This is a genomic window from Brevundimonas sp. FV1ye28 (assembly GCF_058681135.1).
Map to the genome: position 1 here is coordinate 2,483,153 of NZ_CM178731.1, position 54,569 is coordinate 2,537,721.

The 54,569-nt window shown below is 67.0% G+C and carries 55 protein-coding genes and 1 pseudogene (2 of these 56 running past the window's edge); 27 read left to right on the plus strand and 29 right to left on the minus strand.

Going from position 1 to position 54,569, the window contains the following annotated elements:
* On the plus strand, positions 1–344 hold the 3' portion of the coding sequence (locus ACW171_RS12130) for a metallopeptidase family protein (protein ID WP_492093573.1). Its footprint begins 76 nt before the window's first position; the window shows 344 of its 420 coding nt (coding positions 77–420); its start codon lies beyond the left edge, outside the window; the stop codon is at positions 342–344.
* 2 nt (positions 345–346) lie between these two features.
* On the opposite strand, the gene ACW171_RS12135 is transcribed toward ACW171_RS12130, so the two are convergent.
* The 6 genes and pseudogenes from ACW171_RS12135 to ACW171_RS12160 all read right to left on the minus strand — a co-directional run bounded on the left by ACW171_RS12135 (position 347) and on the right by ACW171_RS12160 (position 7,958).
* Complete coding sequence (locus ACW171_RS12135; protein WP_492093574.1) at positions 347–574, minus strand: DUF3072 domain-containing protein; 228 nt, start codon at positions 572–574, stop codon at positions 347–349.
* Between the two features lie 59 nt (positions 575–633).
* Positions 634–2,682 carry an ATP-binding protein gene (locus ACW171_RS12140; protein WP_492093576.1) on the minus strand — a complete coding sequence of 683 codons (2,049 nt, stop codon included), beginning with the start codon at positions 2,680–2,682 and terminating at the stop codon, positions 634–636.
* Between the two features lie 299 nt (positions 2,683–2,981).
* Entirely contained in the window at positions 2,982–5,819 is a 2,838-nt protein-coding gene (locus ACW171_RS12145; protein ID WP_492093577.1) for a M16 family metallopeptidase, read from the minus strand.
* Positions 5,820–5,917: 98 nt separating this feature from the next.
* Entirely contained in the window at positions 5,918–6,727 is an 810-nt protein-coding gene (locus ACW171_RS12150; RefSeq protein WP_492096628.1) for a phage terminase large subunit family protein, read from the minus strand.
* A 177-nt stretch (positions 6,728–6,904) separates the two neighbouring features.
* Positions 6,905–7,498, minus strand: a pseudogene (locus tag ACW171_RS12155) (terminase large subunit domain-containing protein); the annotation flags it as partial.
* A complete protein-coding gene (locus tag ACW171_RS12160) occupies positions 7,437–7,958 on the minus strand; it encodes a hypothetical protein (protein ID WP_492093578.1) in 522 nt (173 codons plus the stop codon). The gene ACW171_RS12160 and the pseudogene ACW171_RS12155, both read right to left, overlap by 62 nt.
* A 946-nt stretch (positions 7,959–8,904) precedes the next feature.
* Here ACW171_RS12160 and ACW171_RS12165 point away from each other — a divergent pair.
* The 3 genes from ACW171_RS12165 (at position 8,905) to ACW171_RS12175 (ending at position 11,395) form a co-directional block, all read left to right on the plus strand.
* The gene (locus tag ACW171_RS12165; protein WP_492093580.1) at positions 8,905–9,303 is read left to right on the plus strand and encodes a very short patch repair endonuclease; all 399 of its coding nucleotides are present in this window, start codon (positions 8,905–8,907) and stop codon (positions 9,301–9,303) included.
* A gap of 94 nt (positions 9,304–9,397) precedes the next feature.
* Positions 9,398–10,465, plus strand: coding sequence for a DNA cytosine methyltransferase (locus tag ACW171_RS12170; protein ID WP_492093581.1), 1,068 nt, complete (start codon positions 9,398–9,400; stop codon positions 10,463–10,465).
* A 45-nt stretch (positions 10,466–10,510) separates the two neighbouring features.
* Positions 10,511–11,395, plus strand: a complete 885-nt coding sequence (locus tag ACW171_RS12175) for a NaeI family type II restriction endonuclease (protein ID WP_492093582.1) — start codon at positions 10,511–10,513, stop codon at positions 11,393–11,395.
* A gap of 145 nt (positions 11,396–11,540) precedes the next feature.
* On the opposite strand, the gene groL is transcribed toward ACW171_RS12175, so the two are convergent.
* Both groL and groES read right to left on the minus strand, forming a co-directional pair.
* Complete coding sequence (groL, locus tag ACW171_RS12180; RefSeq protein ID WP_492093584.1) at positions 11,541–13,193, minus strand: chaperonin GroEL; 1,653 nt, start codon at positions 13,191–13,193, stop codon at positions 11,541–11,543.
* Between the two features lie 55 nt (positions 13,194–13,248).
* The gene (gene groES, locus ACW171_RS12185) at positions 13,249–13,536 is read right to left on the minus strand and encodes a co-chaperone GroES (RefSeq protein WP_298160393.1); all 288 of its coding nucleotides are present in this window, start codon (positions 13,534–13,536) and stop codon (positions 13,249–13,251) included.
* Positions 13,537–13,800: 264 nt separating this feature from the next.
* Between groES and ACW171_RS12190 the strand changes: the two genes are divergently transcribed.
* The gene (locus ACW171_RS12190; RefSeq protein WP_492093587.1) at positions 13,801–14,364 is read left to right on the plus strand and encodes a hypothetical protein; all 564 of its coding nucleotides are present in this window, start codon (positions 13,801–13,803) and stop codon (positions 14,362–14,364) included.
* A 27-nt stretch (positions 14,365–14,391) separates the two neighbouring features.
* On the opposite strand, the gene pgi is transcribed toward ACW171_RS12190, so the two are convergent.
* Positions 14,392–15,987: a glucose-6-phosphate isomerase gene (pgi, locus tag ACW171_RS12195; protein ID WP_492093588.1), complete on the minus strand. Its 1,596-nt coding sequence runs from the start codon at positions 15,985–15,987 to the stop codon at positions 14,392–14,394.
* Between the two features lie 84 nt (positions 15,988–16,071).
* Between pgi and ACW171_RS12200 the strand changes: the two genes are divergently transcribed.
* Entirely contained in the window at positions 16,072–16,542 is a 471-nt protein-coding gene (locus ACW171_RS12200) for a hypothetical protein (protein WP_492093590.1), read from the plus strand.
* Positions 16,543–16,794: 252 nt separating this feature from the next.
* On the opposite strand, the gene ACW171_RS12205 is transcribed toward ACW171_RS12200, so the two are convergent.
* The 4 genes from ACW171_RS12205 to ACW171_RS12220 form a co-directional block, all read right to left on the minus strand.
* A complete protein-coding gene (locus ACW171_RS12205; RefSeq protein WP_492093591.1) occupies positions 16,795–17,454 on the minus strand; it encodes a redoxin family protein in 660 nt (219 codons plus the stop codon).
* Between the two features lie 22 nt (positions 17,455–17,476).
* Positions 17,477–19,654, minus strand: coding sequence for a protein-disulfide reductase DsbD family protein (locus tag ACW171_RS12210; RefSeq protein ID WP_492093593.1), 2,178 nt, complete (start codon positions 19,652–19,654; stop codon positions 17,477–17,479).
* Positions 19,655–19,725: 71 nt separating this feature from the next.
* Positions 19,726–19,902, minus strand: a complete 177-nt coding sequence (locus tag ACW171_RS12215; RefSeq protein ID WP_492093595.1) for a Flp family type IVb pilin — start codon at positions 19,900–19,902, stop codon at positions 19,726–19,728.
* Positions 19,903–19,924: 22 nt separating this feature from the next.
* Positions 19,925–20,338 carry a (deoxy)nucleoside triphosphate pyrophosphohydrolase gene (locus tag ACW171_RS12220; RefSeq protein WP_492093596.1) on the minus strand — a complete coding sequence of 138 codons (414 nt, stop codon included), beginning with the start codon at positions 20,336–20,338 and terminating at the stop codon, positions 19,925–19,927.
* A 129-nt stretch (positions 20,339–20,467) separates the two neighbouring features.
* On the opposite strand from ACW171_RS12220, the gene ACW171_RS12225 reads away from it, so the two are divergent.
* The 4 genes from ACW171_RS12225 to ACW171_RS12240 all read left to right on the plus strand — a co-directional run bounded on the left by ACW171_RS12225 (position 20,468) and on the right by ACW171_RS12240 (position 23,009).
* On the plus strand, positions 20,468–20,896 hold the full coding sequence (locus ACW171_RS12225) for a DUF350 domain-containing protein (RefSeq protein WP_492096629.1): 429 nt from the start codon (positions 20,468–20,470) through the stop codon (positions 20,894–20,896).
* A 10-nt stretch (positions 20,897–20,906) separates the two neighbouring features.
* Positions 20,907–21,737, plus strand: a complete 831-nt coding sequence (locus ACW171_RS12230) for a S1 family peptidase (RefSeq protein ID WP_492093598.1) — start codon at positions 20,907–20,909, stop codon at positions 21,735–21,737.
* Entirely contained in the window at positions 21,734–22,372 is a 639-nt protein-coding gene (locus ACW171_RS12235; RefSeq protein ID WP_492093599.1) for a LysE family translocator, read from the plus strand. The genes ACW171_RS12230 and ACW171_RS12235 overlap by 4 nt, the downstream gene beginning before the upstream one ends.
* Positions 22,373–22,457: 85 nt before the next feature.
* Complete coding sequence (locus tag ACW171_RS12240; RefSeq protein ID WP_492093600.1) at positions 22,458–23,009, plus strand: CC0125/CC1285 family lipoprotein; 552 nt, start codon at positions 22,458–22,460, stop codon at positions 23,007–23,009.
* An 18-nt stretch (positions 23,010–23,027) separates the two neighbouring features.
* Here the strand turns inward: ACW171_RS12240 and ACW171_RS12245 are convergent, their stop codons facing one another.
* The 3 genes from ACW171_RS12245 to ACW171_RS12255 all read right to left on the minus strand — a co-directional run bounded on the left by ACW171_RS12245 (position 23,028) and on the right by ACW171_RS12255 (position 25,893).
* A complete protein-coding gene (locus tag ACW171_RS12245) occupies positions 23,028–24,059 on the minus strand; it encodes an alpha/beta fold hydrolase (RefSeq protein WP_492093601.1) in 1,032 nt (343 codons plus the stop codon).
* Entirely contained in the window at positions 24,056–24,967 is a 912-nt protein-coding gene (locus ACW171_RS12250; RefSeq protein ID WP_492093603.1) for a class I SAM-dependent methyltransferase, read from the minus strand. Before ACW171_RS12250 ends, ACW171_RS12245 begins: the two co-directional genes overlap by 4 nt.
* A 95-nt stretch (positions 24,968–25,062) precedes the next feature.
* Positions 25,063–25,893 (minus strand): class I SAM-dependent methyltransferase, encoded by an 831-nt coding sequence (locus tag ACW171_RS12255; protein ID WP_492093605.1) that lies wholly within the window; start codon positions 25,891–25,893, stop codon positions 25,063–25,065.
* Between the two features lie 252 nt (positions 25,894–26,145).
* On the opposite strand from ACW171_RS12255, the gene ACW171_RS12260 reads away from it, so the two are divergent.
* Positions 26,146–26,613, plus strand: coding sequence for an Hsp20 family protein (locus tag ACW171_RS12260; RefSeq protein ID WP_492093607.1), 468 nt, complete (start codon positions 26,146–26,148; stop codon positions 26,611–26,613).
* 60 nt (positions 26,614–26,673) lie between these two features.
* Here the strand turns inward: ACW171_RS12260 and ACW171_RS12265 are convergent, their stop codons facing one another.
* The 4 genes from ACW171_RS12265 to gpmA form a co-directional block, all read right to left on the minus strand.
* A complete protein-coding gene (locus tag ACW171_RS12265; RefSeq protein ID WP_492093609.1) occupies positions 26,674–27,930 on the minus strand; it encodes a pentapeptide repeat-containing protein in 1,257 nt (418 codons plus the stop codon).
* Positions 27,927–29,198, minus strand: coding sequence for a pentapeptide repeat-containing protein (locus tag ACW171_RS12270; RefSeq protein ID WP_492093610.1), 1,272 nt, complete (start codon positions 29,196–29,198; stop codon positions 27,927–27,929). Before ACW171_RS12270 ends, ACW171_RS12265 begins: the two co-directional genes overlap by 4 nt.
* A 333-nt stretch (positions 29,199–29,531) precedes the next feature.
* Positions 29,532–30,152 carry a bifunctional diaminohydroxyphosphoribosylaminopyrimidine deaminase/5-amino-6-(5-phosphoribosylamino)uracil reductase RibD gene (locus ACW171_RS12275; RefSeq protein ID WP_492093611.1) on the minus strand — a complete coding sequence of 207 codons (621 nt, stop codon included), beginning with the start codon at positions 30,150–30,152 and terminating at the stop codon, positions 29,532–29,534.
* Positions 30,149–30,862: a 2,3-diphosphoglycerate-dependent phosphoglycerate mutase gene (gene gpmA, locus ACW171_RS12280; RefSeq protein ID WP_492093613.1), complete on the minus strand. Its 714-nt coding sequence runs from the start codon at positions 30,860–30,862 to the stop codon at positions 30,149–30,151. The genes ACW171_RS12275 and gpmA overlap by 4 nt, the downstream gene beginning before the upstream one ends.
* A gap of 186 nt (positions 30,863–31,048) precedes the next feature.
* On the opposite strand from gpmA, the gene ACW171_RS12285 reads away from it, so the two are divergent.
* Both ACW171_RS12285 and ACW171_RS12290 read left to right on the plus strand, forming a co-directional pair.
* Complete coding sequence (locus ACW171_RS12285) at positions 31,049–32,548, plus strand: phosphomannomutase/phosphoglucomutase (RefSeq protein WP_492093614.1); 1,500 nt, start codon at positions 31,049–31,051, stop codon at positions 32,546–32,548.
* 284 nt (positions 32,549–32,832) lie between these two features.
* The gene (locus ACW171_RS12290) at positions 32,833–34,140 is read left to right on the plus strand and encodes an FAD/NAD(P)-binding protein (RefSeq protein WP_492093615.1); all 1,308 of its coding nucleotides are present in this window, start codon (positions 32,833–32,835) and stop codon (positions 34,138–34,140) included.
* Here the strand turns inward: ACW171_RS12290 and ACW171_RS12295 are convergent.
* Positions 34,137–34,343: a hypothetical protein gene (locus tag ACW171_RS12295; protein ID WP_492093616.1), complete on the minus strand. Its 207-nt coding sequence runs from the start codon at positions 34,341–34,343 to the stop codon at positions 34,137–34,139. The two genes, ACW171_RS12290 and ACW171_RS12295, sit on opposite strands and share 4 nt — an antisense overlap.
* An 86-nt stretch (positions 34,344–34,429) precedes the next feature.
* Between ACW171_RS12295 and ACW171_RS12300 the strand changes: the two genes are divergently transcribed.
* Positions 34,430–34,993 (plus strand): ATP-dependent Clp protease proteolytic subunit, encoded by a 564-nt coding sequence (locus ACW171_RS12300; RefSeq protein ID WP_492093617.1) that lies wholly within the window; start codon positions 34,430–34,432, stop codon positions 34,991–34,993.
* Here the strand turns inward: ACW171_RS12300 and ACW171_RS12305 are convergent.
* Complete coding sequence (locus ACW171_RS12305; protein WP_492093618.1) at positions 34,990–35,544, minus strand: hypothetical protein; 555 nt, start codon at positions 35,542–35,544, stop codon at positions 34,990–34,992. The two genes, ACW171_RS12300 and ACW171_RS12305, sit on opposite strands and share 4 nt — an antisense overlap.
* A gap of 1 nt (position 35,545) precedes the next feature.
* Entirely contained in the window at positions 35,546–36,895 is a 1,350-nt protein-coding gene (gene glmM / locus ACW171_RS12310) for a phosphoglucosamine mutase (RefSeq protein WP_492093619.1), read from the minus strand.
* A 126-nt stretch (positions 36,896–37,021) separates the two neighbouring features.
* Between glmM and glmS the strand changes: the two genes are divergently transcribed.
* From glmS to ACW171_RS12330, 4 genes are all read left to right on the plus strand, one after another.
* Positions 37,022–38,839: a glutamine--fructose-6-phosphate transaminase (isomerizing) gene (gene glmS, locus ACW171_RS12315; protein ID WP_492093620.1), complete on the plus strand. Its 1,818-nt coding sequence runs from the start codon at positions 37,022–37,024 to the stop codon at positions 38,837–38,839.
* 213 nt (positions 38,840–39,052) lie between these two features.
* Positions 39,053–39,931, plus strand: coding sequence for a UTP--glucose-1-phosphate uridylyltransferase (locus ACW171_RS12320; protein WP_492093621.1), 879 nt, complete (start codon positions 39,053–39,055; stop codon positions 39,929–39,931).
* Between the two features lie 67 nt (positions 39,932–39,998).
* A complete protein-coding gene (locus ACW171_RS12325) occupies positions 39,999–41,237 on the plus strand; it encodes an NAD-dependent epimerase/dehydratase family protein (protein WP_492093623.1) in 1,239 nt (412 codons plus the stop codon).
* 8 nt (positions 41,238–41,245) lie between these two features.
* Positions 41,246–42,112, plus strand: a complete 867-nt coding sequence (locus tag ACW171_RS12330; RefSeq protein ID WP_492093625.1) for an NAD-dependent epimerase/dehydratase family protein — start codon at positions 41,246–41,248, stop codon at positions 42,110–42,112.
* On the opposite strand, the gene ACW171_RS12335 is transcribed toward ACW171_RS12330, so the two are convergent.
* Positions 42,113–42,853: a DUF6065 family protein gene (locus ACW171_RS12335; protein ID WP_492093627.1), complete on the minus strand. Its 741-nt coding sequence runs from the start codon at positions 42,851–42,853 to the stop codon at positions 42,113–42,115. It lies immediately after the preceding gene.
* 50 nt (positions 42,854–42,903) lie between these two features.
* Here ACW171_RS12335 and ACW171_RS12340 point away from each other — a divergent pair, with 50 nt between their 5' ends.
* The 5 genes from ACW171_RS12340 (at position 42,904) to ACW171_RS12360 (ending at position 45,982) form a co-directional block, all read left to right on the plus strand.
* On the plus strand, positions 42,904–43,422 hold the full coding sequence (locus ACW171_RS12340; RefSeq protein WP_492093629.1) for a prolyl-tRNA synthetase associated domain-containing protein: 519 nt from the start codon (positions 42,904–42,906) through the stop codon (positions 43,420–43,422).
* Between the two features lie 9 nt (positions 43,423–43,431).
* A complete protein-coding gene (locus tag ACW171_RS12345) occupies positions 43,432–43,893 on the plus strand; it encodes a hypothetical protein (RefSeq protein WP_492093630.1) in 462 nt (153 codons plus the stop codon).
* 231 nt (positions 43,894–44,124) lie between these two features.
* Positions 44,125–45,021 (plus strand): tetratricopeptide repeat protein, encoded by an 897-nt coding sequence (locus ACW171_RS12350; protein ID WP_492093632.1) that lies wholly within the window; start codon positions 44,125–44,127, stop codon positions 45,019–45,021.
* 9 nt (positions 45,022–45,030) lie between these two features.
* Positions 45,031–45,690, plus strand: a complete 660-nt coding sequence (locus ACW171_RS12355; protein ID WP_492093634.1) for an LON peptidase substrate-binding domain-containing protein — start codon at positions 45,031–45,033, stop codon at positions 45,688–45,690.
* A 97-nt stretch (positions 45,691–45,787) separates the two neighbouring features.
* Positions 45,788–45,982, plus strand: a complete 195-nt coding sequence (locus tag ACW171_RS12360; protein WP_492093636.1) for a Trm112 family protein — start codon at positions 45,788–45,790, stop codon at positions 45,980–45,982.
* Here ACW171_RS12360 and ACW171_RS12365 read toward each other — a convergent pair.
* The gene (locus tag ACW171_RS12365; protein ID WP_492093638.1) at positions 45,979–47,232 is read right to left on the minus strand and encodes a UbiH/UbiF/VisC/COQ6 family ubiquinone biosynthesis hydroxylase; all 1,254 of its coding nucleotides are present in this window, start codon (positions 47,230–47,232) and stop codon (positions 45,979–45,981) included. The two genes, ACW171_RS12360 and ACW171_RS12365, sit on opposite strands and share 4 nt — an antisense overlap.
* A 202-nt stretch (positions 47,233–47,434) precedes the next feature.
* Between ACW171_RS12365 and ACW171_RS12370 the strand changes: the two genes are divergently transcribed.
* From ACW171_RS12370 to xth, 3 genes are all read left to right on the plus strand, one after another.
* On the plus strand, positions 47,435–49,864 hold the full coding sequence (locus ACW171_RS12370) for an FtsK/SpoIIIE family DNA translocase (protein ID WP_492093640.1): 2,430 nt from the start codon (positions 47,435–47,437) through the stop codon (positions 49,862–49,864).
* A 217-nt stretch (positions 49,865–50,081) separates the two neighbouring features.
* On the plus strand, positions 50,082–50,714 hold the full coding sequence (locus ACW171_RS12375) for a LolA family protein (RefSeq protein ID WP_492093642.1): 633 nt from the start codon (positions 50,082–50,084) through the stop codon (positions 50,712–50,714).
* 226 nt (positions 50,715–50,940) lie between these two features.
* Complete coding sequence (gene xth, locus ACW171_RS12380) at positions 50,941–51,735, plus strand: exodeoxyribonuclease III (RefSeq protein WP_492096630.1); 795 nt, start codon at positions 50,941–50,943, stop codon at positions 51,733–51,735.
* Here xth and ACW171_RS12385 read toward each other — a convergent pair.
* Genes ACW171_RS12385 through ACW171_RS12395 form a run of 3 tightly spaced genes read right to left on the minus strand, consistent with a single transcriptional unit; the run spans position 51,713 to position 53,547 of the window.
* On the minus strand, positions 51,713–52,078 hold the full coding sequence (locus ACW171_RS12385; protein ID WP_492093643.1) for a hypothetical protein: 366 nt from the start codon (positions 52,076–52,078) through the stop codon (positions 51,713–51,715). The genes xth and ACW171_RS12385 overlap by 23 nt on opposite strands.
* A complete protein-coding gene (locus ACW171_RS12390) occupies positions 52,075–52,761 on the minus strand; it encodes a response regulator transcription factor (RefSeq protein WP_492093645.1) in 687 nt (228 codons plus the stop codon). Before ACW171_RS12390 ends, ACW171_RS12385 begins: the two co-directional genes overlap by 4 nt.
* 60 nt (positions 52,762–52,821) lie before the next feature.
* Positions 52,822–53,547, minus strand: coding sequence for a YggS family pyridoxal phosphate-dependent enzyme (locus tag ACW171_RS12395; protein WP_492093646.1), 726 nt, complete (start codon positions 53,545–53,547; stop codon positions 52,822–52,824).
* On the opposite strand from ACW171_RS12395, the gene ACW171_RS12400 reads away from it, so the two are divergent.
* On the plus strand, positions 53,546–54,205 hold the full coding sequence (locus ACW171_RS12400) for a thiamine phosphate synthase (RefSeq protein WP_492093648.1): 660 nt from the start codon (positions 53,546–53,548) through the stop codon (positions 54,203–54,205). The genes ACW171_RS12395 and ACW171_RS12400 overlap by 2 nt on opposite strands.
* Before the next feature lie 281 nt (positions 54,206–54,486).
* On the opposite strand, the gene ACW171_RS12405 is transcribed toward ACW171_RS12400, so the two are convergent.
* Positions 54,487–54,569, minus strand: the final stretch of a protein-coding gene (locus ACW171_RS12405; RefSeq protein WP_492093649.1) for an NtrZ family periplasmic regulatory protein. 310 nt of this gene lie beyond the right edge of the window; the window shows 83 of its 393 coding nt (coding positions 311–393); its start codon lies off the right edge, out of view — the gene reads right to left on this strand; its stop codon occupies positions 54,487–54,489.

Genomic DNA, 54,569 nt, shown 5'->3' on the forward strand with positions numbered 1-54,569 from the left:
AGGCCTTCGACGCCCTGCCCGAGCCGTTCAAGTCGGCGGCCGGCGACGTCGTCATCCGCGTCGACGACTTCGCCGACGCCGAGACCCTGGCCTCGGTCGATCTGGAGGACCCGTTCGACCTGACCGGCCTCTATCACGGCTTCCACATCGGAGAGCGCGACGGCTTCGGCCCCGCTGCGGAGCCGTCGCGCGTCTTTCTCTACCGCCGCCCGATCCTCGACGAGTGGTGCGAGCGTGGCGACGTCGGCCTGGCCGAGATCATCGCCCACGTCCTGATCCACGAGATCGGCCACCACATGGGCCTCGACGACGACGACATCGACGGGATCGAAGCCGAGGACTGACCTCAGCCCGGCGCGCTCAGACGGCCCTTGAGGTCATCGATACGCTTGGACGCCTCCGACTTGGACAGGCCTTCTTCGAACGCCTCGGGCTGGCGGACCTCTTCCGACAGGGTCTTGAGGTAGGAGGCCTGGGCCCCGGTCATGGGGTCGTCGCCCGAGACCCAGTCGTCGGGATCCTTTTCCGTATTGGTCGGCGGGTTGGTGTCGAGCTTGGGATTGGCGTCGGACATGGCGAACTCCTGAGATTGAGTTGCCATAATGTTCCGCAACCGCGCCCGGTTCCCGGCCGTCACGACCGTTGCATAGCGGCCGCGCTGCATTGTCCCACCTCTTCTTCGGGCTTCGTGTTGCCGCTCAGAACCTTTCCAAGCGTTTTTAAAAGGCTGGCCGGCGTTACCGGCTTAGCGAGATGCGCGTCTGCGCCCGCTTCCAGACTCGCTGCGACATGCTCCGGCAGACTGTTGGCCGTCAGCATCACGACCGGTGTGCGATCGCGTTTCTGTGTGCGTTCAAGGCGGCGTATCGCCTGAGTGGCGGCGATGCCATCCATGACCGGCATCATCATATCCATGAGCACCGCATCGAACCGTTCGTGCAGGAACATCTCGACAGCCTGATGTCCATCTTCGGCGCACGCCACTTCCGAGCCGATGGACTGCAGAAGCAGTTCTGCGACGCGTCGATTGGTCGGGTTGTCGTCCACCACGAGAACGCGCGTGATGTCCACATCGGTCTGATCAGAGGGAGAGGTTTCGCTCACCCCGGCAATGGATTGCAGGGGCAGGGTGAACCAGAACGTGGCGCCTTGGCCTGGCTGGCCACGGCATTCGAGATCGCCGCCCATCGCCGCGACGAGTTCTCGTGAGATCGCCAGCCCAAGGCCGGTCCCTCCGAACTTGCGTGTGATCGACCCGTCCGCCTGCCGGAACCGTTCGAAGATGACGGCCTGCTGCTCCTCGCTGAACCCGATTCCGGTATCGGAGACCTCGAAGTGGAATCCGGATGCGGTGCTGGCCAGGCGGATGGTCACCGAACCCGCTTCAGTGAACTTCACGGCGTTGGAGACGAGGTTCGTAAGCACCTGCTTCAGCCGCAGAGGATCGGCTAGCACTCTCACGCCATCATCGATCTGGATATCGGACACCAGCGAAAGGCCCTTCTCCTGGGCCTGCAGCGTCAGGAGGCTCCTGACGTCCTCGACGGTCTCCGCGAGCATGAGCGGCGTTTCGGACAGGCTGAACTCGCCGGACTCGACCCGGGCGAGATCCAGAATGTCTCCAACCAGCCGTCTGAGTTGGTCCGACGACGACTGGATGATCGAGGTCATTTCCCTCTGACCCTCCGACAGTTCGGACATCGCCAGCAACTCGGTGACCGCTATGACGCCATTCAGCGGCGTGCGGAGCTCGTGGCTCATATTCGAAAGGAAGGTCGATTTCGCGAGCGTTGCAGCCTCGGCTTCGATTTTTGCCGCCAGCAATTCCGCCGCCTGTTGTTTGCGTTCCGAGATGTCGCGGATGTTTGCGTGTATGTGGCGAACGCCGTTGATATGGGCGACCGACATCCAGAGTTCTATGTCGAGCTGGCTCCCATCCTTCCTTTGCGCGGTCAGTTCTATCCGACGCTCCAGACGCGCGGCGCCGCTCCGGCGCCAGTGCTCGATGCCGCGATCGTGCGCCGCAATCTGATCCGGCGGCACGATGATATTGACGTTTCGGCCAATGGCTTCCGCCGCCGTGAAACCCAGCAGGCGTTCGGCCCCTTCGGACCACTGGGTGATGATCCCCTTCTCGTCGCAATCGACCAGGGCGTCTGCGGAGGCGAGGAGAGACCGCTGGAGCGATCGGGCGCGGTGCCTGGTCGCAAGGTCGTCTCCGACGATGTTGGCCAAGCGAACGAGATGGGCGGCCAGCACCGGATCGAAAGGTCGAGGATCGCTATCCAGCGCGCAGACCGAGCCCACCGCGTAGCCGTTCACGACAATCGGCGCACCGGCATAGAACCGGATATGGGGTTCGCCCACCACATAGGGGTTGTCGGCGAAGCGAAAGTCTAGCGCAGCGTCCCCGATCCAAAGGGGCGTGCCGGGGCTGGCGACGACGTGGGTGCAAAACGATGTCCAGCGACACTGGTTAGTATCCCGGAGGTTGGCGACCCCCGCAAACCAGTTGCGCTCAGCGGCGACCAGCGAAATCAGGCCCGTTGCGGCGCCGGAAAGATCACGGACGAGGGCCGCGACTTCATCGTGCAAGGCCGCTCTCGGCTCATCGACCAGCCCGAAAGACAGGACCATTTCGACGCGACGATTTTCCTCAAATTCGTCCGGAATCGTAATCACTGATCTTCACCTTACATCCATCCAACAGATGTCTGCCCAGTGTTAATAAATCTACCATAAGCAGTATTGCGTATAGGTTAGGGCCACCGAGGTCACAGCATCGGAAGTCGGCCCCTTTCCGGGTCATCTTGGCGAAAGTCGTCAGCAAACTCCGATGTACGGACCGTCTCCCAGCCGCCTTGCCAGGACGTACAGCGCGGGCCCTCGGCTCATCCGTCGAGACAGGTCGAGAGGGGATTAACCCATGAAAAAGGGGCGGCGATCGCTCGCCGCCCCCCTTCGTTTCGCGACGATCCGCCTTATTGAGCGGCCGGACGAACCTCCAGCGGAAGACCCAGGGTCTCCAGTTGCGGACGGACCACCGAGGCGTCGCCGACCACGACCCAGACGAACTGGTCGGGCTTGATGACCTCACGGGCGGCTTCGTCCATCTGGGTCGCCGTCAGCGCGCGGGTGCGGCTGGCGAGCGTCGCCTGATAGTCGTCGGGACGGCCGTACAGGGCGTTGGAACGCAGGGCCCCCAGGATCGCGCCCGAGGTCTCGAAACCTCCGGCCAGCGAGCGGGTGTTGCCGTTGATCGTCCGCTCCAGTTCCTGTGGCGTGACGCCGTCGGCTTCCAGGAAGCGGTCGTACTGGGCGATCAGGGCGGCGACGGATTCACCCGTGCGGTTCGCCTGCACCGGGGCGTTGACGATATAGGGCACGCGGTGCTCCAAGGCGTTGACGCTGCCGCGCACGCCGTAGGACCAGCCCTTGGTCTCGCGCAGGTCCGAGTTGATCCGCGACAGGAAGTCCGAGCCCAGGGTCACGTTGGCCGCATTGAGCGCCAGCAGATCGTCGGTGCCCGAAACGGGCAGGACGGCGCCGCCGTAGATCAGCGATTGCGGCGACTGCGGACGGTCGATCAGGACGATGCGGCTGGTCGTGGCCGGGATGGCGGCCGCGAAGTTCTTGGTCCCCTTCGCCGTGGACGGCGCGCGCCAGTCGCCGAAGGCGGCTTCGAGCTGCGGCGTCACCTGCGACAGCGGCAGGTCCGAGACGATGAAGATGGTTGCATTGTCCGGGCGGACCCAGGCGTCATGCTCCTGCACCAGGTCGGCGCGGGTCAGGGCCGTGATCGTGGGGACGTCGCCCGAACCGGTAAAGGACCGGCCATAGGGGCTGCCTTCGCCATACATTAGCGGCGGCAGGGCGCGCGCGGCGATGGCGGCCGGCTGGGTCGCTTCGCTGGCCAGGGCCGAGAGACGCGCGGCGCGGATCCGCTCGATCTCCGACGGAGCGAAGGCGGGGTTGCGCACCACGTCCGACAGCAGGATCAGCGACGGCGTCAGGTTGGCGGTCACCGCCGACAGGTCCGCCGTGGTGCGGTCCATCGAGGCGCTGACGCTGACCGAGGCGCCGAGGCGTTCTTCTTCCTGGGCCAGCTGGTTGGCGTCGCGGGTCGTGGTGCCCTCGTCCAGTAGGTCCAGCATCATGGCGTGGGCGCCGAGACGGTTGGCCTGATCGGCGGCATAGCCGGCGTCGAACTCCACGGCGACGCGGGTCACCGGGACGGTGTCGACCTGGGCGTAGACGACCTTGATGCCGTTCGACAGCGTCGCGCGCTCGACGGCCGGGAACTCCAGATCCGGCACCTGGCCGATCTCGGGCATGGGCGGACGGGCGACGCGCTGGATCTCGGCGGCGGGGACCGGGGTCGCGCCCGCCGGGGCGGCGGCGGCCTCGACATAGGCTTCGCGCTCGCCCGGAGCGACGGTCAGGTCATAGACCGGACGCGTCAGCCAGCGCTGCATGACGTCGCGGACCTGGGCCGGGGTGACCGAGGCGTAGGCCGCCAGCTCCTTCTTGTAGTGGTCCGGATCGCCGGCATAGAGCTGGCCCTCGGCCAGGACGTTGGCCTTGCCGTTGACCTGCTCCAGGCTCTGGATGCGCTGGGAAACGTACTGGGTCGCGACGCGGGCGACCTCTTCCTCGGTCGGGCCGTTGGCGATGAAGTCGGCGACGATGGCGTCCAGACGGGCGCCCACCTCGGCCGCGTCGACGCCCGGCTTCACGTTCACCGAGATGTCGAAGAAGCCCAGCCGGTGGAAGTCCTGCATCGAGGACGACACCTGCACCGCCGTCTGCTCGTCGCGCACCAGGATGTTGTCCAGGCGTGAGGAGGCGAGGCCCCCCAGCACCGAGGCGGCGACCGACAGCGGCACCGCGTCGTCGCTCAGCAGTCCTGGCACGGCCCAGCTGCGCGACAGGCGGGTGGTGGCGACGCGGTCATGCATGACCTGGACGACCGGCGCGGCCAGCGTCGGCACATCGGCCTCGGCCGGGGTGTTCACCGGGCCGCGCGGGATGGCGCCGAAATATTTCTCCATCAGCGGACGGGCGGTCGCCTCGTCGATATCGCCCGACAGGACGACGACGGCGTTGTTCGGGCCGTAGTTCTCGCGGAACCAGTTGCGCACGGTCTCCAGGCTCGCCGCATCCAGATCGGCCATCGAGCCGATGGTCGAGTGGCGATAGGGGTGACCTTCGGGGAAGAGGGCCTCGAGGCGGGCGTACTGGACCAGGCCATAGGGCTGGTTGTCGCCCTGGCGCTTCTCGTTCTGGACCACGCCGCGCTGCAGATCGAGCACGTCCTGGCCGACCTCGCCGAGCAGGTATCCCATGCGGTCGCTCTCAAGGAACAGGGCCTGTTCGAGCGCCGGGGTCGGGACGGTCTGGAAATAGTTGGTGCGGTCGAACCAGGTCGTGCCGTTCAGGTTCGACGGGCCCAGGTTGCGCATCCGGCCCAGGTACGACCCCGGCGCATTCTCCGACCCGCCGAACATCAGGTGTTCGAACAGGTGGGCAAAGCCGGTCGAGCCGGCCGGCTCGTCCTTGGAGCCGACATTGTACCAGACCGACACCGCCACCACGGGCGCCTTGCGGTCCTCGTGCACGATGACCGTCAGGCCGTTGTCGAGCGTGAACCGCGTCCACGGGATGTTCACCTCGGACACCAGTTCGGCGACCGGAGCGGCCTGCAGCTCGGCGGCCTGGGGCGAGGTGGCGGCGGTGGAGGCGACGGAGGTCTGGGCCAGAACGGCGACGGGAGACATGGCGACCAGAAGGGCCGCGAGCGAGACGGAGCGAAGACGCATGTAAGAAACAGTCCTTTTCCTGAAGCTGCGGACATTAACGAGCGCACGCCGGTCTGCAATCGCCGTCACCGAAACATGGACAAAGAGTCACAAACCGCTCAGATCACCCGCGCCCTCGCCATCACGGTCCCGCCCCCGTCGATCAGCAGGTCCGTCACCGCCCAGACCAGCGCATCCGCGCGATCAGGACTCTGGCCGGACGACGACCCGCCCGCCTCCCCCATCCCCAGCAGATCCTCCTCCAGCAGCGTCAGCTCCCCGACATGCCCGACGCGTCCCTGTTCATACAGTGCCGCCACCGGCTCGGCCCGGGCGCGCTTGCCGACGCGCGCGTGCACCCGCCGCACGACCTGGGTCACCCCGGCCCCCTTCAGCACCGCCTCGACCATGTCCCCGCCCTGGTTGCCCTCGGCCACCACCCGCACCGGACAGCCCAGCGCCGCCTCCCAGTCCTTCGCCGTCCGCGCCACCCGCGCCGCCCACCCCGCCGGCGACAGCCCTCTGACCGACCGATCGTCCAGCACCCAGGCCGTCCCCGCCGCACGTGCCACCACCACGATGCCGCAGGCGTCTCCGCCCTCGCCCGACAGGGTCCCGACCGGCGGATCCACCGCCACCACCGCCCGCTCGTAGCCGTCCCTCACGCCCCCCAGCGCCCAGCTCCGCCCCAGTATCCGCGCCCGCGCCATCTCGACCGAGGTGAACAGCGCCCCCTCGGCCTCCAGCACCACCCCGTCCAGCTCCTGCGCCGCCCGCCGCGTCCCGCCGTACAGATCCTGCATCGCCTCCAGAAACCCCTCCGCCAGGTTCTCCGCATTGGCCCCCGTCGCCGCATGCGTCCGCACGCAGCCCTCCTCCGCCAACACCCGCCGCAACACCGGCAAGGGCTTCGGCGTTGTCGTCAGCATCAATCGAGGCGGAGTCTCCTCCCCCCTCGTGGGGGAGGTGGCGCGGCCCTCTTCCGGACCGTGACGGAGGGGGCCCTCCGCGCTCAAGCAGCGAGGCTGAGCCTGTCCTCCGGCCGATCGAAGATCGGACCGGGGGGCGAGCCGAGCGGTAGCGCCCTTCAAAGAAGTCGCACTCAATCTCAACCCAAGCCGCAACATCACCAGCACCTCGTCGGGATTTTCCCACGCACAGAACTCATCCCCCCAGGCGGCATGGAACTGCGGCCCCCTCAGCCGTTCGGGCTCGGCCGCCGACAGCATCACCCCGACCGCCCCGCCCGGAAACACCACCCGCCGGAGCGAGCTCTCCAGCCGGGGCGGCGCCCGATACGGCAGGTTCATCAGCCCCGACGGCCCCTCGACCATGACCGCGCGCACATCGTGCATCGTCGCCCCCACCAAGGCGATCCGTCCCCCGGCGCCCAGCCTCGCCGCGACCTCACTGACCCACTCCGCCCCCGCCCGCGTCTTCCCCGCCCCCCGTCCCCCCAGAAACACCCATGTGCGCCAATCGCCGGCGGGCGGCCGCTGACCCCAATGTGCGTGAAGCTTCCATGCGAGCGACGACCGCCCGTGCTGCGTCGCCGCCTGTTCGAGCAGGGCCGTGACCGTCTCCTCCCCATCGCCAGATGGGGAGGGGGACCGCGAAGCGGTGGAGGGGTTCTGGACCTCAGACCCCGACGTCACGCGCTTCCCCCAGCTTCTCCAGGATCGCCGCCAGCGCCGCCGCATCCTGCGCCGACGGCCCCCCGACGCCGATCCCTTCACCGTCTTCCCCCTCCAGCATCCGCGCCAGCTTCAGGAACTCCTGCGCCGTCTTCGGCTCCCCCTTCGCCATCGCCGCCACCGCCTGCGCCTGGGCCGCCAGCACAGCCCGCCCCAGATCGACCTCTCCCAGCTCCCCTTCGCCCGCCTCCCGGATCGCCGCCTTCACCGCCGCCCGTCGCGTCGCAGCCTGATCTGAGGCCTCCCGCACCGCCGCCCGCGTCTCCTCCGCCAGCTGTTCTTCGTCCTGCACCTCGTCCCACGCCGCATCGGCCTTCAGGGCGATGTCCTTCTTGCGCCAGCCCCCGGCCTTGGCCCGCGCATGGATGGTCCGCAGCGCCGGCCCGTATTTGACCGACAGCCATTCCGCCGTCGCCCCGGCCGAGAACTCGATCTCGATCCGTTTCCAGACCCGTTCCCCGGCCACGAAATACCCGGTCCGATGTCGCCTCTGCCCCTCCGGCCCCGGATCCTCGCTCCGAAGAGAAGTGACCACTGAGCGCCTCAGGCGCCCGCTCGTCTGTGATGTGTTTTCCATCCCCATATTATCAGGGACCCGCACCCTTGGGCCCGTTCGCGCCCCTCATTTTCCCGCAAGCCCTTGAAAAGGCGAAGGTCGAGATGCGGCGATTGCGCTAACAGCCGCCGGACGTTTGACAATTTGGCGGTGTCAGCGGTTCACGGCCTGAGACGATTGCAGTCGTCGGTTTCCAGGTCGAGGCAAGCGTCATACCGCAATGACCGCAGGGCGCCGTTCGAACGCAGCCCTGTGCCCCCGATCTGGACGCGGCCCTCGCTTCCACGTATTTTTCCCGCCTCAGCCCGGCGGGCAAGTCTCGTCGGATAAGGGGTCGCAGCCGGAGACGGCGGCGGCCCCTTTCTCGTCGAGGGGGCCGGGCCGGACCGACCCTCGCGTTCGAACGGATCCCCGCCCGGCTGTGCGCTATTGCAACTCTGCTGGTCTGATGGGCGCGAAGCTTCCGCAGGCTATATCGATAGCAACAACACGCAGCGCCCGATCCTGCTTATCGCCATCTACAGATATTGAAAGCGATTGCAGAACCTTAGCGCTCGCCCGGTCCGGCATCGCCTTGACGATGGCCGCCAGCAGCAACCTCTCGGGTGTCATCTGTGGTCCGAGATAGGGCTCCCTAAGCCAGCAGACATTTTCTGGAAGAGGCGAGCGTGGGCGAATGCGGCCCTGATGCCGAGGCCGCCTTCCCTTTGGAAATCGAATAACAGTCATCCCTGTGCTCCTCTGGTCGGGCAACCGGGCATAGAAGCTGGGCGACGCCGCCCCAGGTTTGCCCGATCCCGTTTGCAATCGCTGTCGTCAGATCGATCCCCTGAATGCTCTCTGCTATGCGACCCCTGTGAAGCCGCTCGACGCTCGTACCTCTGCCGCGATGTCACGCGTCCCTCAAAAGGCCACTTCGGCTGAAGAACGTGTGGCTCAAGCTCTCCGGACGTTGGGCGTGAGCTACAGGCGGAACGTACGCTCGCTTCCTGGCACGCCGGACTTTTCCAACCGGTCCAAGGGCTGGGCGATTCAGGTGCACGGGTGCTTCTGGCATCGGCACGACTGCAAGCGCACGACCCTTCCCCTTCACAATAGAGAGCTCTGGCTTGAAAAATTCGCGCGAAATCAGGCGCGGGACGAACGTTGCGAAGCGGCATTGATCGCTCTCGGTTTGAAGGTCGTCACCATCTGGGAATGTCAAACCAAGGATCCTGAAGCTCTCGCCGACCTGGTCCGAAGGAATCTAGGATAGCGGCTGTTTTTCTTCACAACCTTAAGTAGGTTTTGGGTTGACAGGCAACTCAATGTTCGCTTTTTGTTTCTGGCGATTCGGCTGGAGGTGACCCATGACGCTACGTCTCATAGACCTCTTCAGCGGGGCCGGCGGCATGAGCCTCGGCTTCTCCGATCCGCGTTTCTGTGGTGGCTTCGAAACCGTTCTAGCGATCGACAACGACGCGGCTGCGGTGAAGACGCACGAACTCAATTTCCCGGGTCGTTCCGTCCGGGCCAACATCGAGGAATGGTTGCTGACCGAAGAGGTCCCTCAGGCCGATGTGGTCATCGGTGGACCGCCTTGTCAGGGATTCAGCCTGCTCAACAAGAAGCGCGACGGCGACGCGCGTCGCGCGCTTTGGGAGCCTTTCATCGAGATCGCCGAGCGCTCAGGCGCGCGCGTCTTCGTCATGGAGAACGTGGCTGAACTCTACCGCTCACCCGAGCGCGAGCTGATCGAGAAGAAGGCGCGTCAACATGGGTTCGTCACCCAAGCGGCGATCGTCAACGCGGCCGACTATGGCGCGCCTCAGACCCGAAAGCGGACGATCATTCTCGGCTGGCGCGCAGCGTTCAATCTGCCGTCGTTCCCGCCGTTAGCCTCGCACGCGGATCCTAAGCTGAAGTCGAACTTGCCGCGTTGGCGCACGGTTCGGGACGTCATCGCGGATCTGCCGTTCGAGACTATCGGCACGGAAATCGGGTCGAGGCCTAAGCTCGATCTCCATTTCGGGCGGACGCCGACAGACAAGAGCATGGAGCGCTATCGCGCCGTTCCGCCTGGTGGAAATCGATTCGATCTCTTGGCCAACCGTCCCGACATCACCCCCGACTGCTGGGTCCGGAAAACCAGCGGCGGTACCGATCTATTCGGCCGTCTGTGGTGGGATCGGCCGTCAGTCACGATTCGCACGGAGTTTTATAAACCTGAGAAGGGCCGGTACCTCCATCCAGAGGCGCACCGCCCGATCAGCCATCGTGAAGCCGCGCGCCTGATGGGCTTTCCGGACGACTTCAAATTCTACGGGACGAAGATTGAGGTCGCCAGGCAGATTGGAAATGCGGTTCCACCGCATTTGGCAGGAGCGCTTGGAGCTGTCGTCCGATCGATTCTTGAGCCGAGGGCGATTGCTGCCTAGCGGCTAGTAAGGAAATCCTCATTAGGAAGTCCGCAACTTCGTCAAATGCGAAAGTTGCCGCCATCATCGGTTGTCCTTGGACACGAAGATTTCGAACGGCTCGAAATCATCGAGAACGAGATACGGACTTGTGTCGTTGACAGACCTGAGCAGGTCTTTACCGATCTAATCGTCGAAGCGGTTGAGTTCGTGCTCGATCCTGTCCGTACGGGACGAACTGAAATTCGAGAGCTCGACAATGTGGAAAAAACCTTCATCGGCTTGAAGGTCGAGCATTTCCTTCGTGATCTCTTCGACGCCCCAAAAGGTCTACGAGACTTGGTCCTCGCGGGACAAGACGTCGATGTCAAAACGACGGTGAGCAAATCATGGAGTTGGATGATTCCACCGGAGACGTTCCGCGAGGAGGAGCCCGTCTTGTTGGTTGCCGCTGACGAAACCGCACGTAAGGCTTGGATTGGCTTGCTCGTCGCTCGCCAAGCCTATCTGGGTGCTCCTAATCGGGACGGGAAAAAGAGCGTTCTTTCGTCGTCGTACAAACACATCCGATGGATTGCCACCGGCGTAGATTGGCCTCCCAATCGCTGGGAGCACATCGACATCGCCAGATTCCGCGAATTGCGCTCAATAAAAGGGGGCGCCGTACGAGCCGCAAAATTCTTTGAGGAAAATCTGCGACGCATAATCGACAGACGGGTGCTGCTGGCACTGCTGTTCGACCAGAAAGATCCGATGAAGCGGCTACGAGAAAATGGAGGTGCGCCCGACATCCTGATGCCGAAAGGCATCAAGCTCCTGTCGGGTACCTTCAACGCTCCGGTTCTCGCAACGCTCGGCTTCGTCGTCTCATCGGAAGAATTCGTAGCGATCCTCCCGGCTACCGACGCTGAGTTGGAACTGCTCAACACTGCGGCAGCAGAGGGCGAATAGCACCGCTCCGGAATTAGATTTCCGACTGACAAAACAAAAGGGCGGGCCCGTTTCCGGACCCGCCCTCTTCGTTTCAGCCAGTGACTGAGCTCTGGACCCCGGCCTGCGCCGGGGCGTCCGGGCGGCGCGAGCGCCGCCCTTCTGCTTAGAAGTCCATGTCGCCCATGCCGCCCATGCCGCCGCCCATGCCGCCGCCGGCGCCGCCGCCGGAGGACTTCTTCGGAGCGTCGGCCACGGCCGCTTCGGTGGTGATCAGGATCGAGGCCACCGAGGCGGCGTCGGTCAGGGCGGTGCGGACCACCTTGGCCGGGTCGATCACGCCCATGGCGACCAGGTCGCCGTACTCTTCGGTCTGGGCGTTGAAGCCGTAGGTGGCGGAGCTGTTTTCCAGCACCTTGCCCACGACGATCGAGCCTTCGACGCCGGCGTTTTCCACGATCTGGCGGATCGGGGCCTGGATGGCGCGACGGATGATGGCGATGCCGGCGGTCTGGTCGGCGTTGTCGCCGGTCAGGCCTTCAAGCGCCTTGGTCGCCTTCAGCAGGGCGATGCCGCCGCCGGGGACGATGCCTTCTTCGACCGCTGCACGCGTGGCGTTCAGGGCGTCGTCGACGCGGTCCTTCTTTTCCTTCACTTCGACTTCGGTCGAGCCGCCGACGCGGATGACCGCGACGCCGCCGGCCAGCTTGGCCAGACGTTCCTGCAGCTTTTCCTTGTCGTAGTCCGAGGAGGTGTCCTCGATCTGCTTCTTGATCTGGCCGATGCGGGCCTCGATCTCATCCTTGCCGCCGACGCCGTCCACGATGGTGGTGTCGTCCTTGGTGATGGTGACCTTCTTGGCCTTGCCGAGCATGTCCAGGGTGACGTTCTCGAGCTTGATGCCCAGGTCTTCGGAGATGACCTGGCCGCCGGTCAGGACGGCGATGTCCTCCAGCATGGCCTTGCGGCGGTCGCCGAAGCCCGGAGCCTTGACGGCGGCGACGCGCAGGCCGCCGCGCAGCTTGTTGACGACGAGCGTGGCCAGGGCCTCGCCCTCGATGTCCTCGGCGATGATCAGCAGCGGACGACCCGACTGGACCACGGCTTCCAGGATCGGCAGCATGGCCTGCAGCGACGACAGCTTCTTCTCGAACAGCAGGATCAGGGGCTCTTCAAGCTGAACCTCCATCTTGTCGGCGTTGGTGATGAAGTAGGGGCTCAAGTAACCGCGATCGAACTGCATACCCTCGACAACATCGAGTTCAGTCTCCGCAGTTTTCGCTTCTTCGACGGTAATGACTCCTTCATTACCGACCTTCTCCATTGCTTTGGCGATCATCTCACCAACTTCGGAATCACCGTTGGCGGAGATGGTGCCGACTTGTGCGATCTCGGAGTTGTTCTCGACCTTCTTGGCCGAGGCCTTGATGTCGGCGAGAACGGCCGTGACGGCCTTGTCGATGCCGCGCTTCAAGTCCATCGGGTTCATGCCGGCGGCGACGGCCTTGAGGCCTTCCTGCACGATCGATTGCGCCAGGACGGTCGCGGTGGTGGTGCCGTCACCCGCCTTGTCGTTCGTCTTCGACGCGACTTCGCGGATCATCTGGGCGCCCATGTTCTCGAAGGCGTCTTCCAGCTCGATCTCTTTGGCGACCGAGACGCCGTCCTTGGTCGAGCGCGGAGCGCCGAAGGACTTCTGGATCACGACATTGCGGCCCTTGGGGCCCAGGGTCACCTTGACGGCGTTGGCGAGGACGTTGACGCCGCGCAGCATCTTGTCGCGCGCATCGGTGTTGAACTGTACGATCTTGGCAGCCATTGAGGCAGCTCCTATCTGTATTTAACGGGTGGAATAGAGACGTTCGAACGGGTGCTTAAGAAAGCACGCCCAGGACGTCCGACTCTTTCATGATGATCAGGTCTTCGCCTTCCAGCTTGACCTCGGTGCCCGACCATTTGCCGAACAGGATGCGGTCGCCGGCCTTCAGTTCCAGGGCGTTGACCTTGCCGGTCTCGTCACGCAGGCCGGGCCCAACCGAGACGACTTCGCCTTCCTGAGGCTTTTCCTTGGCGGTGTCGGGGATGATGATCCCGCCCTTGGTCTTGGATTCTTCTTCCACGCGCTTGACCAGCACGCGGTCGCCGAGAGGACGAAACGCCATCTGTGTATTCTCCGATGAGACTTCTAAGGTTTCCTCGTAGCCCCTCGGGGTCGGCTTTTGGCAGCCGAGCCACGCGAGTGCTAACGCGAAGCGCAAGTAGGGATGCGGCCTCGCATCGTCAAGCGCCGCGGTGCGGATGAACGCCGGATGAACGGGATTTCCCCTCATCCGTTCAGGTTCACAAGCGCAGCAATAGATTTCGTCAGTCGTTGTTCGCCCGGTGTTCGGGACAGGCTGCGACGACCGCCTAGGAGGGGCAGACCAATGAAGAGGGTCCAAGTGATCGCCGCCGGGGCCGCCGCCCTGATCCTGACAGCCGTCGCCCTGCCGGCCTCGGCCCAGCAGTACGGACGCGGCCACGATCGGTACGACCGCAACGATGACGGCGATGTGGTCGCCGGCCTTGTCGTCGGGGCGGTCGTCGGCGGGATCGCGGGCGCCGTGATCGGCGACGGGAACGACCGCTATGTCGCGGGCGGCGCCCTGGCCGGGGCAGCTCTGGGCGCTGCGGCGGCGAGTGACGACGACCGGCGGGGCTATCGGTCTTACGGCGGAGGCAGCTACGGCTACGCCTATGCGCCGTCCTATTCCTACAGCGGCTACGGCGGCGGTTATCGCTCGGACTGCGACTACTGGCGTGACGGACGCTGCTGGCGCAACCGGGGCCACTGGGAGCGCGAGCACGGCATCAACAGCCGCGACCCGCGCTGGGAGCAGCGTCGAGATTATCGCGATAACCAGCGGGACAACCGCCGCGACTGGCGTTCGGACCGGCGGGAAGATCGCCGGGACGACCGGCGCGACGACCGGCGCTGGCGCAACTATTGATCGGGGCGGGGCCTTCGGGCCCCGTTTCTACATCAGCCGGGTCAGGAGCGACGCTGTCGAGGGATCGAGCCCTTCGGACGGCCCGCCCGCCGAGACATCCTTCAGGATCGCCTTGGCCAAGACCTTGCCCAGCTCCACCCCCCACTGGTCGAAGGAGTTGATGTCCCAGATCACCCCCTCGACGAAGGTCTTGTGCTCATAGAGTGCCAACAGGGCACCCAGGGTCTCGGGCGTCAGCCGCTCCATGACGATGGCCGTCGAGGGCCGGTTGCCGGGGAAGGTCTTGTGGCTCGCCAGCCGGTCGGCCTCGGACGCATCGGTGCCGGAGGCCAGCAGTTCGGCGCGCGCCTCCTCGGTCGTCTTGCCCAGCATCAAGGCCTGACCCTGGGCCAGGGCATTGGACCACAGCGGGCTCTCGGGCACGTCCTCGTGCGTCTTCGCCACGATGACGAACTCCGCCGGAACCACCTGCGGGCCTTGGTGGATCTGCTGGAAGAAGGCGTGCTGGCCGTTGGTGCCGGGCTCGCCGAACACAACGGGGCAGGTCTGACGCGTCACGGGCGAGCCGTCGCGATGCACCCGCTTGCCGTTAGATTCCATCTCCAGCTGCTGCAGGAAGGAGGGCAGGCGGCGCAGGGCGTGGGCGTAGGGGGCGACCGTTCGCGCCGGGCGGTTCAGGGCGTCGACGTTCCACACCTGGGCCAGGGCCATCAGGACGGGCGCGTTCTTCTCCAGCGGCGCAGCGACGAAATGGTCATCCATGGCGGCCGCGCCGGCCAGCAGCCCCTCGAACACATCGGGACCGAGTGCGATCACGCAGGACAGGCTGACCGCCGACCAAAGGGAGTAGCGGCCGCCGACCCAGTCCCGGAAGGCGAAGGTCCGCGCGCAGCCGAAAGCCTTCGCCTTGTCCGGCGCGGCCGTGACCCCGATGAAGTGCCTGTCACGGCCGGCTTCAGGCAGGCCTGCCGCCAGCCAGGCCCTGGCCGCCTCGGCGTTGGCCAGGGTTTCCTGCGTCGTGAAGGTCTTGGACACGACGACCACCAGGGTGGTCTCGGGATCGAGGCCGGTCAGGGCCTCGGCCATGTCCCGCGGGTCGATATTGGCGACGAAACGCAGGTCGATCTGCGGGTCGAGCGGCTTCAGGGCGTCCCGGACGACGCGAGGGCCAAGGTCCGATCCGCCGATGCCGACGTGGACGATGGCCCTGAACGGCTTGCCCGTCGCGCCCGTCTCGGCGCCCGAACGGACTGCGGTCGCGTAGGCGGCCATGTCGGCGCGAACGGCGTCGACCTCAGCCGAGACCGCGTCGCCAAGCGCGTGGAAGTCCGCACCCTTGGCTGCGCGCAGTGCGGGGTGAAGGACGGCACGGCCCTCGGTGGAGTTGATCGCCTCCCCGCCGAACAGACGCGCACGGGCCGCCTCGACCCCGGCGGACCGGGCGAGATCCAGACAGGCCTCGAAACCGTCCTGGGTCCAGCTCTGCTTCGAGAGATCGAGATAGAGGCCCGCAGCCTCCACGCTCATGCGCGACAGACGGTCAGGATCGGCCGCGAACTGATCGACGATACGGGCGTCGACGTCTCGTGCGGCGGCGGCGTCGAAGGCGGTCCAGTCGGTCATGCGAAATATCCCCTTAAGCAAGGTCTCGTTTACGGGTGGGGCGTAGACCGGTTCAATCGCCGTTTCGCGAAAAGGTCGTTTACCATGTCCTGTGGCATCGCCATCGCCGCCGCCCTCCTGCTCACGGACCCGAACGTGGCCTTGGCCGCCGCCGAGCCGGCCGGCGTCGCCGGCGCACCGATCTCCATCGCCGCCGAGCCCCTGTTCGCCGAAATCGTCAGCCGCGCTGGCGCGCTCAAGACCGTCGTCGACGGCTGGAACGGTGTGCTGCCGGGCGACTTCGCCGCCTTCCGCACCCGCGCCGAGGCGCTCGCCGCCCTCGACATGCAGGCCCACCTGATCCTCAAGGAGCGTGGAACCGACGGCGATCTGAAATGCATCCTGCGCGGCATTTCCGAAGACATCCCCGTCAAGCTCACGGCCGTGGAGACGGCGCCCGACGCCGCCACCCGCGCGACCGCCCTGTCGGAACTGTCCTATCTTCTGAACGACAATGTCGAAGTGATCACCACACCACCCCAGCACGATGCCCAGTCGGGCGTGGCGACAGACTGACGATTCCACTTCCGTCGCGCCGCCGGGAAGCAGCCCAGAAAAAATTCCTACCGACCCCTTGTGGTGAGCTGCGCGCTTCCCACATCAGGCACCGGGTCTTTGACAACCGGATTTCAGGACGGCGCCCAGCCGGTGGCATGACGGAATCGTCGATGCGCCAAGCCATTGTTTCGTTTAACCGGCTTCGGTCTTTCGTCCGTTTCGTCCGTTTCGTCCGCTTTTTTTGTCCGGACATCTCGGACGAACCGGCGGTCAGCCCTCTTCCGGATATTTGATCGAACAACCGTAGGGCTGGGCATAGGCGGTGCGGATGGCGCGGTTCGCCTCAACATCCTCCAAAGCCGCCCGGATGAAATTGTTGGCCCCGTCGAGATCCTCGACCTTGTTGGTCGGACGGTCGTCGATCCCGCCGGCGAACAGGATCCGGCCCTCCGCATCGATCACCCGCATGTCGGGCGTCGTCATCGCCCCATAGGCCTTGCCGACCGTTCCTTCGGGATCGAGCAGCAGATGGGTCGAGTGGGCGCTGTTGCGGGTCTTCCAGGCGCGGGCGGCCTCGCCTTCGACATGACCCTGCTTGCCCGGCGCCGAGGAGATGACGGTCAGCCAGACCACGTCGTCGGCGACCGCGTCGCGTTGCAGGGCCTGCATGGCGCCCGACGAATAATGCTTCTGGACGTAGGGACAGCCCTCGTTGGTCCATTCGATCACGACCGTCTTGCCCCGGAAATCCGACAGGGAGCGCTGCACCCCTTCGGAATCGCTCAGGGTGAAGGCGGGGGCGACCCCGGCCTGTTCGGCAGTGGTCGAGGCGGGCGTGGCCTCCACGGCGGGGGCGGAAGCGGGCGCCTCGGCCTGCTGGCAGGCGGCGAGGGTCAAAGCGGCGGCGGCGAGGATGGGCAGGCGGATCACGGCGGCGTCTCCTTCGATCGGATTAGGGGCGGGCGGTCTCCAGGGCCTCGACGACCACCCCTTCGGTCAGAAGCTGGGGCAGGACGCGAGGTTCGGGCGAACCCGGCGCATAGACGAGATATAGCGGAACGCCGGACCGACGGCGCCGCTCCAGCTCGCGTGTGATCGCGTCATCTCGTCGCGTCCAGTCCCCGACCAGATAGAGGGTGTTGGTCGCAGCGACGGTTTCGGCCACCCGCGCGGACCCCAGCGAGGTCCGCTCGTTGATCTTGCAGGTGACGCACCAGTCGGCTGTGAAGTTGACCAGCACCGGCCGACCCTGGCCCTGCGCGACGCGCACGGCCTCTTCCGACCAGGGCTGAGAGGCGAGGGCGCCCGAGCCGGCGGCGCCCGTGTCGGGCTCCGACCGGGCCAGACTGACCGACGCCCCGGTCAGGCCGATGGCGGAGACGATGGCCAGGGTCGCCGCGACCGCGCTGACGATGGCGGTCCCGCCCTCGGCCCGCCGCGCCTGATTGACGCCGACCAGCCAGAGGCCGAGTGCCAGCAGGAGGGCGCCGACGAAGAGGACGCCCAGGGCATCCTCTCCCGCCTGGCGCGCGAAGACCCAGACCAGCCATAGGGCCGCGCCATACATGGGGAAGGCGAGGAAGCCCTTCAGCCGATCCATCCACGGACCGGGGCGAGGAAGCATCCCCAGAAGGCGCGGCGAGAGACTGACGAGCAGATAGGGCAGGGCCAGACCCAGGCCCAGCATCAGGAAGACGACCAGCGCCATCGGCCAGGGCATGACCAGGGCGGCGCCGAGGGCGAAGGCCATGAAGGGCGCCGTGCACGGCGCGGCCACCACCACCGCCAGCACCCCGGTGAAGAAGGCGCCCGCGCCGCCGGGCAGACGCGACAGGCGGCCCGACCCCGCCGCCTGCAGCCCTGCCCCGACATGGAAGACGTTGGACAGGTTGAGCCCCACGGCCAGCATCAACAGGGCCAGGGTCGCCACCATGCCGGGCGACTGTAGCTGGAAGCCCCAGCCGACCGCCTCGCCGCCGGCCCTCAGAGCCAGCAACGCGCCGGCCAGGATCAGGAAGGTCGTCAGAACCCCGGCGAGGAAGGCCAGGCCATCCCGGCGCGCTTCCTTCGGATCGTGCGCCGATCCGGCCAGGGACGCCGCCTTCATGGCCAGGATCGGGAAGACGCAGGGCATCAGGTTCAGGATCAGCCCGCCCAGAAACGCGAAGACCGCCGCCTGGAGAAAGCCGATCAGGGAGACGCCCACTCCACCCGACGAGCCCTCGGACAGGTCGAGCGCGCCGCGCCCGCCCGCCCCGGTCAGGGCGGGACCGGGAACCGCCTCGATCTCCCAGGCGCCGTCGTCGGTCGCCAGAACGCCCCCCACCGGACCTGTCAGCCCCGTGGCCGCGATCCGCCCCCCGCCCGAGAGGGTCAGGGTCACGCCTTCGGGACCCCGCTCGCCGGGCTGAGGCGCTGAGTGGTCGATGGTTCCGCTGTCGAACGGGAAGAACCAGGCCCGGCGCGGCTCCAGACCCGCCAGAGGGCCGCCGGTCGCGGTCAGGCGCAGCGAGCCGTTCTCCTGGCTGATCCGGGCCTCGATCCCGGCCGGACGGGGCGCGGTCTCGACCACCTGGCGGATCGCCTCGCCGTGGTCGGGGTCGAGCGGGGCGGCGTTGTCGCGCACCGGCAGGTCGAGCCTCAGGGTCAGTTCGTCGGGGACGCACATCTCGTCGCTGCAGACGAGGAAGAGGGCTTTCACCACCAGCGACAGGGTCGTGCCCGGCCGGGCGTCGGCGGGGATGTCGATCGGGACCGGCAGATAGACCCGGCCCTGGTAGCCGTAGTTCATCAGGTCCTGCAGCCGCTGCCGCTCCGGGACAGGCCAGACGATCTCTCCGGCCGTCACGCCTGCAGGCAGGGTCCAGTCGAGCGTCGTCGCCCCGCCCGAGTCTCCCGGATTGCGCCAGTAGGTGTGCCAGCCGGGCTGGATCTGCTGGCGGATCGCGACGACGGCGGTCGAACCGGGCGCGACCCACTGGCTCATCGGGACCAGTTCGGCCTCGATCCGTTCGGTGCGTTCGGGCCCGGCGGCGACATAGCCCGGCGCACGACTGACGCCCGGCGCCTGGGCGGCGGCCGGACTGACGCAAATGATCAGCAGGGCGAGAAAGGCGAAAAGGCGCGGCATCGGGCTCACGGTCGGAACCCACAAGCCTTAACCTCGCCCGCCGCGCGAGACCAGTCGTCCCTCGGTCGCAGTCAGCCGACGACGTTGGCGACGGCCGTCGATATCTCGGCGAAGGTCGCCGTGATGTTCGAGGCCATCAGAGTCACCGAACCGACGATGACCAGGAAGATCAGCCCGCAGATCAGGGCGTATTCGATGGCGGTGGCGCCGTGTTCGTCGCGCAGGAAGCGGCGTATCAGGGTCGTCATCGGGCGGCCCTCCGGGCGAAACCTAAAGAAGATCGCGCAACCAGGCGACCAGGGGAGCGTCGGCGGGCGGCATGGGATAGTCCGACAACATGTTCGGCTTCACCCAGGCTAGGGCGGCGTGCTCGCGCTTGACGACCACGCCCGACCAGCGCCGACACAGATACAATGGCATCAACAGATGAAACGATTCGTAAGCGTGGCTCGCGAAGACGAACGGAGCCAGACAGGCCTCGTTGACGTCGATGCCCAGTTCCTCGTTCAGCTCGCGGATCAGGGCCTGTTCCGGTCGTTCGCCCGGCTCGACCTTGCCGCCCGGGAACTCCCATAGGCCAGCTAGCGCCTTGCCCTCGGGCCGCTGGGCGATCAGGACCCGCCCGTCCACGTCGATCAGGGCGACGGCGACGACGAGAACGGTGGGGAGAACAGGTTCGGCCATGAGCCGCTGATAGCCGCTCGCGTAACGCGTCTGCAATCATTGGTCATCCAGTGTGTCTACAGCGACCTTGCGGATTGGGGCGGCAATCGGGCAAGTCGTTCTGCTTCCGTCCCGTCAGCGAGGCCGTCCCTGTCAGATACTCTTTCGAGCCCCGAGGTTCAGGCCTTCGCGAGCGGTTTCCCCGTTCTTGTCGTCCACCTCATGGTCACCTTCGGCCTCCTGGCCGCAGGTGCGGTGGTCTATGCCCTGCTGACACCGTGGAAGGAGATCGCCCTGATCCGCGAGGGGAACGCCGCCGCCGGCGTCGCCTTTGGCGGGGTTCTTCTGGGTCTGGCCATTCCTCTGGCGGTTTCCATGTCGGTCTCGACCTCGGTCGCCGACATCGTTCTTTGGGGGCTGGCCACCCTGGTGCTTCAGCTCCTGGCCTTCCGCGTCGTCGATCTGCTGCTGACCGGCCTGCCCCAGCGGATCCAGGAGGGCGAGATTTCCGCTGCCGTCCTGCTGGTCTCAGCCAAGCTGGCGACCGCCCTGATCCTCGCCGCCGCCCTGACGGGCTGAGCTCGCCGGGATGCGTCTTCCCCATCCGCCGGACTGGCTGATCTACTCCAGTATCGTCTTCGTGATCGTCATGGGCTCGCTGGCCTATCGCGAAAACGCCGACGCGCCGCCCGCTCCCCCGCCGCCCGACGAGATGGAGGGGGCCCTCCTCGGCCCCATCACCCCCTTCGATCCGTCCGTCACGGTGACAACCCCGGACCTGCCGTTCCAGCCAGCCGCCGGCACCGCCTTCTCCATTGCCGGGCGAGGCCGCTGGCTGACCGCCCGCCATGTCGTCGAGGGCTGTCGCCGGCCGGCCCTGGTGGTAGGCGGCGGTCGGGCCGTGGCCGCGGACGTGCGCCTGTCGCCCAGGGCCGATATCGCCCTTCTCATCACTGCGGGCGGCCCGCCTGCCCTGCCGGTCGCCACTGACGCCCCGCTGCATGTCGGTATGCGCGCCTTTCACCCCGGCTTCCCGCAGGGCAATCCGGGCGAAGTCACCTCACGGCTCCTGGGTCGCGAAGTACTGAAGGTCCGAGGACGGGGGGCGCGTGACGAACCCGTCCTGGCCTGGGCCGAGGTGGGCCGCACATCCGGGCTGGATGGCACGCTTGCGGGTCTGTCCGGGGCCCCCGTCATGGATCGACGAGGCCGCGTGGTCGCCCTGACCATCGCCGAGGCTCCGCGCCGGGGCCGGCTCTACACCACCGCGCCCGATACCTTGGGCCCGGCCATCCGGGGGGAACAGCGCCCCGACGAACAGCTCTTGGGAGAGCCGGTGACCGTCGACAACTACGGCCGGGTCGCCGACGATCTGCGTCGCGACCTCCGCGTCGCCCAGGTGGTGTGCCTGTCGACGTGAGCGGCCTGCCCGTCGATCCGCATCTGTACCTCGTCTTCCTCGGAGTGATGGCCGTCATGGCCGTCACCCCGGGACCGGCGAACCTGTTCTCGATCGCAACCGGCATGGAGCGTGGCAAGCGGGCCGTGCTGATCGCCGTGGCGGGGATGAATGTCGCCACCCTCGTCTGGTTCGGCGCGGCGGCGTTCGGTCTCGGCGCCTTGGTCACCGCCTTTCCCGAGGCTTTCAAGCTGATCGCCGTCGCGGGCGCTCTCTATGTCGCCTGGTTGGGCGTCTCCTCGATCCGCAACGCCTTCAAACCGGCGCCTACGGAAGTGTCTACCGAGGGTCGGACCCAACTACAGCGGCCCGCTTTCGTCGACGGCTTCCTGGTCCAGATCGCCAATCCCAAGGCCATCCTGTTCTTCACCGCCGTCCTGCCTCCGTTCATAGACATCGACAAACCAGCAGCGCCACAGCTGGCCCTGTTCGCTCTCGCGGTGATCGGCATGGACGTCATCACAATGAGCGCCTACGGTCTGGCTGGCGCCGTCCTGGCGCGGCGGATGAGCGAGCCTCGATTCCGGCGCGGCTTCGGTGTCTTCGTCGGCTCCCTGCTTCTGATCGCCGCAGTCCTGATTGTTTCGCGATTATAGTCACTTGTGGTCAGGTGGAACGTCGCTGTTCATGCGCCGTTCAGGTGAAATGACGGATTTTCCGCTCAAAGTTCCGGAGCCTCCAATGACCCTTTCACTTAAATCCATTGTGGTGGTCGCAACATCGGCCCTGACCCTTGCGGCCTGCGCCACCTCCACCGCCTACGCCCCCGCCGGGTTCAACGGCCAGCGTGGCGGATACGCTGAACAACGTCTCGAGAGCGACCGCTATCGCGTCAGCTTCTCGGGCAACTCGGTCACGTCGCGCGATCAGGTCGAGATGGGCCTTCTGCTGCGCGCCGCCGAACTCACCGCCGAGAACGGCTACGACTGGTTCTCGACCGTCAATCGCGCCACCGATCGCGACACCCGGTTCCAGACCGTCGGGGATCCCTTCTTCAATCGCTACAGCCCGTTTTGGGGGCCGTCGTGGCGCTACTACGGTCGTGGCGGATGGAGCGGCTGGAACGATCCGTTCTGGGGACGTGACGACTTCGACGTGCGCCAGATCGATCGCTTCGAAGCGACCACCGAGATCGTCATGGGTCGCGGCGCAAAGCCCTCGGGCGACGCCAATGCGTTCGACGCACGCGAAGTGATCGCCAATCTCGGCGCGAGCGTCACTCGCCCGATGTGATGGGGCTGATGCGGTGGCTCAGGCCACCGCATCGTTCTCCTCTGCCGCGACCGGCGGGGCGTGATCGTTGATGGGCGAGACATAGTCCGCCATGGCATCGAACTCGTTGAGGAAGACCGCACGCAGCTCGTCGGTCTCCATGATCGGCTCATGCTTGGCGCGATCGATCTCGACATAACGTCCCCGGCCTAGCCGCTTGGCCGCCCAGCGGTTGGTCTGTTTCCATACCCGGTCGTCGTCACCCGATTGAACGATGGTACAGGGGATTTGTACCGACTTCAGCGCCTTGGGCTTAAGCGCCCGCTCGCCCGCATCGAGCGCAAAGGCCAGCCAGCCCCACGTCGGCCCGCCGACCGCGAGATGAGGACAGGCGTAGAGCTGCTGACGCCAGAGTTCGTAGCGGGTCTCGTCCGACGTTAGGGCGTCCTTCTCGAAGGTGTGGTCGAAGGGGTCGTCGGCGTCGTCCAGCACGAAGTCGCCCGCCTTGCCGTGACGCACGTTCCATCGAACCGCCAGCTTGACCGACCACATCGACCGTTTGCCAGTCTTGATGCGCAGCATGGGGCTGGACAGGATCGCGCCCGCGAAACGGGTCTCGCCCCCCTCCAATGCGAGAAGGTTCAGCACGCCACCCATCGAATGGCCCACCATGATCCAGGGCCTGGGCGCGCGCGCCTCGAAGGCGTCCAATAGACGCGCGTAGTCGTCCTGAAACTCCTCGACCGCCCGGGCATGACCCTTGAGCCTGTCCGGCAGCAGCCGGGCCGACAGACCCTGACCGCGCCAGTCGTGGGCCAGGACGCACCAGCCGCGCGCCAGGAAGTTGCCGATGACCTCGAAATATTTCTCGATCGGCTCGGTGCGGCCGGGGCTCAGGACGACCGTCCCGCGGGGCTTTGGCGCGACGAGAGCCGAAGGCATCCAGAAGGCCGCGCGCAGACGTAAGCCGCCTGCGCCACGGAACCATTCGCCGACCCCTCCAGGAGGAGCAGCGGCACCGGGAACGCCCATCAGGGGCGCATTGGCGGCGAAGGCGGCGGCGCGGTTCACTCGGGCTTCCTGAACTTCAAGGTCATACGATCGCTTTCGCCGATGGCGCGATATTTGGCGGTGTCGAACGTGGGGTCGGGCGCTTCGCCCGCCGGCGCCGTCATCAGGCGGGGCGGCAGGGTTTCGACGCCGAACGGGTGGTCCTTGGTGTCTTCCGGGTTGGCGTTGATCTCGGACGCGGCAACGAAGACGAAGCCCGCCTCGGCGGCCAGCTGTTTGACGAAGGCCTCCTGGACATATCCGTTCGCGGCTGCGGGGTCCTGATCCTCGTCGGGCGCCAGTCGATGCTGTTCGATGCCGAGGACACCGCCGGGCTTCAGCGCCGCATAGGCGTCGGCGAAGGCCTTCTCGGCGATCCCTGCCGCCATCCAGGCATGGATGTTGCGCATGAACAGGGCCATGTCGACCGTTCCGGCCGGCGCCACGGGACCGGTAGCGGCCCCGAACGCACTGAATTTGACTTCGCCGTAGAGGCGACGATCCTCGCCGAAACGACGCTCGAAATTGGCCACGAGCGCCGCCTGGGCCGGATCTGCGCCCGGTCCCGTCGCGAAGCCGGCACCGTAATACTCGCCGTCACCCTCGTTCAGATAGGGGGCCAGAATTTCGGTGTACCAGCCGCTTCCGGGCCAGAACTCGACCACATGCATGGCCGGTTGAAGCCCGAAGAACCTAAGCGTCTCGAGAGGGTGACGGTATATGTCGCGCGGCCGGTCAGCGGCGCGCCAAGGTCCCTGGATGGCCCATTCCAGGGAGCCTTCAGGCGGTCCGGCGGGTGCCTCGGGATCGGCGGTCTTCTCGTCCCTGTCGCCACAGGCCGACAGGCCGGCGATCAGCACGATGCCCGCGCCGGCCAGAAGGGTCCGACGTGAGGGCTTTGCTCGCCCGATCCGCGTCTGATCCCGCATCAACCCTCCCCAGTCGGCAGTTTTCCGGGCGGTGATGCCGCTCCGGATGGCGCTGGGATAGAGACGTTCGCCAATGCCGTCAAAGCCTTGACGCCTCAGGCGGGTTTGCGGAACCGCAAGGTCATCCGGTCGCTTTCGCCGATCGCATCGTACTCGGCGCGTTCGGCCTCGGTCAGGGGCGTGACGCGGTCGGTGGCGACGCCTTCGCGCGCGGCCGAGGTCCGCACAGGCGGGAGGGTCCAGACGCCGAACGGATGATCGTGATCATCTTTGGGATTGTCGTTCAGGTCGCTGCGGCCGTCGAGCACGAACCCGGCCGCCTGTGCGGCGCGGATCACGTAGGACTCGGAGACATAGCCCGTCGGCGCGGTGACGTCGGCGTTCAATCCCTCGACTGCGCGGTGCTGTTCCACGGCAAGGACGCCGCCCGGCTTCAGGGCCTTGAAGAAGGCCGCCAGATAGGGACCGGTGCGCTGCGGGTTCGAGCGGTGCCAGTTGTGGAAGGCGCGGGCCACCACGATCATGTCGGCCGTGCCGTCGGCCACGCCCATGCTTTCGAGCGGGCGGTTGACGGGGACATAGGTCCCGCCGGTCGCCGTCGCGTAAGGTTGCAGTATGGCGCTCCACCAGCCTCCGCGACCGGGCTCGATCTCGACGATCGTCGAACCCGGTGTCAGGCCCCAGAAGGTCAGGGTCTCGAACGGGTGTCGATAGGCGTCGCGGGCGACGTCTGCGGCCGAGCGGGTGTCGGAGCCGATGGCGGCCTGCAGCGCCTCGTCTTCCTGCAGCACGGGCGGGGGCATGGCCTCGCGACGCGCCACCCGCTGGGCAGGTGTCTCGCCGAGGCTCGGCAAAGTCTGGGCGACGGCCGCGCCGGCGGAGATCAGGGCGAGGGTCGTGGCGATGACGAGTTTTGACGCGCGCATGGTCGGCTCCGGAGACAGGGGGACGAGGAAGGCCGCACCTTAAGGACCGGCCGCGTGCGGGCAAGTGACGATCCCGCAATCACCCGGCCCTTGACGTCGCATGCAGGCATCCCACCTGTTCATCCGAGAGCGCCGATCCCGGGCTCTTGCAGACCAGACGGGGCCCATCAGGGACCGTTCGGACTGATCCCCACCGTCGCTCCGGTCAAAAACGCGGGGCGGCTCATTCTTGCTGATGATCAGGAGATCGACATGCGTACCATCGACTTCACCCCCCTTTATCGGTCCGCCGTGGGCTTCGACCGCCTGGCCCGCCAGCTGGAAAGCGCCACGCGCACCAGCCAGGAAAACGGCTGGCCGCCCTACAATATCGAGACCACCGGTGAAAATGAGTACCGGATCGAGATCGCAGTCGCCGGCTTCAAGCCTGACGAGCTGACGATCGAGGCCAAGGAAAACCAGCTAACCGTCACCGGTCGCAAGACCGCCAATGACGATGCCGGACCAGAGCGTACCTATCTGCATCGGGGTCTGGCGGAACGCGACTTCGAGCGTAGGTTCCAGTTGGCCGACTATGTCGTGGTCTCCGGTGCCGCGCTCGACAACGGCCTCTTGTCCATCAGCCTGAAACGCGAACTGCCCGAAGCCCTGAAGCCGCGTCGGATCGAGATCGCGACAAGCGCGCCGACTTCGACGCTGATCGAAGGCGCAGCCGCCTGAGGCGCTTCACCCCGCGATGAAGTGAGGAGAGGGCGGTCCTTTGGGCCGCCCTTTTTCGTCTCAGGCCGCAGCGGCCGGGCGGGGCACGCCGGTGAGCCGCTCGAGACAGGCATCGGCCAGATCCACGCCTTCCAGGATCGCGCCGTTGATGTCGGCGCCCGACAGATCCGCACCCGACAGGTTCGCCTTCGACAGATCGGCGCGCGTCAGCACCGCGTAGCGCATACGGGCGCCGCTGAGGTTTGACGGAACGCTGCGTGTCGGCCCCAGGGGCAGGGGGCTCATATCCGCGGCGGTCAGGTCGATCTTGGACATCAGCGCCTCGCCGAAACGCGCGCCGCGAAGGTCGGCGTCGCTGAGCAGGACGCCCCGCAGATCGGCCTTTTCGAGATTGGCGCCCTGGAGCTGGGCGCCGCGCAGGTCCAGGCCCGCCAGACACGCGCCCTTGGCGCTGGTGGCCGAGAGTTTGAGACCCTTCAACCTGTCTCCGAGCGGGCGCAGGTCCTCGCCATCGAAGACCGCCGGTCCCCCGAAGACGCCCCCGCTTTCGGCCCAGGCGTTGGCGTCCAGGGCCATCTGATAGAGGTCCTCGGCGCGGGCGATGGCGGCGGCTGTCGGCGCGCGCACGGCGCCGGTGGTGTCGGTCTTGTCCAGACGGGCCCGCTCCATCACGACCCCGGTCAGGATGGCGCCGCATAGACGTGCGCCCGCCAGGTTGGCCCCTCCGACGTCGGCACCTTCCAGGAGGGCGCCGGACAGGTCGGCGTCCTTGAGATTGGCGCCCGTTAGGTTTGCGCCGCGCATCGAACAGTCTGTGAAGTCCGCCTTGCAGGCGCTGACGCCGTCGAAGCGGGAGCCGTCCAGGGTCGCGCCGGAGAAGCGGGCGCCGTCCGCCAGCCCCTGCCGTGTCTCGTGACGCGCGGAGGCCAGCCCCTTGGTCTCGTGCGGGACGGCGATGACGCCCTCGCGAAAATCGGCCTGGGTCAGGTCGGCTTCCGACAGGTCTGCCCCCTGAAGGCAGGCGCCGCGGATATCGGCGCGCTTCAGACAGGCGCGGCTAAGGTCGGCGCCGCGCAGGTCGCAGCCGAACAGGAGGGCGCGCTCAAGCCGGGCGCCGGTCATGTTGCAGTTCTCAAGGATCGAACCGGAGAAGTCGGCGTCGTCCAGGAGCCGATGCGCCAGCGAGACGCCGGTCAGGTCGACGAATTTGAGCGACAGCTTCCGGCCCCCGGGCTTGCCGGAAACGAACCGTTCGTGGGCGGCGGCGAACATGTCGAAGTCGCCTTGGGCAAGTCGTCGCCTGACCATCGTCGTCATGCCGGTTCTCCCTCCCGCAGAAGCCCCTTGGCCCCCGCGAGAACTGCGTCCGTAAAATCGGTATGGCGCGTCTGGGCCCCATGCAGGGTGGATCGAGTCAGGTCCGCGCCGATGAGGATGCAGCGCCTGAGATCGGCTCCGGAAAGGTCGGCGGCGCGCAGCACGGCCTCGGTCAGGTCGGCGGGCAGCAGTCGTTCGGGTCCCAGCATGAGCGGACCGAGCTGGGCTTCGCGCAGATCCGCTCCGTTCAGCCGCGCCCCAACCAGGCGGGCGCCGCGCAGATCGGCCCCCCGCAGGTTGACGGATCGCAGGTCCGCACCCTCGAGATGCGCCCCCTGAAGCTGCACCCCCTCCATGTCCAGGCCGTAGAAGATCGCCCGCTTGGCCGAGAGGGCCGTCAGGTTCAGGCCCGTGATCGAGCCCAGGCCGCGCAGGTCGACGTCGTCGAAGACCGAAGGCCGGCCCTCGGCCCCGCCGGTCTCGCACCAGGTGGCGTGCTCGTGCAGCATGTTGGCGGCCGGGAGTTGCGCCACCGGCTCGCCCGAGGATCCCTTGTCCGTCAGGGCGCCGTCCAGATTGGCGCCGTCCGTGCGCCAGGAGGTGGCGTTGACGCCCACCAGGATGGCGTCGCGGAGGTCCGCGCCCGAGAGGTCCGCGCCCGACATGTCGGCGCCGGCCAGGTCAGCGCCCCGGAAGTTGGCCTGTTTCAGATTGGCCCGGACCAGTTTGCAGTCCTTCATGATGGCGTCGGAGAAGTCGGCGGACTGGGCGGCGATGCCCGACAGGCGCGAGCGCTGCAGGTTGGCACCGACCAGGCTGGCACCCTGGGCCTGGGTGATGTCGCGACCCTTGGCTTCGACGACGCGGAAGCCGACCTTGCGGTCTGCCGATGCGATCGTGCCCTCGCGCAGATCGGCCTCGAAAAGATCGGCCCCCGACAGGTCGGCGCCGCGCAGGCAGGAGCCGCGCAGGTCGGCCCGCCGCATCGAGGCTTCGATCAGGATCGCGTCCTGCATATCGGCTCCGAAGAAGGAGGCGTTGTCCAGCTTGCAGCCGGTCAGGTCGCAACCGATCATCACCGAGGCGGCGAAGTCGGCGTCGGCGAGGTTGCGGCCCTTCAGGCTGAGGCCCGACAAATCCATCCAGGCGAAGACCGCGCGCGCACCGCCGGGACGCGCCTGCCACAGGCGGTCGTGACGCGCGCAGATGGCGTCGAGCTCCTGCTGGCTGATGCGGCGTCGGGTGACGCCTTCCTGGACGGCGGACATCCGGCGATCATGGCCCGGGTCGCTTAAGGAAGGTTTTCGGAAACTACGCTTTTCGTCAGCGTCGAACCGGGCTTCTGAGGGCCCGACGCGGTTTTGTCCGAAACGGACCGAAAAACACCATGACATTTTGGACAAAGCGGACTTTGTCCTACGCCGACTTCAAGAAAAACAAACAGTTGAAGAACGGCGATCGGCGGTGATCCACCCGCTGGATCGGCAGGCGCAGGCTTAGTCTGTACGTTTCAAAGACCCGCAGGACAGATGGTGTCTCGATGGATCGCCACAAGACCCGATGCGGAATAAAGTCTTATCTACCCGCGGGGCCGTCCCGTTCTACCGGGTCAGCAGGCCCTGTTCCGCCAAGGCATCGGCCAGCTCACCCGGCGAAGTCCACAGACGGGTGTAGCCGGCTTCGCCGAGCCGCTTCAGTTCGGTGACCAGGTCGGCGCGGGCCGAGGCCGCGAACCGGGCGTCGAATCCCTTTCCGTCGGCGCTGATCCGAACCATCGGCCGCCCGGTCTCCAACCGATGCAGGAAACCCTCGGACAGGACCGAGGCCTCGTCCTTCATCAGGCCCGTCTCGACCAGAAGCCCTGCCTGACGCAGGCGTTCGGTGCCGCGTCCGGAGGCGAAGGGCGAGGGATCAAGAGCCGCCACGACCACCCGGGCGATCTTCGCTTCGGCGAGGAATTGGGCGCAGGAGGCCCGACCCGAAGACCGGGCGCCGCAGGGTTCCAGCGTCACATAGGCCGTCGCGCCCTCGACCTCGGCGCCGGCGGCGGGGACGGCCTGTTCCTCGGCATGGGGGCGGCCGCCGGGCGCGGTCGCGGCCTCCGACAGAACCACGCCGTCCTTGACGATGACGCAGCCCACCGCCGGATTTGGCCAGGTCTCGCCCATCCGGTCGAGCGCCAGGTCGATGGCCCGGCGCATGAAGACCGCGTCGTCGCTCATGCGATGGCCGGAAGTGCGGTCGCGCGGTCCGTGTCGAGATAGCGGGCGGCCGTGGGTTTCAGATCGGCGTCCAGATCGATCTCCAGCGGGTTGCCGGTCGGGATTTCGACGCCGACGATCTGGTCGTCGGGCACGTCGAACAGATGTTTGACGATCGCCCGCAGGGAGTTGCCGTGGGCGGCGATCAGGACGTCTTCGCCGGCCCGCAGACGCGGCGCGATCGCCTCGTTCCAATAGGGCAGGACGCGGTCGAGGGTGGTCTTCAGGCTTTCGGTGTCGGGGATGGAGTGACCGGCGTAGCGGGGATCCTTCGAGAAATCCCACTCCGATCCCGCCTCCATCGGCGGCGGAGGAATGTCGTAGCTGCGGCGCCAGATCTTCACCTGGTCCTCGCCGTGCTTCACGGCGGTCTCGGCCTTGTCGAGCCCGGTCAGGCCGCCGTAGTGGCGCTCGTTCAGGCGCCAGTCCTCGACCACCGGCACGTCCTTGAGGCCCGCCGACGACAGGGCGAGCGCCCCGGTGCGCCTGGCTCGCGTCAGAACCGAGGTGAACATGACGGCCGGCGCGAACCCGGCCTCGGCGATCAGTTCGCCGCCGTGCCGCGCCTGGGCCTCGCCCTCGGCGGTCAGATCGACGTCGACCCAGCCGGTGAAGCGGTTCTCGAGGTTCCACTGGCTCTGGCCGTGGCGAAGCAGGATCAGGCGGGGCATGGGCTCTCCGAAGTTCGTCTTCCGGGGTAGGACCGCGCCCGGCGGGGGTCAAGCCGCCCCGGGCCTTCGCGCCGTCGCACGGGTTTCGCACGGCAGCGATAACAGGGATCGGGCGTTGTTGTCCGCTTGCAACCCTGCGGCTATACCGCCGCAGGACTGGAACCTCCCTTCCTTCAAGGACATCGCATGCTGAAGCCCCGTCAGGACCTGGTTCCGAACACCTTCGAATTCGAGACCATTCCTCTGGTGAAGCCCACGGGCTTCCGCGAATACGACGCCCGTTGGATCCTGGAGAAGGAGATCAACCTTCTGGGCATCCAGGCCCTGGGTCTGGCGCTCGCCACCTATGTCCACGAGAACGACATCCAGCCGCGCATCGTCGTGGGCCACGATTTCCGGTCCTATTCCTCGACCGTCAAACACGCCCTGATCATCGGCCTGCTCGAAGGCGGGATGGAGGTTCTGGACGTGGGCCTTGCCCTGTCGCCGATGGCCTATTTCGGCCAGTTCGCGCTGGAGGCCCCCTGCGTCGCCATGGTCACCGCCTCGCACAACGAGAACGGCTGGACCGGCGTCAAGATGGGCACCAACCCGCCCGTCACCTTCGGCCCCGAAGAAATCGGCCGCCTGAAGGAGATCGTGCTCGAAGGCCAGGGCGTCGCCCGTCCCGGCGGTCGTCTGGAGCGGGTCGAGAACTTCCGCGAACAATACCTTCAGGAGGTGGTCGGCGACATCAAGCTGAGCCGCCCGCTCAAGGTCGTCTGCGCCTGCGGCAACGGCACGGCCGGCGCCTTCGCCCCCGAGGCCCTGCGCCGGATGGGCTGCGAGGTCATCGAGATGGATTGCGACCTCGACTACACCTTCCCGAAATACAACCCGAACCCCGAAGACCACGCCATGCTGATGCAGATGGCCGCGCGGGTGAAGGAAACCGGCGCCGACCTGGCCCTGGGCTTCGACGGCGACGGCGACCGCTGCGGCGTGGTGGACAATACCGGCGAGGAAATCTTCGCCGACAAGATCGGGCTTCTGCTGGCCCGCGACCTGTCGGCCCTGCATGAGAACGCGACCTTCGTCGTCGATGTGAAATCGACGGGCCTGTACAAGACCGACGAAGTCTTGAAGGCCAATGGCGCGACCACCGTCTACTGGAAGACCGGCCACTCCTACATCAAGCGCAAGACCGCCGAACTGGGCGCCCTGGCCGGGTTCGAGAAGTCGGGCCACTTCTTCCTCGCGAACCCGATCGGCCGTGGCTACGACGACGGTCTGGTGGCCGCGGCGGCCGTGCTTCAGATGCTGGACCGCAACCCGGACAAGACCCTGTTCGATCTCAAGTCGTCGCTGCCGGACGCCTGGACCAGCCTGACCATGTCGCCGCACTGCGACGACGAGATCAAATACGACGTCCTGGCCAAGATCGTCGCCGAGTACGAGAAACTGGGCGCCGAGGGCGGGTCGATCCTGGGCCGCAAGATCGTCGAGGTCATCACGGTCAACGGCGCGCGCGTCCATCTGGAAGACGGGTCCTGGGTCCTGGTCCGGGCCTCGTCGAACAAGCCGGAGCTGGTCGTGGTGGTCGAGTCGATGCGGTCGGAGCAGGACATGCGCGACCTGTTCCACAAGGAGGTGAAGCCGCGTCTGGCCGAACATCCGGAAGTCGGCGGGTACAACCAGGAAATCTGAGGCCGATCCCGGCGCGACTCCAAAAATAGAGTCGACAGAGTCGACAGAGTCGCGGTCGACGGGGCCGGAGCGGCGATGTCAAAGATCGTGAGATGAGTGTCTCACGGTTTTGGGGTAAGTCTGGAATAAAGGCCCTCAATGGGTCCAGCCTCTGATTCCACAGGGGTTCTCGGATCATCCTTTGCCAATTCGGAGGCTTCCATCTCCCGCAAGGGAGAGGGCCCGACAGCGTTTGACCCTCGGCGCGGCGCGGTCCAGAACCGCCGCAACAGGCGGGAGGCGGCGTGGCGGGACGGATCGACAGGGTTGCCATCGTGGGGGCGGGCTTCTCCGGTGCCATGCTGGCGGCGCGACTGGCCGAGGCCAGCGTCGCCTCTGTGCTGATCAACCGCACCCGGGATTTCGGCCTGGGCGTGGCCTATTCGACGCCGTTCGAGGGGCATCTGCTGAACGTGCGCTCGTCGCGGATGAGCGCCCTGGCGGACCAGCCCGATAATTTCGTGCGCTGGCTGGAGGCGAACGCGCCCGAGTTCGCCGACCCGGACGGGTTCGCGCCGCGCAAGCTGTTCGGTCGCTATGTCCAGGCGCGTCTGGCCGGGGTCGAGGCGGCGCATCCGGGAATGATCGAACGAGTCGTCGGCGAGGTTGGACGGCTCGAGGCTGACGGCGTCGTCCTGAGCGACGGTTGCCGGATCGCCGCCGAGGCTGTCGTCCTGACCACGGGCAATCCGGCGCCGAAGACGGCGGCCGGCGGATCGGTGCGGGTTCTTTCCGATCCTTGGGCACCGGGGGCGCTGGATAGGATCGGCGCCGAGGACGAGGTCGTGATCGTCGGCGCCGGCCTGACCATGGTGGACATGCTGCAGGCGCTGGAGGCCAAGGGCTGGCGCGGGCGAGCGCGGGCGTTGTCGCGGCGGGGCCTACTGCCTCGAGTGCATGGCGATCTGCCGGACCGGCCCGAAGCGCCGACCCCGGCGATGCTGGACGGGCCGCTGTCGGCGAGGGTGAAGGCGTCGCGGGCCGTGGCGCGGGCTGCCGGCTGGCGCGAAATGATGGAGGGCCTGAGGCCGATCACCGCCGACCTCTGGGCCAAGGCGGACCCGAGGACGCGGCGCGGGATCGTGCGGCATCTGAGGCCGTGGTGGGACGTGCACCGCCACCGGATCGCGCCCCGGATCGGGGTCTTCATCGATCGGCTGTTCGCGGACGGGCGGCTGAGCGTTGTCGCGGGTCGGGTGAAGACGATCACGGCCGAGGCGGACGCCGTTCGACTGGACTGGACGCGCCGGGGCCAGGTTCAGGCGCCGCTGACCGGCCACTGGTTGATCGACTGCACCGGGCCGGGCCATGCGCCCGAGGCCGATCCGGTCACGGGGCCGCTGCTGGCGAGCGGGCGGGCGCGGCTGGATCCGCTGAGGCTCGGGCTTGAGCTCGATGCGTCGGGGCGGGTGCTGCAGGCCGACGGGACGGCCGATCCCGGCCTGTTCGTGCTGGGGCCTCCGGCGCGCGCGGCCTTCTGGGAGACCATCGCCGTGCCGGATATCAGGAAGCGGATCGAGGACGTGACGAAGGCGCTGACCGCCTCGTCCTAGGCCCCGTCGGGGACGGCCTCGGCCGTGTCTTCAGGCGGCGGCGGGCTGGTGATCCGGCCGAACAGGGTGACGCCCTTGTCGGCCAGGGCCCGCGAAAGATTTTCCTTCCGCTCGAACTCCTGTTCGGCCTGCAGGATCAGCTTTTTTCGTTCGATATCGACCATGGGGATCGGCTGATAGCGCCGCTCGCAGTGCAGCGGCAAGCGGAGCCTTAGCGACGAGTCCGGTAGCCGACGGAACCACATCCTGAGGCCGGCGCTTCTCCGGCCCGGACGAGACTCGAGCCCCCATGACCGACCTGCCCCCCACCGCCTTCAAGGACCCCGCCATTCTGCTGGCGGGCGACGTGGACTACGCCATGTACTGGCGGTTCCGGGAGCTTCTGACGGCCGCGCCTGCGACCGGGGTGGTGGTGGTCGAACTGTCGACCCTGGGCGGTGATCCCGAGGTGGCGCGGATGATCGGCGAGGACATCCGGTTTCATTCCGACCTCAGTCCGGAGCGCCGGTTCGTCTTCGTCGGCAAGGCGGCGGTCTATTCGGCGGGCGCGACCTTCATGAGCTTCTTCGCGCGCGAAAACCGGTTTCTGACGCGGGGCTGTCGGCTGATGATCCACGAGCGCAAGATGGACAAGACCCTGCAGATCAGCGGGCCGCTGACAACCTGCGTGGCCTCGGTGAAGGCGACGCTACACGAGATCGAACACTCGATGCTGATCGAGAGGGAAGGGTTCGAGAACATCATCGCCGGGTCGTCGGTCACGATGGATGAACTGCTGAAGCGTGCGCCGTCGAACTGGTACATCGAGGCGAACGAGGCGGTGGAGATGGGGTTGGTCGCGGGGGTGATCTAAACTGCTACGGGCGGGTCCACCGCCCAGCAATCGCCGAGTTCGCGGTCAAGCCGCTGCGCCCAGTCGGCCAAGGGCGAGCCGTAGTTGCCAGCCATCCGTAGCTCACCGCCCACGAGGCCGTTCCAAGTGGGCCAGCGGACTGAGAGCGCGAAGGAGGCGCCATCGAGGGTCATTCTCGGAGGATAGTCGCGTCCCACCCCAAGCACGTCGATGCGGGGTGGCTCGACCTCTTCAAGGGCGGCGATGATTGGCTCCACCTGCGGACAATCGAAGGAGTTGGCCCAGATCGGCGCGCTTTCCGTCCGACTGGCCTTCCGGATCGCCAGACCGCGACGGCGGCCAGGCTCGCCCCATGGCTTGTCCCAGAAATGGAAGAAGGCGAAGGCGTCCGCCGGATCGCCCCACGCGCCGTCAACGGTCAGACGGGCGAACGGCTCCTGATTTCCGAGGCGCGCGTCAGCGTTGGATTTCTGGAATGGATCCAGGTCCTGCGCGGACGCGGGGGTGGCCATCATGGCGGCCATGGCAGCGACGAGCGCCGTGCGGATCATTTTATCCCGCCGCCTTCACCGCCGCCGACACCTCGGCGACAACGCGTTTGACCAGGGCCTCGTCGTCGCCCTCGGCCATGACGCGGATCAGTTTTTCGGTGCCGGAGGGGCGGACCAGGAGGCGGCCTTGACCGGCCAGCGCGGCCTCGGCGTCGGCGATGGCGGCCTTGACCTTGGCGTCGTCCAGCGGTTTGCCGCCGGTGAAGCGGACGTTCTGGAGCAGCTGGGGCACGGGCTCGAACTGGCGGGCCAATTCGCTCATCGGCTTGCCGCTCTCGACCAGGACGGCCAGGACCTGGAGCGCGGCCATCAGGCCGTCGCCGGTGGTGGCGTGGTCGTGCAGGATCAGGTGGCCCGACTGTTCGCCGCCGAGGTTGAAGCCGCCCTCGCGCATCCGTTCCATGACATAGCGGTCGCCCACCTTGGTCCGCTCAAGCGTCAGGCCGTCGTCGGTCAGGGCGCGTTCCAGGCCGAGGTTGGACATGACGGTGGCGACCACGCCGCCGCCCTTCAGCACGCCGCGCCGGGCCCAGTCGCGGCCGATCAGGGCCATGATCTGGTCGCCGTCGACGACCTTGCCGGTCTCGTCGCAGATGATCAGCCGGTCAGCGTCACCGTCCAGCGCGATGCCGATGTCGGCACGGTACTGTTTGACGGCGGCTGCCAGCGTCTCCGGATGGGTCGAGCCGCAGTCGGCGTTGATGTTGGTCCCGTTCGGCGAGACGCCGACCGCGCAGACCTCGGCCCCCAGTTCGAACAGGGTGGTGGGGGCCACGCGGTAGCCGGCGCCGTTGGCGCAGTCGACGGCGATGCGCAGGCCGGCGAGCGACAGGTGGCGCGGGAAAGCGGCCTTGGCGATCTCGATATAGCGGGGCGGGGCGTCGTCGATCCGCTTGACCCGGCCGAGCTGGTTCGACGGAGCCAGACCCGCATCGAGCTCGGCGTCCATCATGGCCTCGATCTTCAGCTCGATCTCGTCCGACAGCTTGTAGCCGTCGGGGCCGAACAGCTTGATGCCGTTGTCGGCGTAGTCGTTGTGGCTGGCCGAGATCATGACGCCGAGGTCGGCGCGCATCGAACGGGTCATCATGGCCACGCCCGGCGTCGGGATGGGGCCGAAGGTGCGCACGTCCATCCCGACCGAGGCGAAACCGGCGACCAGGGCGGGTTCGATCATATAGCCAGAGAGGCGGGTGTCCTTGCCGATCACCACCAGATGGCGGCGGTCGTCGCCCGACATGAAGAGCTTTCCGGCCGCCAGCCCGACGCGGAGCGCGATCTCCGCCGTCATGGGCTTGGTGTTCGCCTTGCCGCGAATACCGTCCGTGCCGAAATATTTGCGCTCGCCCATGTGCGGCCCTCCACCGAAACCTGCCGAAACGCCTTTTTAGGTGTCGGCGTCTTAAGGCCGTCCTAGAGCAGACCATCCCGGCCGTCACCTTCGACCGGACCCTGCGGCAGGAGCTTCCCCCCCCCCATGTGCGGCATCATCGGCATCGTCGGAACCCAGCCCGTCGCGGATCGTCTGATCGAAAGCCTGAAGCGGCTGGAGTACCGGGGCTATGATTCCGCCGGGATCGCCGCCCAGGTCAACGGCGTGCTGGAGCGCCGCCGCGCGCCCGGCAAGCTGAAGGAGCTGGAAAAGGTGCTGGCGGCCAGTCCGCTGGAGGCCACCACCGGCATCGGCCACACCCGCTGGGCCACCCACGGCGCCCCGACCGAGGCCAATGCCCACCCCCACATCGCCGGTCGCGTGGCCGTGGTCCACAACGGCATCATCGAAAACTTCGCCGAGCTGAAGGCCGAGTTGATCGCCGCCGGCCGCGTCTTCTCGTCCCAGACCGATACCGAGGTGGTCGCCCATCTGCTGGATTCGGAACTGGCGACGGGTCTGTCGCCGCTGGAGGCCTTCAAGGCGACGCTGGACCGGCTGTCGGGCGCATTCGCGCTGTGCGTCCTGATCTCGGGCGAGGACGAGGTCATCCTGGCGGCGCGGAACGGCCCGCCCCTGGCCGTGGGTCACGGCGACGGAGAGATGTTCATCGGCTCGGACGGCCTGGCCCTGGGGCCCTTCACCAACAAGATCACCTATCTGGAAGACGGCGACTATGTGATCGCGACCCATGACGGGGCCCGCATTTTCGACGGCGCGGGCAAGGAGGTGGCGCGGCCGGTCAAGACCGTGCCCGCCTCCGCCGTCCTGATGGAGAAGGGCAACTATCGGCACTTCATGGAAAAGGAGATCCATGACCAGCCGGAAGGGTGCCAGCGCACCATCGCCGCCTATGTCGACACCCTGACCGACAAGACCACCGTCGAGGGCGTGGATTTCGCCGCCATCGACCGGATCCAGATCGTCGCCTGCGGTACGTCCTGGATCGCCGGAATGATCGGCCGGTATCTGATCGAGGATCTCGCCGACCTGCCTGTGGACGTCGAGATCGCCTCGGAGTTCCGCTATCGGAATCCCAGCTTGCGGCCCAACGCCCTGGCCATCGCTATGTCGCAGTCGGGCGAGACCGCCGACACTCTGGCCGCCTTCCGCCACTGCGCCCAAGCGGGCATGCAGACCGCGGCCATCGTCAATGCGACGGAATCAACCATTGCCCGCGAGGCCGGCGTCGTCTGGCCGATCCACTGCGGGCCCGAGATCGGCGTCGCCTCGACCAAGGCCTTCACCGCCCAGGTCTCGGTCATGATCGCAATCGCCATCGCGGCGGCCAAGGCGCGCGGCCGGATCGACGACGCCGAGGAACAGCGACTGGTCCGTGTGTTGCTGGAAGCGCCCCGGCTGATCGCCGAGGCCATCGGTCTGGAAGACGCGCTGAAGGACATCGCCGCCGAGATCGCCAAGGCCAAGGACGTCCTCTACCTGGGGCGCGGCCCGATGTCGGCCCTGGCCCTGGAAGGCGCGCTGAAGCTGAAGGAAATCAGCTATATCCACGCCGAGGGCTATGCCGCCGGCGAGCTGAAGCATGGGCCGATCGCCCTGGTGGACGAGGCGACGCCGATCATCATCCTGGCCCCCTATGACTCCTGGTTCGAAAAATCGGCCTCGAACATGAGCGAGGTCATGGCGCGGGGCGGTCAGGTGGTCTTCATCACCGACCCGGAAGGGGCCAAGCACGCGCCCGCCGGAGCCAAGGTGGTGGTCACGGCGCCGGCCTGCGATCCGCTGGTTTCGGCGCTGGTGATGTCCGCCCCGATCCAGCTTCTGGCCTACCATGTCGCCGTGGTGAAGGGCGCCGACGTCGATCAGCCGAGGAACCTGGCCAAGTCGGTGACGGTGGAATAGGCCCCTTCCTCTCTCCGCCCATCCCCGCGAAAGCGGGGACCCAGTGCTTTGGACGTTCGAATTTTCCGTCTTTCTCCCGCCTCATCCCAAGCGCCGTGCCTCACAACAGAACTGGGTCCCCGCATTCGCGGGGATGAGCGGAAAAATTCAGATGTGAAGGCGGCAAAGAGCTCGCGCATGCGTTAGGCTCCCCACCGCTGTCAGGGGATCCATATGACGAAGACGACTTCCCGCGTTCGAAAGGCCGTGCTGCCCGTCGCCGGGCTGGGCACGCGGGTGCTGCCCGCAGCCAAGACGACGCCCAAGAACATGCTGAACGTGTTCGACCGGCCGATCCTGTCGCACATCGTCGAGGAGGCGCGGGCCTCCGGCATCGAGCACATGATCTTCGTGGTCGGGCGCGGCCAGTCGTCGATCGAGGACTATTTCGACCACGCCTATGAGGTTGAGGCGATCCTGAAGGCCAAGGGCAAGGACGATATCCTGACCCAGGTCGTGATGGACCTGCCCAAGCCCGGCGAGATGAGCTTCGTGCGCCAGATGGCCCCGCTGGGCCTCGGCCACGCCGTCTTCTGCGCCCGCGACCTGATCGGCGACGAGCCGTTCGCGGTCATCCTGGCCGACATGCTGATGATGTCCGAGACCCCGGCTCTGAAACAGGCCATCGAGGCTCACGAACAGACCGGCGGAAACGTCGTCGTCGTCGAACCGGCGCCGGAGGGCGAGACCCACAAGTACGGCATCGTGGCCCTGGACGGGCAGGAGGGGCGGCTGAACCGGATGACCGGCATGGTCGAGAAGCCGCCGCTGGGGACCGAGCCGTCCAACCTGTTCATCTCGGGCCGTTATGTGCTTACGCCCGACATCTTCCCCCTGCTGGCCGACCAGCAGACGGGCGCGGGGGGCGAGATCCAACTGACCGACGCCATGGCGCGGCTGATGACGGTCAAGGATTTCCACGCCCTGGAATACGAGGGCACGACCTTCGACTGCGGCGATCCGGTGGGGCTGCTGCGGGCCAATGTGGCCTATGGTCTGAAGCACGCCGGCCTGGGCGCTGCGGCCCGTGCGGCGATTTCCCCCCTGCTGTAAGCCACGGCTCCGCTTTGCTCCGCTCCCGACCTTCGGCTAGGCAGGGGGAGGGCAGAGGAAAATGACGATGAAGGTACTGGTTCTAGGCGGCGACGGCTTCTGCGGCTGGCCCACGGCGCTGCATCTGTCGGCGCGGGGCTGGGACGTCGTGATCGTCGACAACCTCAGCCGTCGGAACATCGACAACGAGCTGGAGGTCCAGTCCCTGACCCCCATCCGGACCATGGGCGAACGGATCGCCGCCTGGAAGGCGGTCTCGGGGAAGGAGATCGGCTTCGTCAACATGACGGTCGGCAAGGAGTTCGACCGGCTCGTCGCCCTGATCAAGGACGAGAAGCCCGACAGCGTCGTCCATTTTGCCGAACAGCGGGCCGCCCCCTATTCGATGAAGTCGGCGCGGCACAAGCTCTACACCGTCGACAACAACCTGAACGCCACCAACCACCTGTTGGCCGCGATCGTCGAGAGCGGGCTCGACGTCCACCTGGCGCACCTGGGGACCATGGGGGTCTATGGCTATACGACCGCCGGACTGCGGATTCCCGAGGGGTATCTGAAGGTCACGGTCCAGACCGACTTCGGGCCCACCGAACAGGAGATCCTGTTCCCGCCGAACCCGGGTTCGATCTATCACATGACCAAGACCCAGGACGCGCTGCTGTTCCAGTTCTACGCCAAGAACGACGGGGTCCGGATCACCGACCTGCACCAGGGCATCGTCTGGGGCGCCCAGACCGAAGAGACCCGTCAGGACGAGCGCCTGATCAACCGGTTCGACTATGACGGCGACTACGGCACGGTCCTGAACCGGTTCCTGATGCAGGGCGCGCTCGGCTATCCGCTGACGGTGCATGGCACGGGCGGCCAGACGCGGGCCTTCATCCATATCCAGGACACGGTGCGCTGCGTCGAACTGGCCCTGAAGAACCCGCCGAAGACCGGCGAGCGCGTCAAGATCCTGAACCAGATGACCGAAAGCCGCCGCGTCCGCGACCTGGCCGCCCTGGTCGCCGGGATGACGGGCGCCGAGGTCCACAATGTCGCCAACCCGCGCCAGGAAGCCGACGAGAACGAACTCGTCGTCGCCAATGACCAATTCCGCGATCTGGGCCTGAAGCCGATCACCCTGGCCGAGGGGCTGATGGCCGATGTCACCGACATCGCCCGCCGCTACGCCGACCGGGCCGATCGGTCGAAGATCCCTTGCGTCTCCGCCTGGAACGGCAGGCGGGCCGAGGCCCTGCGCGATGCCCCGGAACCGACCCCGGCTCCGCTTCCAAGCGCCGCCAAGGCGCGCGTCGGCTGATTTCCAGAATGGCGCAAGGCTCCCTGCTCGTCTTCGGCGCCGGCTATCTCGGCCGGGCGGCCCTGACCGAAGCGAAGGCGCGTGGGCTGTCCGTCGCGGCCACCTCGCGGGACCCGGAGCGCCGGACCGCGCTCGAGGCGGAGGGGATCACGGCCGTCGATCCGTCGGACGGGGCGGTCCTGGCCCATGCGGTCGCGAAGGCCTCCGCGATCCTGATCACCGCTCCGCCCGAAGGACACGGCTGTCCGGGGGCGCGCGCCCTGCTGCCGGCACTGACCGAGGCGGGCGCCTATCCCGACTGGATCGGCTACGTCTCCTCCACCGCCGTCTATGGCGACCGGAACGGCGGCTGGGTGTTCGAGGACGACGCCCTGAACGCCGCGAGCCTCGAGGGCGCACGTCGCGTCAGGGCCGAAGCGGACTGGTTCGACGCCGGGCGCGGGATGGGACTGACGGTGCAGGTCTTCCGCCTGCCGGCCATCTACGGGCCCGGTCGGTCGGTGGTTGATCGACTGCGCGACGGCACGGCCCGGATCGTCAGGAAGCCCGGTCAGGTGTTCAACCGCATCTATGTCGAGGACGCGGTCGAGGGTCTGTTCGCCTCGATGGCGCGGCCGAGGCCGGGCGCCGCCTACAACCTCGTCGACGACGCGCCGTCGCCGATCGATGTCGTCATGGCCGATGCGGCTCGACGCATGAACCTGCCTCAGCCGCCCGAAGTCGACTGGACCGATCCGTCGGTGTCGGAGGGGATGCGGCGCTTCTATCTCGACTCGAAACGCATCTCGAACGCCCGCGCCAAGGCCGAGCTGGGCTGGCGGCCCGCCCATCCGACTTGGCGGGAAGGGCTGGAGGCGATCCTCGCCTCCAGCTGATCAGCCGACCCGTGGGGTCTTCAGCCTGCGCTTGTTGGCATGCGTCTCCGGCGCCGTGCCCAGGGCCTCGGGGATCTCGCCCTTGAAGTAGAACCTTTGCCAGGCCTCCTTGGCCGCGTTCGGGTCGCCGGAGGCCAGCCGCTGGTTGAAGTCGGTGCGCTGGCGGTTCCAGGCCTCGAACTGGCCCTTTATCACCGGATTGGATTCCAGCGTGCGGATGACCGGCTGGACCGCCTCCATCTTGCGGTGCTCGACCAGGTGGATGAAGCAGAAGGGCTCGCCGCGCTCGAACTTGATCCGGCCGGGCCGGGTGAACAGCCAGTTCATGGTGAAGGGGAAGGGCAGCCAGTCGGTCTCGATCAGGCCGACCAGCGGCTGGATCCCGTCCTTCATGTGGTTGGGCGACCCCGAGCAGATCATTCCCCAGCCCGGCGGCGTGCGGAACAGATACTGGGGATGCATGGTCAGGACCCCGCGCGAGAAGTGCGAGGTGACGAAATGATCCAGCTCGGGTTGGGGCCGCTCAGGCGTGATGGTGATGTCGGACTGCTGCGGCCCGCCGTTCCATTCGGCCGTGAAGGTGAAGGGGCACAGGATCTCCCACCCCGTGGTGTTGGCCATGGTCAGGGGCAGGCAGCGATAGGGATGCCGGCTGACGAAGGCGTCCATCCAGTTCCGCGACTGGCGTCCGGGCACCATGTCCGGCGGCCGGGCCGACATGGGGTAGCATTCCAGTTCCAAGGCGACGCTCCGGGCGGTATCGAGGTGGACCACTCCTAGCCCGGCCAAGCATGACCACTCAACCAGCCTATGATCGCGACCGCCTGCTGGCCTGGATGGCCGAGCACGGCGTCGCACAGACGACCCACGATCATCCGCCCGTCTTCACCGTCGACGAGGGCCAAGAGATCAAGGCCGCCATGCCCGGCGCCCACACCAAGAACCTGTTCCTGAAGGACAAGAAGGGCCGGCTGTGGCTGATCTCGGCAACCCAGGACACGGTCATCGACCTTAAGGCCTCGCCGAAGACGATCGGGTCGGACCGGGTATCATTCGGCAATGAGATCCTGATGTACGAGACCCTGGGCGTGAGGCCGGGCTCGGTCACGGCCCTGGGGTTGATCAACGACGTCGAGCATCAGGTCCGGTTCGTGATCGACAAACGGCTGTGGGAGGCTGGCATCGTCAACTTCCATCCCCTGACCAATACGGCGACGACGGCGCTAAGCCAGGTGGCGTTCCGGCGGTTCATGTCAGAGATCGGGCGCGAGCCGTTGGTGGTGGACTTCGGAAAACCTCCTCCCGAATAACGACGTGCGTTGGCGGATCAACGCGTCGGCGATATCAACCCCTGGATGCATCCTCGGGATTGGCGAAGGTTTCTGGAAATCGGGGCGGGCAAGGAGATCGCCTGCGCCCAGCTTCTACCCGATGAAGTGCTGGCTCATCTGGAGCCATTGTCGAAGACGCTATTCATCGGCCACGACGCCGCGATGAAGGCGGTGACGAAGCACAGTCTGAATGTCGAACATTTTCCCCTGATTTTCGACACGGTCGAGCGCGGCATGGCCCTTGCGGACCGCGACCGACACGTCACCTTCCTGCACGAGACCGAATTCGGCTGGTTCCAAGTGACCGTGAAATGCGCGCTGGCAAGCCGACGGCTATACGTCGCGACATTCTATCAGACGCGGGAGCGTGACGTCCGAAGCAAACGCCGTCGCTATCCCTTGCTCCGCGACGAAAAACGGGCAGCCAGAGCTGCCCGTATAACGTGGTGAGGACTCCATATTCCCTCACATGATGCCAATCCGACCTTCGCAAGCGAGGGTCTGGCTACGGCCTGGAGATTCACCGTGTCGCACAGGTTCAGTGTGCAGAAATGCACGCTAAAGTCAAGATTTCAGGCCCCGAGGGTTCTCCAGATCAAGCGGGTTTAGCGCTTGCGGCACGTCTGCCCCGCGACCATCTGAGCCCTACCGCGTTACAGCCCCGAGCTTCAAAGAGACCCGATGACCCTCGCCGATCCCCAGACCTCGCCCGACGACCTGATCAAGGACGGCTCCGACGCCGGCTTCATGGACGATGTCATCGCCCAGTCGAAGATCCAGCCGGTGATCGTCGATTTCTGGGCCACCTGGTGCGGACCGTGCCGCACCCTGACCCCCGCCCTGGAAAAGCAGGTCCGGGCGGCCGGCGGGGCGGTCAAGCTGGTCAAGATCGATGTGGACAAGAACCCGGCCTATGCCGGTCAGTTGCGGGTCCAGTCGATCCCGACGGTCTACGCCTTCGTCGACGGCCAGCCGGTCGACGGCTTCCAGGGCGCGGTGCCCGAGAGCCAGATCAAGGCCTTCATCGAGAAGCTGTCGGGTGGCGAGAGCGTCAACTCCGACGTCGAGCAACTGTTGACCCTGGGCGAGGAATCGCTGGGACTGTCGGACTTCGGCGGCGCGGCCCAGGCCTTCGCCCACATCCTGACAATCGAACCGGAAAACCAGAAGGCCATCGCCGGCATGGCGCGCGTCTATCTTGCGGGCGGCGACGCCGATCAGGCGCGCCAGACCATCGCCATGGCCCCGCAGGATTCGACCGAGCCGTCCGTCGTCACCGTCCGCGCCCAGCTGGCCCTTTCGTCGAGCGCGCCCACGGGCGAGACGGCCGCGCTGGAAGCAAAGGTGAAGGCCGACCCCGCCGATCATCAGGCCCGCTACGACCTGGCGCTCGCCCAGGCGGCGGAGGGCGACCTCAAAGGCTCGGTCGACAGCCTGCTGACCATCGTTCAGGCCGATCGCGACTGGAACGACAGTGCGGCGCGCAAGCACCTGCTGGTGGTGTTCGAGGCCGCCGGTCTGTCCTCCGACGTCGCCAAGGACGGGCGTCGTCGCCTCTCCTCCATCCTGTTCGCGTAAGGACGACCCATGGCCCAGGGCTATGTGAAGGCCATCGACCTGCCGCAGGTGATCCCGGTCTTTCCGCTGCCGGGGGCGATCCTGCTGCCACGCGGTCAGTTGCCGTTGAACATCTTCGAGCCGCGCTATCTGAACATGATCGACGACGCCATGGCGGGCGAGCGGATGCTGGGCATGATCCAGCCGACGGGCGGAACGGCGCAGTTGCCCAGTTTGTCGGCCGTGGGCTGTGCCGGGCGGATCACCAGTTTCGCCGAGACCTCGGACGGCCGCTATCTGATCACCCTGACGGGGATCGCCCGCTTTCGGGTGACCACCGAACTGCCCAGCCAGACCCCCTATCGCCAGGTCCGCGCCGCCTTCGCGCCGTTCGAGAGCGATCTGATCGCGCCGCACGAGGGCGAGGCCTTCGACCGCCCCGCCTTCCTCGCCGGGCTGAAAACCTATCTGGAGCGCCGCCAGCTCGAGATCGACTGGGAGACGGCCGAGGCCGCGCCGCAGGAAGCCCTGATCAACAGCCTGTCCATGGCTCTGCCGTTCGAACCGGCGGAGAAACAGGCCTTGCTGGAAAGCCCCGCGCTGGACGACCGGGTCGATGTCCTGACCGCCCTGATGCGGATCGATGCGGCGGAAACGGGCGACGGCGACACGCCGACGTCGATGCAATAAGGAAGGGCGCTACCGCTCACCCCCGGGTCGGATCTTCGATCCGCCCGAGGGTAAACTGTGCGGTCGTTCGCTAGTTGAGCGCGGATTTGGACATTTCATGAGCGACGCTTTTCACACCCCGTCATCCGTTGATCCGAGGCTCCTCGAGGTGCTCGTCTGCCCCGTCACGCGCGGTGTGTTGACCTACGACCGCGAGGCGAACGAGCTGATCTCCAAGGGGGCCAAGCTGGCCTTCCCGATCCGCGACGGCGTGCCGATCATGCTGCCGGAAGAAGCGCGGCAGCTGGATTAGACCAACTCGCCCCGTAGCAGCTTCGGCAGATCGCCCGTGGCGCCCCCGGCTTCGCGCATGAAGGCGCGGCGCATGGGCCCGATGCGGTTCACCGCCGCCATGCCGAGATCCCGCGCCAGCCGCACGGGCGGCAGGTCGTTGGAGAACAGCCGCACGAAACCGTCGAACCCGGCCGCCAGCGCCACAGTGTCGAACCGGCGCCAGCGGGCGTAGCGCTCCAGCACCACCTCCGACCCGATATCCTCGCCCAGCCGCATCGCCTCGATCAGCACCTCGGCGAGAGCGGCGGCGTCCTTCAGACCCATGTTCAGGCCCTGGCCCGCGACCGGGTGCACGCCGTGGGCAGCATCGCCGATGATGGCCGTGCGCGGGGCGGTCAGTCGCGTCGCCAGCTCCAAAGCCAGCGGATAGACGAAACGCGGCCCCTCCGGCGTGGCGCGGTCGAGGAACTCTCCGAACCGCCACATCAGGTGCGACTGGAAGGCCTCGTCCGAACAGGTCTTGAGCGCCTCGGCCGCCCTGATGCTCTCGGTCCAGACCAGGCTCGCGCGCTGGTCGGTCAGGGGCAGGATGGCGAAGGGGCCGCCCGGCAGGAAATATTCGTGGGCGACATTGCCGTGGTCTCGGCCGAGCCGGACCGTGGCCACCACGCCGGACTGGCCATAGCCCCAGCCGACCGTCTCGATCCCGGCGGCCTTGCGCACCGTCGAGCCCCGCCCCTCGGCGCCGACGACGACGGGAGCGCTGATCGCCGAGCCATCCGCCAGTGTGATGCGGGCGGCGGCGTTCGTCTGTTCGACGCCCGCCACCGAGCCGGGCGTGCGCAGGTCGATATCGGTCGCCGTGACCGCCTCGGCCAGCGCCGCCCGGATGCGCCGGTTCTCGACCATATATCCCAGCGGTTCGCCGCCGTTGGCGTCGCCGATCTCGTCGGCGTCGAAACGCAGGAAGGCGGGGGAGGCGGCCTTCGACGCCGCGCCGGGCCTGCGCCCGTCGGTGACTAGGATCCGGTCCATGCGGCAGGCGTGGGGCCTCAGGCCTTCGCCCAGCCCCAGCGCGTCCAGGATGCGGAAGGTGGAAAAGGCGATCGCGGTCGATCGACCGTCGAATGTGGGGGCCAGCTGCGCCGAGAAAGGCTGCGGGTCGATCATCGCGACCTTCAGCCCGCCGCTAGCCGCCGCGAGCGCGAACGTCGCCCCCGCCATTCCGGCGCCGGCGACGATGACATCGTGGGTGTGGGGGGAGGACATTGACCGAGGGCTTAGGGCTTAGGGCTTGGGGCTTAGGATTTCGAAAGGTAGAGGGTCGGGGGCCGGGGGTCCAGGCGAAGGACCCATGCGACGCCGTTTCCCTAAGCCCTATGACCTAATCCCTAAGCCCTCCTCACGAGGTAAACAGCCCCTTAACCCTGAGCCTGCGACACTGGGGCCGACGTTCGTCCGGAGCCTGTGTATGTCCGCCGCCCTCGCCATCAGTCAGCGCGCGCTCTCCAGCGCCCTCGTGATCTGGGACGCACCCTTCATGGTGCGGTTCCGGGGGGTGTTGCAGGCCCTGCTGGCGACCCTGCTGATCGTCGCGCTCGTTTCGTGGAACCCGGCCGATCCCAGCCTGAACGCCGCGTCGTCCGCGGCCCCGACCAACTGGCTGGGCCTGAACGGCGCCCTGTTCGCCGACCTGTTCATGCAGTCCCTGGGCCTCGCCGCCTGGCCGGCCGCAGCCCTGACCGTCGCTTTCGGCCTGGCCTCAGCCATCGGCGACGCGATCCAGCAACGCCTCAAGCCCACGCCGTTGAAGGCGCTCGCGGCATCAGGCGGCGTGCTCAGCCTGTCCGCGGCCCTGTCCGCCCTCGCCGCGCCCAGCGCCTGGCCGCTGGCGGCCGGTCTCGGCGGCCTGTGGGGCGATGGGGTCATCGGACTGGTCGATTCCGGCTTCAGCGCTCTGAGGGTCCCCGGCGGGACCCTCATCGGCGGGATTCTCTTCCTCGTCTTCGGTCTGTGGGCCTGCGGCTATGCGGTCGGTCTGCGTCTGTCGGACTTCGCCGAGGGCGCCGCCTGGGCGTCCGGCCTGCGCCGCCGGGCCTATCCCGTCGCGACCAAGCCCGTCCGCCGACGCCCCGTCCGTCCGGAACCCGAGGTCGAGGCTGCGCCCGCCCGCGCCCCCCGTCGCGCGCCCCGTCTGGAGATGCCCGAGGACGAACCCGCGATCGACGCCGAGGCCGATGCCCCCCTGCCCTGGGAGGAGCCGGTCCACACCCCCGCCTATGCGACCCCCGCCCCGCGCGCCGCCGCGACCGAGATCAAGGTGGCCGCGCCCAAGCCCGCCAAATCCAAGAAGACGGTCGATGACGACCAAGGCGCCTTCGACTTCGTGCGGCCGGAGGGCGATTTCTCCCTGCCGCCGCTCGGCATGCTGACCAAGCCCCAGGTCCGCGCCGGGATGGTCGACGAGGACGCCCTGAAACAGAACGCCAAGATGCTGGAAGGCGTCCTGGCCGAGTTCGGGGTCAAGGGCGTGATCGACCAGATCCGTCCCGGTCCCGTGGTCACCCTCTACGAACTGGTGCCCGCGCCCGGCGTCAAACACGGCCGCGTCGTGGCTCTCTCCGACGACATCGCCCGGTCCATGTCCGCGCGCGCCTGCCGCATCTCGGTCGTGCCGAACCGGAACGCCATCGGCATCGAACTGCCCAACCTGAAGCGCGAGACCGTCTATCTGAGAGACCTTCTGGCCTCGTCCGAATACGGCAAGCCGGCGCACATCCTGCCTCTGGCCCTGGGCGAGACCATCGGCGGCGATCCTTACGTCGCCGATCTGGCGCGCATGCCCCACCTGCTGATCGCGGGCACCACCGGCTCAGGCAAGTCGGTGGGGGTCAACGCCATGATCCTGTCGATCCTGTACCGGCTCTCGCCCGCCGAATGCCGTTTCATCATGATCGACCCCAAGATGCTGGAGCTGTCGGTCTATGACGGCATCCCACACCTGTTGGCGCCCGTCGTCACCGATCCGAAGAAGGCTGTCGTCGCCCTGAAATGGACGGTGCGCGAGATGGAGGACCGCTATCGCCGCATGTCCAAGCTCGGCGTCAGGAACGTCGCCAGCTACAACGAACGCGCCGTCGAGGCCCAGAAGAAGGGCGAGCATTTCGAACGCACGGTCCAGACCGGCTTCGACGACCAGGGCCGCCCGGTGTTCGAGAGCGAGAAGATCCGCCCCGAGCCCATGCCCTATCTGGTCGTGGTCATGGACGAGATGGCCGACCTGATGCTGGTCGCCGGCAAGGACGTGGAGGGCGCGGTCCAGCGTCTGGCCCAGATGGCCCGCGCCGCCGGCATCCACCTGATCATGGCCACCCAGCGCCCGTCGGTCGACGTCATCACCGGCACCATCAAGGCCAATTTCCCGACCCGGATCTCCTTCCAGGTCACCTCCAAGATCGACAGCCGCACCATCCTCGGCGAACAGGGCGGCGAACAGCTGCTGGGTCAGGGCGACATGCTCTACATGGCCGGCGGCGGCCGCATCACCCGCCTGCACGGCCCGTTCGTGACGGACCAGGAGGTCGAGGAGGTCTGCAAACACCTGCGGTCGCAGGCCGAGCCCGACTACCTCGACCTGATCACCGACGACCCGGACGGCGACGGCGACAATGCGATGGACGAGGGCGGCGGAGCGTCGTCCGGCGACGACCTCTACGACCGGGCCGTGGCCGTGGTCACCCGCGACCGCAAGGCCTCGACGAGCTACGTCCAGCGCCGGCTGCAGATCGGCTACAACCGCGCCGCCTCCCTGATCGAACGGATGGAACAGGAAGGCGTCGTCTCGGCCGCCAACCACGCCGGCAAGCGGGATATTCTGGCGGGTCCGCCGCCGATGGCGTGAGATAAGGGACTAGGGACTTGGCATGGGGGCGAACCCTAATCCCTACTCCCTGATCTCTTCACTGGAACTAACCCACCTGAACAGGGCTTCATCCAGCCGCCGGAATATGGTCCAGCTGTCGTCATCGACGCGCCGCCTGTGCCTGGCAAAACAGCAGCCTCGACAACCATCCCGTCCACCGGCCGAGCCGGAGGATGACGAAGGAAGAAAGACGACCATGACCCTGTCCCGCAGAGACCTCGGCTTCGGCCTCGCCGCTATCGCGGGTCTCGCCGCCCTGCCCGCCAGCGCCCAGACCGCCCTGTCCGCCGCGGACCGCGCGACCTTGGCCCAGGCCCAGACCTATTTGCAAAACCTGACCTCGGCTCAGGGGAATTTCGTCGAGACCACCGGGCCGCAGCGCCGTGAAGGTCGCTTCTATCTGCAACGTCCGGGCAAGATGCGGTTCGAATACACCAATCCGGCGGGCCTGCTGGTCGTGTCGGACGGCTATAATGTGAAGCGCTACGACCCTCGCCTGAACAACTTTCAGCAAGTGCCCTTGGGCCGCACCCCGCTGTCGACCTTCCTCGCCCGAAATGTCCGGCTGGACCAGGGCGTGCACATCGACCGCGTCACCCGGATGCAGTCCGGCGCCTTCTCAATCACGGCGCGGGACCAGCGCAATCCGAACGAAGGCTCGGTGATCCTGGCCTTCGCCGGCAGTCCTGTTCGCCTCCAGGAATGGACCATTACTGACTCGCAAGGACGTCGCACCCGAACCCAGCTGACCTCGCTTCAGCCGGCTTCGGGCCTGGCTTCCAGCCTGTTCCGCCTGACCGATCCGACCCGCCGCCCCGGCCGCAACTGACGGATTTTCGAAGGGTGAACCGTGTTCGGACGGTCACAGGCAATCGTTCACAGTGCGCGTTTGACTATTTCCGTTTGGAGTGACATTTTGATCGCAGAACGGAAGCGGCCGGTTCTAAGCCTTCGGTCTCATCCCCTCCCGACGGCGCGAGAGAGAAACAAAACTTCGACCCCTGGCGCGCCGCGTCAGGGGTTTTTTGTGGCCCGGCTTAGGCTAGATGAGCCTCATGCTTCGCGTCGCCACCTGGAACATCAACTCCGTCCGCCTGCGCATCGACCAGGTCGCGCGTTTCGTCGCCGAGGCGAAGGTCGATGTCCTGTGCCTGCAGGAGATCAAATGCCTGGAGGACCAGTTCCCGCGGAACGCCTTCGTCGACATGGGCATGCCGCACCTGAAGATCGCGGGGCAGAAGGGTTGGCATGGGGTGGCGATCGCGAGCCGCCTGCCGATCGAGCACTCGGACACCTTCCAGGCTTGCAAGCTGGGCCACGCCCGATGCGTCTCGGCGCGGGTGGCGGGTGTCGACATCCAGAACTTCTACATCCCGGCCGGCGGGGACGTTGCCGACCGCGAGTTGAACCCGAAATTCGATCACAAGATGGATTTCTACGAGCAGCTGACCGCGACGATCAGGGCGCAGGACCGCGCCGCACGCCTGTTGATGTGCGGCGATTTCAACATCGCACCGTCGGAGTTCGACGTGTTCAACCACCGCTACATGTCCAAGATCGTCAGCCACACCCCGCTGGAGGTCGAGACCCTGAACCGGCTGCAGGCGGCGGGCGGCTTCCACGATGTGGTGCGTGACGCCTATCCCGAGCCGCAGAAGCTGGCGTCCTGGTGGAGCTATCGCGCCCAGGACTTCCGTGTGTCGCAGCGTGGCCTGCGTCTCGACCACATCTGGACCTCGCCGGGCCTGACGCCGTCGGTCGTGCCGCGCTCGGCCATCATCCACGAGCCGGTGCGGGCCTGGGAACAGCCCTCGGACCATTGCCCGATCACCGTCGATCTGGACGTCTGACCCCCCAGTCGGGGCGCTTGGGCAGGGCGCGTTCGAAGTCGTCGGAGAAGGCCGCGCCGGGCGCGTGATGCTCGTACCAGACCGAGAAAGGCGTGCCCGGCGGCGACTGGGGATAGACCTCGACCCGGTCTTCGAAGACCTCCAGCGACAGGCCGGGCCAGTCGAGGCAGATCGTGGCGTAGTATCCCAGCGAGACCACTGGCTCCGGCGAGCGGATCGAGGCGAAGCGGATCAGGTCGCCTAGGGTGACGAACACAGCCACGTCGAACGGTTCGCCCCGCACCGCCGCCAGGCGACGCGCCTCCTCCAGCACATGGCTCCATTGCGGAGCCGACGGTGTCACGGCTGCAGCCGGTATCCGCCCGCGTCGGTCAGCAACAGCCGCGCCTGACCCGGCTCGGGCTCGATCTTCTGGCGTAGGCGGTAGATGTGGGTTTCGAGCGTGTGGGTCGTGACCCCGGCGTTGTAGCCCCAAACCTCGGTCAGCAGCTCCTCGCGCGACACCGGCTTGGCCCCGGCGCGATAGAGGTATTTGAGGATGTTGGTTTCCTTCTCCGTCAGCCGGACCTTCTTGCCTTTCGGGTCGATCAGGACCTTGCCGGCGGGGCGGAAGGAGTAGGGACCGATCTGGAAGACGGCGTCCTCGGACTGTTCGTGGCTGCGCAGGTGGGCGCGGATGCGGGCCAGCAGGACGGCGAAGCGGAAAGGCTTGGTGACATAGTCGTTGGCCCCGCTGTCGAGACCCAGGACCGTGTCGGCGTCGGAATCCTGGGCCGTCAGCATGATGACCGGGGTCGAGACCCCGTCCTTGCGCAGCAGGCGGCAGGCCTCGCGGCCGTCCATGTCGGGCAGGTCGACGTCCAGCAGGATCAGGTCGGCGCGGATCTCGCGACCCAGGCGCACGCCCTCGGTGGCCGTCGAGGCCTGAACCGTCTTGAACTCCTCGTGCAGGGCCAGCTGCTCGGCCAAGGCCTCGCGCAGGTCGTCGTCGTCGTCGATGATGAGCAGGGTCTTGGCTGTGGGCATCTGTCTAGAATGGCGAGGCTTGGGCCGAACGCCAAGGCGGACGACGAAAATGACGCGGAATCAGCCGTTAGAGGGCGCGAAAGCCGGGTTTCGTTCCCCGAACAACGCCGATCCGACGCGAACGTGCGTCGCGCCGAGCCGGATCGCGGCCTCGTAGTCGGCGCTCATCCCCATCGACAGGACGTTCAGACCGTTGCGTTCGGCGATCCGGGCCAGCAACGCGAAATGCAGGATCGGCTCCTCGTCGGCGGGCGGAATGGCCATCAGACCCTCGACGGCCAGGCCTTCCGCGCGGGCGGCGGCGATCAGGGCTTCGGCGTCGCGGGGGGCGACCCCGGCCTTCTGTTCCTCCTCGCCGGTGTTGATCTGGACCAGCAGGCGGGGCGACCGGCCGATCTTCTGCGAGGCCGAGGCGAGGGCGCCGATCAGTTTGGGACGGTCCAGGGTCTCGATGACGTCGAACAGGGCGACGGCGTCCTCGGCCTTGTTCGACTGCAGCGGCCCGATCAGGCGCATTTCCAGATCGGGCATGGTCGCACGCCGATCGGTCCAGCGACCTTGCGCCTCCTGGACCCGGTTCTCGCCGAAAACCCGCAGACCGGCGGCGAGGGCGGCGTCGATGGCCGGCTCGGGTTGGGTCTTGGACACGGCGGTCAGGGTGACCGAGGCCGGATCGCGACCGGCCGCCCTGGCCGCTGCGGTCATGCGGGCGCGAATGGCTGCGAGACGGGCGGAGAAGCCTTCGACAGTGGACGCAGGCGCGGAAGCGGGGGATGAGGCGGTCATGGACGTGCCGGAAATGACGGAAGACGGAGCCCGGTTGTGGGCCGTGGCCCAGGCTCTAGCCCGCGACGCCGCGAATGTCAGCGCTGGGGTCAGGGGCGGCGAGCGGTCGCGGGTGCCCCCGATGCTGCTGTTCACCGATCCCGAGCGGACGCCTCGGCCCTGGGAGATCGCGGCGCGGATGCCGGCGGGCTCGGGCGTGGTCTATCGGTCGTTCGGGGCGGCGGAGGCCGAAGAGACGGCGCGGCGCCTGAGAGCCGTGACGCGCACGCGAGGGATGGTGCTGCTGATCGGGCTGGACGCCGATCTGGCCGAGAGGGTCGGCGCCGATGGGCTGCATCTGCCGGAACGGGCGCTGTCGGCGGCCTATGCCCTGTCGGGGCGGCGACCGGGCTGGATCCTGACCGGGGCGGTGCATTCGGTCGAAGGGGCCCTGGCGGCGCGGGATCTGGACGCGGTCATCCTGTCGCCGATCTTTCCGGCCGGCGGGAGTTCGGCCGCCAAGCCCGCCCTGGGCCTGGATCGCCTGCGCACTGCGGCCTTGAGTCCGGTCCGTGTCGTCGCCCTGGGAGGGGTGACGTCGAGCAATGCGGGAGACCTGCAGGGATCGGGCGCGGGCGGACTGGCGGCGATCGGCGGGCTGGCGGAGGCCTTCGCCTGAAGCGTCGTCCGTCCGTCCGGACGAAAAAAAGCGGACGAAACGGACGAAACGGACGAAAGTCTCGCTGCTCGCTCTCTCCGCGAACCGTTAGCGCCATTGTAGGTCAGCGGCGGCCTTGGGCTGACAAAAAGGGCCTGGTGACACGTTGGGCCAGGCGTGGCCGGGTTCAGAGGCGCCAGTCAGAAAATTATATTCGACATGGATGCGCGCATGTCAGCGGAGGCCGGGCCAGCCAAGGCCGGGCTGTAGGTCGGGCGCGAAACGGGTCGAGACAGCCCGCCCTAGAAGCGGAACAGGGTTTCCAGACGAACGCGCGGCTGGGCGCGGCGGTCGGTCTCGGGGGCGCGGGCCGGATCCTGTTCGG

What these genes read in the sequence shown, in the direction of transcription:
- ACW171_RS12135 (WP_492093574.1), bottom strand. Translation starts at nt 574, where the DNA reads ATGTCCGACGCCAATCCCAAGCTCGACACCAACCCGCCGACCAATACG.
- ACW171_RS12145 (WP_492093577.1), bottom strand. Translation starts at nt 5,819, where the DNA reads ATGCGTCTTCGCTCCGTCTCGCTCGCGGCCCTTCTGGTCGCCATGTCT.
- ACW171_RS12150 (WP_492096628.1), bottom strand. Translation starts at nt 6,727, where the DNA reads ATGCTGACGACAACGCCGAAGCCCTTGCCGGTGTTGCGGCGGGTGTTG.
- ACW171_RS12170 (WP_492093581.1), top strand. Translation starts at nt 9,398, where the DNA reads ATGACGCTACGTCTCATAGACCTCTTCAGCGGGGCCGGCGGCATGAGC.
- ACW171_RS12175 (WP_492093582.1), top strand. Translation starts at nt 10,511, where the DNA reads ATGCGAAAGTTGCCGCCATCATCGGTTGTCCTTGGACACGAAGATTTC.
- groL (WP_492093584.1), bottom strand. Translation starts at nt 13,193, where the DNA reads ATGGCTGCCAAGATCGTACAGTTCAACACCGATGCGCGCGACAAGATG.
- groES (WP_298160393.1), bottom strand. Translation starts at nt 13,536, where the DNA reads ATGGCGTTTCGTCCTCTCGGCGACCGCGTGCTGGTCAAGCGCGTGGAA.
- ACW171_RS12190 (WP_492093587.1), top strand. Translation starts at nt 13,801, where the DNA reads ATGAAGAGGGTCCAAGTGATCGCCGCCGGGGCCGCCGCCCTGATCCTG.
- pgi (WP_492093588.1), bottom strand. Translation starts at nt 15,987, where the DNA reads ATGACCGACTGGACCGCCTTCGACGCCGCCGCCGCACGAGACGTCGAC.
- ACW171_RS12200 (WP_492093590.1), top strand. Translation starts at nt 16,072, where the DNA reads ATGTCCTGTGGCATCGCCATCGCCGCCGCCCTCCTGCTCACGGACCCG.
- ACW171_RS12210 (WP_492093593.1), bottom strand. Translation starts at nt 19,654, where the DNA reads ATGCCGCGCCTTTTCGCCTTTCTCGCCCTGCTGATCATTTGCGTCAGT.
- ACW171_RS12215 (WP_492093595.1), bottom strand. Translation starts at nt 19,902, where the DNA reads ATGACGACCCTGATACGCCGCTTCCTGCGCGACGAACACGGCGCCACC.
- ACW171_RS12220 (WP_492093596.1), bottom strand. Translation starts at nt 20,338, where the DNA reads ATGGCCGAACCTGTTCTCCCCACCGTTCTCGTCGTCGCCGTCGCCCTG.
- ACW171_RS12230 (WP_492093598.1), top strand. Translation starts at nt 20,907, where the DNA reads ATGCGTCTTCCCCATCCGCCGGACTGGCTGATCTACTCCAGTATCGTC.
- ACW171_RS12240 (WP_492093600.1), top strand. Translation starts at nt 22,458, where the DNA reads ATGACCCTTTCACTTAAATCCATTGTGGTGGTCGCAACATCGGCCCTG.
- ACW171_RS12250 (WP_492093603.1), bottom strand. Translation starts at nt 24,967, where the DNA reads ATGCGGGATCAGACGCGGATCGGGCGAGCAAAGCCCTCACGTCGGACC.
- ACW171_RS12255 (WP_492093605.1), bottom strand. Translation starts at nt 25,893, where the DNA reads ATGCGCGCGTCAAAACTCGTCATCGCCACGACCCTCGCCCTGATCTCC.
- ACW171_RS12260 (WP_492093607.1), top strand. Translation starts at nt 26,146, where the DNA reads ATGCGTACCATCGACTTCACCCCCCTTTATCGGTCCGCCGTGGGCTTC.
- ACW171_RS12265 (WP_492093609.1), bottom strand. Translation starts at nt 27,930, where the DNA reads ATGACGACGATGGTCAGGCGACGACTTGCCCAAGGCGACTTCGACATG.
- ACW171_RS12270 (WP_492093610.1), bottom strand. Translation starts at nt 29,198, where the DNA reads ATGTCCGCCGTCCAGGAAGGCGTCACCCGACGCCGCATCAGCCAGCAG.
- ACW171_RS12275 (WP_492093611.1), bottom strand. Translation starts at nt 30,152, where the DNA reads ATGAGCGACGACGCGGTCTTCATGCGCCGGGCCATCGACCTGGCGCTC.
- gpmA (WP_492093613.1), bottom strand. Translation starts at nt 30,862, where the DNA reads ATGCCCCGCCTGATCCTGCTTCGCCACGGCCAGAGCCAGTGGAACCTC.
- ACW171_RS12285 (WP_492093614.1), top strand. Translation starts at nt 31,049, where the DNA reads ATGCTGAAGCCCCGTCAGGACCTGGTTCCGAACACCTTCGAATTCGAG.
- ACW171_RS12300 (WP_492093617.1), top strand. Translation starts at nt 34,430, where the DNA reads ATGACCGACCTGCCCCCCACCGCCTTCAAGGACCCCGCCATTCTGCTG.
- ACW171_RS12305 (WP_492093618.1), bottom strand. Translation starts at nt 35,544, where the DNA reads ATGATCCGCACGGCGCTCGTCGCTGCCATGGCCGCCATGATGGCCACC.
- glmM (WP_492093619.1), bottom strand. Translation starts at nt 36,895, where the DNA reads ATGGGCGAGCGCAAATATTTCGGCACGGACGGTATTCGCGGCAAGGCG.
- glmS (WP_492093620.1), top strand. Translation starts at nt 37,022, where the DNA reads ATGTGCGGCATCATCGGCATCGTCGGAACCCAGCCCGTCGCGGATCGT.
- ACW171_RS12320 (WP_492093621.1), top strand. Translation starts at nt 39,053, where the DNA reads ATGACGAAGACGACTTCCCGCGTTCGAAAGGCCGTGCTGCCCGTCGCC.
- ACW171_RS12325 (WP_492093623.1), top strand. Translation starts at nt 39,999, where the DNA reads ATGAAGGTACTGGTTCTAGGCGGCGACGGCTTCTGCGGCTGGCCCACG.
- ACW171_RS12330 (WP_492093625.1), top strand. Translation starts at nt 41,246, where the DNA reads ATGGCGCAAGGCTCCCTGCTCGTCTTCGGCGCCGGCTATCTCGGCCGG.
- ACW171_RS12340 (WP_492093629.1), top strand. Translation starts at nt 42,904, where the DNA reads ATGACCACTCAACCAGCCTATGATCGCGACCGCCTGCTGGCCTGGATG.
- ACW171_RS12350 (WP_492093632.1), top strand. Translation starts at nt 44,125, where the DNA reads ATGACCCTCGCCGATCCCCAGACCTCGCCCGACGACCTGATCAAGGAC.
- ACW171_RS12355 (WP_492093634.1), top strand. Translation starts at nt 45,031, where the DNA reads ATGGCCCAGGGCTATGTGAAGGCCATCGACCTGCCGCAGGTGATCCCG.
- ACW171_RS12360 (WP_492093636.1), top strand. Translation starts at nt 45,788, where the DNA reads ATGAGCGACGCTTTTCACACCCCGTCATCCGTTGATCCGAGGCTCCTC.
- ACW171_RS12365 (WP_492093638.1), bottom strand. Translation starts at nt 47,232, where the DNA reads ATGTCCTCCCCCCACACCCACGATGTCATCGTCGCCGGCGCCGGAATG.
- ACW171_RS12370 (WP_492093640.1), top strand. Translation starts at nt 47,435, where the DNA reads ATGTCCGCCGCCCTCGCCATCAGTCAGCGCGCGCTCTCCAGCGCCCTC.
- ACW171_RS12375 (WP_492093642.1), top strand. Translation starts at nt 50,082, where the DNA reads ATGACCCTGTCCCGCAGAGACCTCGGCTTCGGCCTCGCCGCTATCGCG.
- xth (WP_492096630.1), top strand. Translation starts at nt 50,941, where the DNA reads ATGCTTCGCGTCGCCACCTGGAACATCAACTCCGTCCGCCTGCGCATC.
- ACW171_RS12390 (WP_492093645.1), bottom strand. Translation starts at nt 52,761, where the DNA reads ATGCCCACAGCCAAGACCCTGCTCATCATCGACGACGACGACGACCTG.
- ACW171_RS12400 (WP_492093648.1), top strand. Translation starts at nt 53,546, where the DNA reads ATGGACGTGCCGGAAATGACGGAAGACGGAGCCCGGTTGTGGGCCGTG.
- ACW171_RS12395 (WP_492093646.1), bottom strand. Translation starts at nt 53,547, where the DNA reads ATGACCGCCTCATCCCCCGCTTCCGCGCCTGCGTCCACTGTCGAAGGC.